63 protein-coding genes, 2 tRNA genes and 1 pseudogene (1 of these 66 only partly in view) are annotated in these 52,303 nt (G+C 63.7%); 24 read left to right on the forward strand and 42 right to left on the reverse strand.

What is annotated here, in order from left to right; all coding sequences use genetic code 11:
* On the forward strand, positions 1 to 1,308 hold the 3' portion of the coding sequence (locus KBY95_RS12000) for a bifunctional pantoate--beta-alanine ligase/(d)CMP kinase (protein WP_396095015.1). 276 nt of this gene lie to the left of the window's left edge; only the last 1,308 of its 1,584 coding nucleotides appear in the window; its start codon lies beyond the left edge, outside the window; its stop codon occupies positions 1,306 to 1,308.
* Here KBY95_RS12000 and KBY95_RS12005 read toward each other — a convergent pair.
* Genes KBY95_RS12005 through KBY95_RS12015 form a run of 3 tightly spaced genes read right to left on the reverse strand, consistent with a single transcriptional unit; the run spans position 1,305 to position 3,339 of the window.
* Complete coding sequence (locus KBY95_RS12005) at positions 1,305 to 1,817, reverse strand: low molecular weight protein-tyrosine-phosphatase (RefSeq protein WP_254965243.1); 513 nt, start codon at positions 1,815 to 1,817, stop codon at positions 1,305 to 1,307. The genes KBY95_RS12000 and KBY95_RS12005 overlap by 4 nt on opposite strands.
* On the reverse strand, positions 1,814 to 2,488 hold the full coding sequence (locus KBY95_RS12010) for a HEAT repeat domain-containing protein (protein WP_254965244.1): 675 nt from the start codon (positions 2,486 to 2,488) through the stop codon (positions 1,814 to 1,816). Before KBY95_RS12010 ends, KBY95_RS12005 begins: the two co-directional genes overlap by 4 nt.
* 17 nt (positions 2,489 to 2,505) lie before the next feature.
* Entirely contained in the window at positions 2,506 to 3,339 is an 834-nt protein-coding gene (locus tag KBY95_RS12015; RefSeq protein WP_254965245.1) for a HEAT repeat domain-containing protein, read from the reverse strand.
* Between the two features lie 168 nt (positions 3,340 to 3,507).
* Between KBY95_RS12015 and KBY95_RS12020 the strand changes: the two genes are divergently transcribed.
* Positions 3,508 to 3,852, forward strand: a complete 345-nt coding sequence (locus KBY95_RS12020) for a hypothetical protein (RefSeq protein WP_254965246.1) — start codon at positions 3,508 to 3,510, stop codon at positions 3,850 to 3,852.
* A gap of 150 nt (positions 3,853 to 4,002) precedes the next feature.
* On the opposite strand, the pseudogene KBY95_RS12025 reads toward KBY95_RS12020, so the two are convergent.
* Positions 4,003 to 5,142 (reverse strand): annotated as a pseudogene (locus KBY95_RS12025) (IS630 family transposase).
* A 108-nt stretch (positions 5,143 to 5,250) separates the two neighbouring features.
* Here KBY95_RS12025 and KBY95_RS12030 point away from each other — a divergent pair.
* Positions 5,251 to 5,688 carry a hypothetical protein gene (locus KBY95_RS12030; RefSeq protein WP_254965247.1) on the forward strand — a complete coding sequence of 146 codons (438 nt, stop codon included), beginning with the start codon at positions 5,251 to 5,253 and terminating at the stop codon, positions 5,686 to 5,688.
* Between the two features lie 371 nt (positions 5,689 to 6,059).
* On the opposite strand, the gene KBY95_RS12035 is transcribed toward KBY95_RS12030, so the two are convergent.
* Entirely contained in the window at positions 6,060 to 6,977 is a 918-nt protein-coding gene (locus KBY95_RS12035) for an NAD-dependent epimerase/dehydratase family protein (protein WP_254965248.1), read from the reverse strand.
* Between the two features lie 334 nt (positions 6,978 to 7,311).
* On the opposite strand from KBY95_RS12035, the gene KBY95_RS16510 reads away from it, so the two are divergent.
* Positions 7,312 to 7,581, forward strand: coding sequence for an ATP-binding protein (locus tag KBY95_RS16510; RefSeq protein WP_396095019.1), 270 nt, complete (start codon positions 7,312 to 7,314; stop codon positions 7,579 to 7,581).
* 789 nt (positions 7,582 to 8,370) lie between these two features.
* On the opposite strand, the gene KBY95_RS12045 is transcribed toward KBY95_RS16510, so the two are convergent.
* The 5 genes from KBY95_RS12045 to KBY95_RS12065 form a co-directional block, all read right to left on the reverse strand.
* Positions 8,371 to 9,153 (reverse strand): phycoerythrobilin:ferredoxin oxidoreductase, encoded by a 783-nt coding sequence (locus tag KBY95_RS12045; protein ID WP_254965250.1) that lies wholly within the window; start codon positions 9,151 to 9,153, stop codon positions 8,371 to 8,373.
* Positions 9,150 to 9,881 (reverse strand): 15,16-dihydrobiliverdin:ferredoxin oxidoreductase, encoded by a 732-nt coding sequence (locus tag KBY95_RS12050; protein ID WP_254965251.1) that lies wholly within the window; start codon positions 9,879 to 9,881, stop codon positions 9,150 to 9,152. Before KBY95_RS12050 ends, KBY95_RS12045 begins: the two co-directional genes overlap by 4 nt.
* Before the next feature lie 8 nt (positions 9,882 to 9,889).
* Complete coding sequence (locus tag KBY95_RS12055; RefSeq protein WP_254965252.1) at positions 9,890 to 10,504, reverse strand: phycobiliprotein lyase; 615 nt, start codon at positions 10,502 to 10,504, stop codon at positions 9,890 to 9,892.
* A 4-nt stretch (positions 10,505 to 10,508) separates the two neighbouring features.
* The gene (locus KBY95_RS12060) at positions 10,509 to 11,222 is read right to left on the reverse strand and encodes a heme oxygenase (biliverdin-producing) (protein WP_254965253.1); all 714 of its coding nucleotides are present in this window, start codon (positions 11,220 to 11,222) and stop codon (positions 10,509 to 10,511) included.
* A 104-nt stretch (positions 11,223 to 11,326) separates the two neighbouring features.
* A complete protein-coding gene (locus KBY95_RS12065) occupies positions 11,327 to 11,551 on the reverse strand; it encodes a hypothetical protein (protein ID WP_254965254.1) in 225 nt (74 codons plus the stop codon).
* Between the two features lie 392 nt (positions 11,552 to 11,943).
* Here KBY95_RS12065 and cpeB point away from each other — a divergent pair, with 392 nt between their 5' ends.
* The 3 genes from cpeB to KBY95_RS12080 all read left to right on the forward strand — a co-directional run bounded on the left by cpeB (position 11,944) and on the right by KBY95_RS12080 (position 13,804).
* On the forward strand, positions 11,944 to 12,504 hold the full coding sequence (cpeB, locus tag KBY95_RS12070; RefSeq protein ID WP_254965256.1) for a class 1 C-phycoerythrin subunit beta: 561 nt from the start codon (positions 11,944 to 11,946) through the stop codon (positions 12,502 to 12,504).
* Positions 12,505 to 12,558: 54 nt separating this feature from the next.
* Positions 12,559 to 13,053, forward strand: coding sequence for a class 1 C-phycoerythrin subunit alpha (cpeA, locus tag KBY95_RS12075; protein WP_254965257.1), 495 nt, complete (start codon positions 12,559 to 12,561; stop codon positions 13,051 to 13,053).
* Between the two features lie 112 nt (positions 13,054 to 13,165).
* A complete protein-coding gene (locus KBY95_RS12080) occupies positions 13,166 to 13,804 on the forward strand; it encodes a HEAT repeat domain-containing protein (protein ID WP_254965258.1) in 639 nt (212 codons plus the stop codon).
* Here KBY95_RS12080 and KBY95_RS12085 read toward each other — a convergent pair.
* Positions 13,780 to 14,697, reverse strand: a complete 918-nt coding sequence (locus KBY95_RS12085; protein ID WP_254965259.1) for a HEAT repeat domain-containing protein — start codon at positions 14,695 to 14,697, stop codon at positions 13,780 to 13,782. The genes KBY95_RS12080 and KBY95_RS12085 overlap by 25 nt on opposite strands.
* Before the next feature lie 96 nt (positions 14,698 to 14,793).
* Here KBY95_RS12085 and KBY95_RS12090 point away from each other — a divergent pair, with 96 nt between their 5' ends.
* Positions 14,794 to 15,228, forward strand: coding sequence for a DUF2656 family protein (locus KBY95_RS12090; protein WP_254965260.1), 435 nt, complete (start codon positions 14,794 to 14,796; stop codon positions 15,226 to 15,228).
* A 484-nt stretch (positions 15,229 to 15,712) separates the two neighbouring features.
* Positions 15,713 to 17,059 carry a HEAT repeat domain-containing protein gene (locus KBY95_RS12095; protein WP_396095020.1) on the forward strand — a complete coding sequence of 449 codons (1,347 nt, stop codon included), beginning with the start codon at positions 15,713 to 15,715 and terminating at the stop codon, positions 17,057 to 17,059.
* A gap of 300 nt (positions 17,060 to 17,359) precedes the next feature.
* Here the strand turns inward: KBY95_RS12095 and KBY95_RS12105 are convergent, their stop codons facing one another.
* The 9 genes from KBY95_RS12105 to KBY95_RS12145 form a co-directional block, all read right to left on the reverse strand.
* Positions 17,360 to 17,983 (reverse strand): chromophore lyase CpcT/CpeT, encoded by a 624-nt coding sequence (locus tag KBY95_RS12105; protein WP_254965265.1) that lies wholly within the window; start codon positions 17,981 to 17,983, stop codon positions 17,360 to 17,362.
* A gap of 2 nt (positions 17,984 to 17,985) precedes the next feature.
* Positions 17,986 to 18,471, reverse strand: coding sequence for a phycobiliprotein lyase (locus tag KBY95_RS12110; RefSeq protein ID WP_396095016.1), 486 nt, complete (start codon positions 18,469 to 18,471; stop codon positions 17,986 to 17,988).
* A 322-nt stretch (positions 18,472 to 18,793) separates the two neighbouring features.
* Positions 18,794 to 19,540, reverse strand: a complete 747-nt coding sequence (locus tag KBY95_RS12115) for a phycobilisome rod-core linker polypeptide (protein WP_254965267.1) — start codon at positions 19,538 to 19,540, stop codon at positions 18,794 to 18,796.
* Between the two features lie 74 nt (positions 19,541 to 19,614).
* Positions 19,615 to 21,141, reverse strand: coding sequence for a phycobilisome rod-core linker polypeptide (locus KBY95_RS12120; protein ID WP_254965269.1), 1,527 nt, complete (start codon positions 21,139 to 21,141; stop codon positions 19,615 to 19,617).
* Positions 21,142 to 21,186: 45 nt separating this feature from the next.
* Positions 21,187 to 22,062 (reverse strand): phycobilisome linker polypeptide, encoded by an 876-nt coding sequence (locus KBY95_RS12125; protein WP_254965270.1) that lies wholly within the window; start codon positions 22,060 to 22,062, stop codon positions 21,187 to 21,189.
* A 353-nt stretch (positions 22,063 to 22,415) separates the two neighbouring features.
* Positions 22,416 to 23,033 (reverse strand): pentapeptide repeat-containing protein, encoded by a 618-nt coding sequence (locus KBY95_RS12130; RefSeq protein WP_254965271.1) that lies wholly within the window; start codon positions 23,031 to 23,033, stop codon positions 22,416 to 22,418.
* A 71-nt stretch (positions 23,034 to 23,104) separates the two neighbouring features.
* The gene (locus KBY95_RS12135) at positions 23,105 to 23,716 is read right to left on the reverse strand and encodes a phycobilisome polypeptide (RefSeq protein ID WP_254965272.1); all 612 of its coding nucleotides are present in this window, start codon (positions 23,714 to 23,716) and stop codon (positions 23,105 to 23,107) included.
* 591 nt (positions 23,717 to 24,307) lie between these two features.
* On the reverse strand, positions 24,308 to 24,796 hold the full coding sequence (gene cpcA, locus KBY95_RS12140; RefSeq protein WP_254965274.1) for a phycocyanin subunit alpha: 489 nt from the start codon (positions 24,794 to 24,796) through the stop codon (positions 24,308 to 24,310).
* A gap of 42 nt (positions 24,797 to 24,838) precedes the next feature.
* Entirely contained in the window at positions 24,839 to 25,357 is a 519-nt protein-coding gene (locus tag KBY95_RS12145) for a phycocyanin subunit beta (RefSeq protein WP_254965277.1), read from the reverse strand.
* 372 nt (positions 25,358 to 25,729) lie between these two features.
* Here KBY95_RS12145 and KBY95_RS12150 point away from each other — a divergent pair, with 372 nt between their 5' ends.
* Both KBY95_RS12150 and KBY95_RS12155 read left to right on the forward strand, forming a co-directional pair.
* Entirely contained in the window at positions 25,730 to 25,975 is a 246-nt protein-coding gene (locus KBY95_RS12150) for a hypothetical protein (protein ID WP_254965278.1), read from the forward strand.
* A 708-nt stretch (positions 25,976 to 26,683) separates the two neighbouring features.
* A complete protein-coding gene (locus KBY95_RS12155) occupies positions 26,684 to 27,088 on the forward strand; it encodes a hypothetical protein (protein ID WP_254965279.1) in 405 nt (134 codons plus the stop codon).
* Positions 27,089 to 27,121: 33 nt separating this feature from the next.
* On the opposite strand, the gene KBY95_RS12160 is transcribed toward KBY95_RS12155, so the two are convergent.
* From KBY95_RS12160 to psbB, 13 genes are all read right to left on the reverse strand, one after another.
* On the reverse strand, positions 27,122 to 27,892 hold the full coding sequence (locus tag KBY95_RS12160) for a phycobilisome rod-core linker polypeptide (protein WP_254965280.1): 771 nt from the start codon (positions 27,890 to 27,892) through the stop codon (positions 27,122 to 27,124).
* Positions 27,893 to 27,993: 101 nt separating this feature from the next.
* Complete coding sequence (locus KBY95_RS12165; RefSeq protein WP_254965281.1) at positions 27,994 to 28,596, reverse strand: chromophore lyase CpcT/CpeT; 603 nt, start codon at positions 28,594 to 28,596, stop codon at positions 27,994 to 27,996.
* A 10-nt stretch (positions 28,597 to 28,606) separates the two neighbouring features.
* Complete coding sequence (locus tag KBY95_RS12170; RefSeq protein WP_254965282.1) at positions 28,607 to 28,867, reverse strand: hypothetical protein; 261 nt, start codon at positions 28,865 to 28,867, stop codon at positions 28,607 to 28,609.
* A gap of 4 nt (positions 28,868 to 28,871) precedes the next feature.
* Positions 28,872 to 28,944 (reverse strand) — tRNA-Phe (locus tag KBY95_RS12175).
* A 30-nt stretch (positions 28,945 to 28,974) separates the two neighbouring features.
* On the reverse strand, positions 28,975 to 29,466 hold the full coding sequence (locus KBY95_RS12180; protein WP_254965283.1) for a ComF family protein: 492 nt from the start codon (positions 29,464 to 29,466) through the stop codon (positions 28,975 to 28,977).
* 231 nt (positions 29,467 to 29,697) lie between these two features.
* A complete protein-coding gene (locus KBY95_RS12185) occupies positions 29,698 to 29,970 on the reverse strand; it encodes a DUF2470 domain-containing protein (protein WP_254965284.1) in 273 nt (90 codons plus the stop codon).
* A gap of 146 nt (positions 29,971 to 30,116) precedes the next feature.
* The gene (locus KBY95_RS12190; protein ID WP_254965285.1) at positions 30,117 to 31,445 is read right to left on the reverse strand and encodes an FGGY-family carbohydrate kinase; all 1,329 of its coding nucleotides are present in this window, start codon (positions 31,443 to 31,445) and stop codon (positions 30,117 to 30,119) included.
* Positions 31,420 to 32,679 carry a methionine adenosyltransferase gene (gene metK, locus KBY95_RS12195; protein ID WP_254965287.1) on the reverse strand — a complete coding sequence of 420 codons (1,260 nt, stop codon included), beginning with the start codon at positions 32,677 to 32,679 and terminating at the stop codon, positions 31,420 to 31,422. The genes KBY95_RS12190 and metK overlap by 26 nt, the downstream gene beginning before the upstream one ends.
* Positions 32,680 to 32,691: 12 nt before the next feature.
* Entirely contained in the window at positions 32,692 to 33,555 is an 864-nt protein-coding gene (locus KBY95_RS12200; RefSeq protein ID WP_254965289.1) for an HAD family hydrolase, read from the reverse strand.
* A gap of 25 nt (positions 33,556 to 33,580) precedes the next feature.
* Positions 33,581 to 34,657, reverse strand: a complete 1,077-nt coding sequence (locus KBY95_RS12205; protein ID WP_254965291.1) for a 30S ribosomal protein S1 — start codon at positions 34,655 to 34,657, stop codon at positions 33,581 to 33,583.
* Between the two features lie 126 nt (positions 34,658 to 34,783).
* Positions 34,784 to 35,269 carry a transcriptional regulator NrdR gene (nrdR, locus tag KBY95_RS12210; RefSeq protein ID WP_254965292.1) on the reverse strand — a complete coding sequence of 162 codons (486 nt, stop codon included), beginning with the start codon at positions 35,267 to 35,269 and terminating at the stop codon, positions 34,784 to 34,786.
* Between the two features lie 133 nt (positions 35,270 to 35,402).
* Complete coding sequence (locus KBY95_RS12215; RefSeq protein ID WP_010314684.1) at positions 35,403 to 35,498, reverse strand: photosystem II reaction center protein T; 96 nt, start codon at positions 35,496 to 35,498, stop codon at positions 35,403 to 35,405.
* 24 nt (positions 35,499 to 35,522) lie between these two features.
* Entirely contained in the window at positions 35,523 to 37,082 is a 1,560-nt protein-coding gene (gene psbB / locus KBY95_RS12220; RefSeq protein ID WP_254952916.1) for a photosystem II chlorophyll-binding protein CP47, read from the reverse strand.
* A 192-nt stretch (positions 37,083 to 37,274) separates the two neighbouring features.
* Here psbB and KBY95_RS12225 point away from each other — a divergent pair, with 192 nt between their 5' ends.
* Together KBY95_RS12225 and psbM are read left to right on the forward strand one after the other, a co-directional pair.
* Positions 37,275 to 37,775, forward strand: coding sequence for a 2Fe-2S iron-sulfur cluster-binding protein (locus KBY95_RS12225; RefSeq protein ID WP_254965293.1), 501 nt, complete (start codon positions 37,275 to 37,277; stop codon positions 37,773 to 37,775).
* Positions 37,776 to 37,802: 27 nt separating this feature from the next.
* Positions 37,803 to 37,910 carry a photosystem II reaction center protein PsbM gene (gene psbM / locus KBY95_RS12230; protein WP_015109223.1) on the forward strand — a complete coding sequence of 36 codons (108 nt, stop codon included), beginning with the start codon at positions 37,803 to 37,805 and terminating at the stop codon, positions 37,908 to 37,910.
* A 7-nt stretch (positions 37,911 to 37,917) separates the two neighbouring features.
* On the opposite strand, the gene KBY95_RS12235 is transcribed toward psbM, so the two are convergent.
* Positions 37,918 to 38,769: a universal stress protein gene (locus tag KBY95_RS12235; protein ID WP_254965328.1), complete on the reverse strand. Its 852-nt coding sequence runs from the start codon at positions 38,767 to 38,769 to the stop codon at positions 37,918 to 37,920.
* 71 nt (positions 38,770 to 38,840) lie between these two features.
* Here KBY95_RS12235 and KBY95_RS12240 point away from each other — a divergent pair, with 71 nt between their 5' ends.
* The 6 genes from KBY95_RS12240 to KBY95_RS12265 all read left to right on the forward strand — a co-directional run bounded on the left by KBY95_RS12240 (position 38,841) and on the right by KBY95_RS12265 (position 42,960).
* On the forward strand, positions 38,841 to 39,305 hold the full coding sequence (locus KBY95_RS12240) for an acyl-CoA thioesterase (RefSeq protein ID WP_254965330.1): 465 nt from the start codon (positions 38,841 to 38,843) through the stop codon (positions 39,303 to 39,305).
* A 74-nt stretch (positions 39,306 to 39,379) separates the two neighbouring features.
* The gene (locus KBY95_RS12245) at positions 39,380 to 40,507 is read left to right on the forward strand and encodes a DNA-processing protein DprA (protein WP_315858917.1); all 1,128 of its coding nucleotides are present in this window, start codon (positions 39,380 to 39,382) and stop codon (positions 40,505 to 40,507) included.
* Between the two features lie 43 nt (positions 40,508 to 40,550).
* A complete protein-coding gene (prmC, locus tag KBY95_RS12250) occupies positions 40,551 to 41,486 on the forward strand; it encodes a peptide chain release factor N(5)-glutamine methyltransferase (protein ID WP_254965295.1) in 936 nt (311 codons plus the stop codon).
* The gene (locus KBY95_RS12255) at positions 41,483 to 42,079 is read left to right on the forward strand and encodes an L-threonylcarbamoyladenylate synthase (protein WP_254965296.1); all 597 of its coding nucleotides are present in this window, start codon (positions 41,483 to 41,485) and stop codon (positions 42,077 to 42,079) included. The genes prmC and KBY95_RS12255 overlap by 4 nt, the downstream gene beginning before the upstream one ends.
* On the forward strand, positions 42,079 to 42,231 hold the full coding sequence (locus KBY95_RS12260; protein WP_254965297.1) for a hypothetical protein: 153 nt from the start codon (positions 42,079 to 42,081) through the stop codon (positions 42,229 to 42,231). The genes KBY95_RS12255 and KBY95_RS12260 overlap by 1 nt, the downstream gene beginning before the upstream one ends.
* Positions 42,232 to 42,306: 75 nt before the next feature.
* Positions 42,307 to 42,960, forward strand: coding sequence for a TMEM165/GDT1 family protein (locus tag KBY95_RS12265; RefSeq protein ID WP_254965298.1), 654 nt, complete (start codon positions 42,307 to 42,309; stop codon positions 42,958 to 42,960).
* A 6-nt stretch (positions 42,961 to 42,966) separates the two neighbouring features.
* Here KBY95_RS12265 and KBY95_RS12270 read toward each other — a convergent pair whose 3' ends face one another.
* The 5 genes from KBY95_RS12270 to minD form a co-directional block, all read right to left on the reverse strand.
* Positions 42,967 to 43,308: a hypothetical protein gene (locus KBY95_RS12270; RefSeq protein WP_254965299.1), complete on the reverse strand. Its 342-nt coding sequence runs from the start codon at positions 43,306 to 43,308 to the stop codon at positions 42,967 to 42,969.
* A 67-nt stretch (positions 43,309 to 43,375) separates the two neighbouring features.
* Positions 43,376 to 43,447 (reverse strand) — tRNA-Thr (locus KBY95_RS12275).
* A gap of 22 nt (positions 43,448 to 43,469) precedes the next feature.
* The gene (locus KBY95_RS12280) at positions 43,470 to 43,673 is read right to left on the reverse strand and encodes a response regulator transcription factor (RefSeq protein ID WP_254965300.1); all 204 of its coding nucleotides are present in this window, start codon (positions 43,671 to 43,673) and stop codon (positions 43,470 to 43,472) included.
* Between the two features lie 60 nt (positions 43,674 to 43,733).
* Positions 43,734 to 44,126 (reverse strand): cell division topological specificity factor MinE, encoded by a 393-nt coding sequence (gene minE, locus KBY95_RS12285; RefSeq protein ID WP_254965301.1) that lies wholly within the window; start codon positions 44,124 to 44,126, stop codon positions 43,734 to 43,736.
* A 5-nt stretch (positions 44,127 to 44,131) separates the two neighbouring features.
* Positions 44,132 to 44,965 (reverse strand): septum site-determining protein MinD, encoded by an 834-nt coding sequence (minD, locus tag KBY95_RS12290; protein WP_396095017.1) that lies wholly within the window; start codon positions 44,963 to 44,965, stop codon positions 44,132 to 44,134.
* Between the two features lie 91 nt (positions 44,966 to 45,056).
* Between minD and KBY95_RS12295 the strand changes: the two genes are divergently transcribed.
* From KBY95_RS12295 to KBY95_RS12305, 3 genes are read left to right on the forward strand one after another with little or no spacing between them, the layout of a single operon-like run.
* Positions 45,057 to 46,055: a phosphatidylserine/phosphatidylglycerophosphate/cardiolipin synthase family protein gene (locus tag KBY95_RS12295; RefSeq protein ID WP_254965305.1), complete on the forward strand. Its 999-nt coding sequence runs from the start codon at positions 45,057 to 45,059 to the stop codon at positions 46,053 to 46,055.
* On the forward strand, positions 46,048 to 46,644 hold the full coding sequence (locus tag KBY95_RS12300) for a chromate transporter (protein WP_254965307.1): 597 nt from the start codon (positions 46,048 to 46,050) through the stop codon (positions 46,642 to 46,644). Before KBY95_RS12295 ends, KBY95_RS12300 begins: the two co-directional genes overlap by 8 nt.
* On the forward strand, positions 46,644 to 47,258 hold the full coding sequence (locus tag KBY95_RS12305; RefSeq protein ID WP_254965309.1) for a chromate transporter: 615 nt from the start codon (positions 46,644 to 46,646) through the stop codon (positions 47,256 to 47,258). Before KBY95_RS12300 ends, KBY95_RS12305 begins: the two co-directional genes overlap by 1 nt.
* On the opposite strand, the gene minC is transcribed toward KBY95_RS12305, so the two are convergent.
* From minC to ctpZ, 3 genes are read right to left on the reverse strand one after another with little or no spacing between them, the layout of a single operon-like run.
* On the reverse strand, positions 47,248 to 47,919 hold the full coding sequence (gene minC, locus KBY95_RS12310) for a septum site-determining protein MinC (protein ID WP_254965311.1): 672 nt from the start codon (positions 47,917 to 47,919) through the stop codon (positions 47,248 to 47,250). The two genes, KBY95_RS12305 and minC, sit on opposite strands and share 11 nt — an antisense overlap.
* A 25-nt stretch (positions 47,920 to 47,944) precedes the next feature.
* Complete coding sequence (locus tag KBY95_RS12315; RefSeq protein ID WP_254965313.1) at positions 47,945 to 49,219, reverse strand: HD domain-containing protein; 1,275 nt, start codon at positions 49,217 to 49,219, stop codon at positions 47,945 to 47,947.
* Complete coding sequence (ctpZ, locus tag KBY95_RS12320) at positions 49,216 to 50,436, reverse strand: carboxyl-terminal processing protease CtpZ (RefSeq protein WP_254965314.1); 1,221 nt, start codon at positions 50,434 to 50,436, stop codon at positions 49,216 to 49,218. The genes KBY95_RS12315 and ctpZ overlap by 4 nt, the downstream gene beginning before the upstream one ends.
* 122 nt (positions 50,437 to 50,558) lie before the next feature.
* On the opposite strand from ctpZ, the gene petB reads away from it, so the two are divergent.
* Both petB and petD read left to right on the forward strand, forming a co-directional pair.
* On the forward strand, positions 50,559 to 51,233 hold the full coding sequence (gene petB / locus KBY95_RS12325; protein ID WP_254965316.1) for a cytochrome b6: 675 nt from the start codon (positions 50,559 to 50,561) through the stop codon (positions 51,231 to 51,233).
* Positions 51,234 to 51,291: 58 nt separating this feature from the next.
* On the forward strand, positions 51,292 to 51,774 hold the full coding sequence (gene petD / locus KBY95_RS12330) for a cytochrome b6-f complex subunit IV (RefSeq protein ID WP_254952944.1): 483 nt from the start codon (positions 51,292 to 51,294) through the stop codon (positions 51,772 to 51,774).
* Positions 51,775 to 52,303 lie beyond the last annotated feature (529 nt).

Here is a 52,303-nt window from a genome sequence, read left to right on the forward strand (position 1 = left end):
GCAGCCGGTGCCGAGGCCCTGTTGGCCCCGTCGGTGCAGGAGCTGTTCCCTGGCGGTGAGGCCCAGCTCACCGGCGTGGTTCCCCCGGCTGCCCTGCGCCAGTCCCTGTGCGGTCCCGGCCGGCCCGGCCATTTCGAGGGTGTGGCCACCGTGGTCTGCCGGCTGCTGGCCCTGGTGCGGCCGGATCGGCTTCTGCTCGGGGAGAAGGACTGGCAGCAGCTGACGATCCTGCGCCGCGTGGTGGCCGACCTGGCCCTGCCGGTGACGGTGCAGGGCTGCGCCACCGTGCGGGAGGCCGATGGGCTCGCCTGCAGTTCCCGCCATCGCTACCTCAGCGCCAGCGAGCGCGATCGGGCGGCGGCCCTGCCGGCGGCCCTGGGGGCGGCGCGGACGCGCTGGCGCGACGGCACCGACAGCGCGGCGCTGCTTTCCGTTTCGGTGCGCCGCGACCTGGAGGCGGCGGGCCTGACCGTGGAGTACGTGCAGCTCGTGCAGCCCTCTACCCTGAGCCCCATGACCGCCACCGCTGGCGGCCTCGCGCTGCTGGCCGCGGCCGCCCGTTGCGGCAGCACGCGCTTGATCGACCATGTCTTCCTGATGAACCGCCCGCCGATCGTCGCCATCGATGGCCCCGCCGGGGCGGGCAAGAGCACCGTCACCAGGGCCTTCGCCCGCCGCCTCGGCCTCCTCTATCTCGACACCGGCGCCATGTACCGGGCCCTCACCTGGTGGGTGCTGCACCGGGGTGTGGACCCGGCCGATGCCGCCGCCATCGCCCCCCTGCTCGACGACCTCGATCTGCAGCTGGAGAGCGACGCCGCTGGTGAGCAGCGGGTGCGGGTGAATGGCCAGGATGTGAGCGAGCCCATCCGGGGGCCTGAGGTCACCGCTGCGGTGTCCACCGTGGCCGCCCATGCCTGCGTGCGGGCGGCCCTCACCGGGCAGCAGCGGGCCATGGGTCAGCGGGGCGGCCTGGTGGCGGAAGGGCGCGACATCGGCACCGCCGTCTTCCCGGAGGCGGAGTGCAAGGTGTTCCTCACCGCCACGGTGGCGGAGCGGGCCCGCCGCCGGGCAGCGGATCTGGCCCAGCGGGGCTTCACCGTGCCGCCCCTGGCGGAACTGGAAGCCCAGATCGCCGAGCGGGATCGCCTGGATTCCAGCCGGGTCGAGGCACCCCTGCGGCAGGCGGCCGACGCGGTGGAGCTGGTCACCGACGGCCTGGGCATCGACGCCGTGATCGAGCGCCTGGTGGATCTGTTCCGCGAGCGGGTGCCGGAGGATGCCTGGCCGGGCCCTGGGGCCCCCTAGTCGCCCGCCCGTTCAGCCTTCAGGGTCTCAAGCAGGCCCCCGCAGGCGTCCTCCAGCAGATCCAGCACCCGATCAAAGCCCTCCTCCCCGCCGTAGTAGGGATCGGGCACCTCTTCGGTGCCGTAGCGGCGGCAGTAGCGGGTGAGGGGGGTGATCTGGGCGGCGGCCCCAGGCCCGGCCAGGCTCCGCACCGCCTTCAGGTTCTGCCGGTCCATCGTCAGCAAGTGGTCGAAGCGGCCCAGGTCGTCCGCCGTGATCTGGCGGGCCCGGCTGGGCAGGGCGATGCCCCGTCGGGTGGCGGCGCTGCGCATGCGCGCGTCGGCGGGCCGTCCCACGTGCCAGTCGCCGGTGCCGGCGGAATCAACCTCGAAGGCATGCTCCAGGCCCTGCTGGGCCAGCAGATGCAGAAACACCCCCTCGGCGGCCGGTGAGCGGCAGATGTTGCCCAGACAGACGAACAGGACCCTGGTGGGCTTGGGTGTCGCTTCCTGGCTGGAGGTGGCACTCATCGGGATCCCCCATCACCAGCTCGTTCATTCAGACGGCGCAGGGCCAACTCGGCCCGTAGCCGCACCACGGGCGTGTCTTCGAGGCAAGGCTTCGCCAGGCTGCTCAAGGAATCCTGGGCCCGCCTGCGCAGATCGCTCTCCGGGGAGAGTGTGAGGGCCAGCGATTCCAGACCCACCACCACGGCGTAGCGCACCACCCATTCGCCATCGCGGCAGGCGGCCTCGAGCGCCGTCAGGCAACGCCCGTTGAGGCGCTCCCGTTCTTCGCCCTGAAGGCCTTCATGGCTCAGTTGCCCCAGGCCCCTGGCGGCGGCCCGGCGCACACTGGGTCCGACGTCCTTGCCAAGGGCCCCCTCCAGCAGCTCCAGTCCCCGCACATCCCGGATTCCCGCCAACGCGCGCACGGCCCAGGCGCGCGCCCCATAGTTGTGCTCATCCAGGGTGGCCAGCAGGGGTTGCACCGCTGCCGTTCCGATGGCGATCAGGCCCTCCACGGCGGCGACGGAGGCCCCAGGGTTGTTGAAGCCCAGCACCCGGATCAGACAGTCGATCGCCTCCGCATCCCCGGCCCCACCAGTCATGCCGGCCAGGTTCTCGGTGGCCACTAGCAGAGCATCGGAGCTGTCGGCCTGCTCCACCGCTGCGATCAGATCCTGAAACGGACGCATCATCTGGCCTCGGTGCGTGTTCAAAGCAGTTCGTCCATGGCCGCCAGAAGGCTTTCCGTGTCGGGTTCCCCTTGGCCCTTCTCCACCAGCCCTCGCAGGGCGATCAGCTTGAGGCTGTTCTCCGCCAGCGTGCGGCGGATCGGTTCGAGGGCCGGACGCCAGCCCACGGCCCCAAGGTCCATCAGGGCGGCGCGACGCACCTGGAGTTGGGGATGCTCAAGAAGGCTCACCAATCCCTCAGCCCGCCGAGGATCGCCGCTGAGCAGGAAAAGGGCACGCCCGGCCGCACTGCGGATCAGGGGGCGATCATGGTCAAGGAAGGGCTCGATCACCGCCAGTACGGTGGTTTCCGCCACACCGATGTCTCCCAGGGCCTCCAGCATGGCCTCACAGGGCTCCCTCAGGCGGGGGCTGCGAGGATCGAGCGGTGCACCCGCCCCGGCCAGGCCACTGGCCAGACGTTGACAGAGGACGGCGACCGCCCCTTCGGCCCGCAACTCGCCCAGGGCGCGGGCGGCAGCCTCACGCAAGCCGTCGTCCTCGTCCTCCAGGGCGGCGAGCAGATCCGGGATCGCCTGGGGATCCCCCAGCTTCCCGAGGGCCCGGGCGGCATTGCGGGCCACGGCGTTGTGCTCCACTCCGGAGGCCGCTTCGCGGGGCTGCCTTCGGCGCAGGGCCGCCTGAAGCAGGGGCACCGCCTCGGGGTGCCGACTGCGCATGCGCCCCAGCCACCAAGCGGCATAGTACTGATCCGAATGATCGTCGATCTGGCGAAGTCGCTGCAGTGCTTCCGATTCGCTGATCGGTTCGCCGGCCCCGGCACGTGGGGAGGCCGGATCGGTCGTGCCAGTCATGGACTGCAGATGGCCTGGGTACAGACCTCTGATACTGCCATTGCGGTGATTCCGCCCCTGGCCCGTTGGTGTTAGGAGGAACCAGTGGTGTCAATGATCCTTGGTCGTCATGAACTCCGTGCCTGCCCCAGAGCCCCCAGAGGCCTGCTTCGGGGCGATCCCGACGCCTTGTCTCGACGCCTGTGGAGTGGCCCTCGTGTTCCGTCGCATTTTGCGCTCAGGGAGGGTATCGCCGGGCGGATCACCACCGAAGGCCACTGCATCGACACCGATCGTGTGAGGGTGCAGATCACCATCGAGGCGAACGATTACGTACAGACCAACACGGTGCGGATTGATACTCCGTCCGAAGTCGTGGCGCAATATCAAGGCCATTTCCTCGACGGAACGCTTGCCTTTCCGCTCACTGACGAGGGTTATACCCTCTCCGGAGAAAAAGCCACAGCTTTCTCAGGAATCGCCTGGCCCATCAGCGATCATGTCATCGTCTACTGCGGCAGTCGCACCCTGTGAGGGGTCCGTACTCACTACAATGAGATCATTATGCTGCTCTCCGATGACCAGCGGGTGCTCACCACCCAGCTCTACGAAAATGGTATCTACACGCACGTCACGATGATCCAAGAGTGGCGTTAGACCGGTGGCTGAATTGCACGGCGACAACTAGTGTGCCGTCCCAGAGATTTGCGAGCAAAGTCGCTGGAGCTTCTCCAGGATTGAGTCCGCCGTCCCGGTCCAGTTGAACGGGGCCTTGGTCTTGTTGTAGGCCGCCACGAATTGCTCAATCTTGGCGATCAGCTCCTACCGCTGCGCGGAAGCCTCCGGCTAGGACACTCGAGAAGCTTCCCCGTCGGATCGCCCGCTGGGTGATGCTCCCAAACCAGTGCTCCACCTGGTACGGCCTCCGGCCGACTTCGTCTACAGCCAGGAGGCGTAGGTGGGTGTGTAGTGGACGTGGAAGCGGGGCCGCTGCGCCAGCCAGGCGCGGACCCTGGCGTGCTTGTGGGTGCAGTAGTTGTCCACGATCAGGTGGACGTCCAGATCCTCGGGAACGGACCTTTCGATCTGGCGCAGGAACCCCAGGAATTCCTGATGCCGATGGCGCGGTCTGCACCGGGTAAGCACCTCGCCGGTGGCGACGTCCAGGGCAGCGAACAGGGTGGTGGTGCCGTGACGGATGTAGTCGTGGGTAACTCCCTCCACGTAGCCAAGGCCCATGGGCAGTAGCGGCTGAGTCAGGTCTAGGGCCTGGATCTGTGTCTTCTCGTCGACGCAGAGCACCATCGCCTTGTCCGGTGGGTTCAGGTACAGGCCGACGATGTCCCTGACCTTTTCAACGAAGAAGGGGTCGGTCGAGAGCTTGAACATCTTCTGCCGGTGAGGCTGCACCGAGAAGGTCTGCAGCCAGCGGTGAACCGTGGTTTTAGAAATGCCTGTCGCAGCGGCGAGGGTGCGGGCGCTCCAGTGGGTGCTGCCATCGGTGGGTTTGGTCTGCAGAGCCCGGTTGATCACCTCGGCCACTGTGTCGTCCTCGTAGGTTCGAGGCCGGCCGGGACGCAGCTCATCGTGCAACCCCTCCAGGCCCAGCTCCCGATAACGCTTGCGCCACTTGCCGACGGTCATGCCCGTCAGCCCCATTCGCTTGGCGATGGCCGTGTTGGCTTCGCCAGCTCCGCAGGCCAGCACGATCTGAGCGCGCTGCACGATCGAATGAGGTAGCTAGCGAGAGCTGGCGATGCCCTGCAGTTGCTGAACCTCGTCATCGCTGAGGACCAGCGGTGGCATCGGACGGCCAAGCGCCACGGAGCACCTCGGATAACACTCCTGATTCTAGCTGTTATTTCCGGGACCGGACACTAAGTAGGCGTGAGATAATCAACTTCTGACGACCCAGATCCTGGCCTGATCACCATGGCAAGCACAACCAACCCGCGCAACGCAGGAGCTGATCGTCAGTGGGATCTGATGAGAGCCAGCTTTGATGGCGACTGGCAGGGGGTAACGACCTGGTATGGGCGAGACAGCACAGGAATGGATCTGACCCGTGGAAAATCAGATCCAGCTGGATCGATGTATGCGATCCGTTTTACAGATGCCAACACGGGACTTTGGCACGGCACGGGCTTGCGCTTCTCTCCAGGCGGGGAACGCAAGTTTCCGCTTATTCGGCATCGCTATAACTTGAGTAATCACTGTTGGCATTTTCCCCATACGGCAGGTCAGTCAAGTCTGGAGATGGATGGACGTGATGGCCGCGCAGGCCATGAAGTGAACTTCTTCAACTGCCGTTCTAGATCCATGCTCATAACTCTCTATCAGCGGCAAGAGGATCAAACTATGCTCCTGTAATCAATCGCTGCAACCCCCTTTCTCTGCCAGCGAGCGGCCGTGGATCCGGTTCGAGATCAACCAGCTTCCTCGCACGAACTCTTCCAGGTAATCACCGGCTGGCCTGGATTAGAGCAGGAACTGCGACCAGGACAATGGCCCGCTTGCACCCCTGCCGGCCGAAAAATCGCTGGTTTCGATATCAGATCCTTCCAAAAGTATGAGGTGGAGGGGCTATTTGGCGACAATCTCTTGTGTAGCTTGCCAAAAAGATTGCCCGATGGGCCCTTCGATCTTAATTTTGGTTGCCTCTTAAGCTCCAGTGAATTTATACATCTTATGATGGAATACAATGAAAGTCATCAGCTGGTTCGTTGGGTCGAAAGTCGCTATCAACCAACCATCGATGGATGAGTAAAAGTGAAGCCTGTTTGCTTAAGCTTTTCATTGCTCACTCTGGCGTTGAGTACACGATCAGTCGTGTCAACCGAGAGCCATTTTGCCAGTGGCAGGCCAGCTTGCTCACACAGACGATCGGTGAGCTCTTGACCGGTGAACTGGGTGTCGTTCACCAGATTGTAAGTGTCATTGAGGTTGCGCTCGAAAGCGAATGACACTCCTCGGACAATATCATCAAGATGAATCCAGCAAGGCACATTCTGCCCATTGCGCTGCACGAGGCTGCCTGCCGCTGAGAGGAGCATGCCAGGAATATCGCGGCCAGGTCCGTAGATGCCGCCAAGACGAAGAATGCAGACCTTGACTTTGTCTGAGCGTACGGATTGAACCATCTCTTCGGCTCTCGCAAGCACCTCATTGACGGGGTGAAGAATGTCTAGCTGGGAACCCTCGTCGGTTAATGCCCCACGTCGATTACCATAGACTCCACAACTACTCAGATGGACCAACTGAAGTGGTCTTTTGTTTGGGCGTCGATCCAGCACATCAAGTAGTACTTGAATTCCGCCAAAAAACGTTTCCCGGTATTGACTCACATCTACCTGAGAACTCTTTGACGGTGCAAACGACACCAAGATGCCATCAAGGTCTTCAGTAAAGGAGAGGCTGGTGCGGGAATCTGTGGAATCAAAAATCACTGGATTATCAACAAGATCAGCCAATTCAGCTAGGCGTTCACGGCGGGTTGTCGTTCCCCAGAGTTCATGTCCCTCCTGCCTCCAGGCCTTGGCAACCGCTTCACCCACGTAGCCACAGCCAAGAATGGCGCGCTGTTCACCGGAAGGCAGGATCGGGCGTTGCTCCTTGGCTAGCAACTGGTAAAGCGATGCCAGATCGGGAGAGGACGTCATGCGATCGTTACATTTCGTAAAGGCTAGCCGGTGTGTCAACGGGGTGTGAGGCAAGGGATGTGTCGACCCTCCCCTTGCCGAGAGATGTTCCAGCTCCGCCTCGCGTGAGAGGGTGGTTTCAGGCGCTCCATCGCAATGCCCACTTACCAGATCACAGCGGAGGGACTGGAGGACTTGCAGGTGAACTGTCCAGGTTGCAGCGGCGACGCCCTCGTTCTGGCCCTGAGGAACCGGGAAATGCAGAGCTATCAGACGCTCCGGCGCAGCGATGACGGTCGCCAATGGTGGTTTCAGGTGACCTTGAAGCTCGGAGGGGCTGGAGTCAGTGAAGACAGTGCCGTCATCAGGGTGGTCAGCGTCTGTCGAATCGACGACTGATGTTGCGATTGACACCACGGGCCAGTCTCACCACCGCTGCGAACGGAAATCTCCGCTGGTACCCAGCAACCAGCCGATCAGCGAGTGGGAGAACGCCTTCTCCACCAGCGCCATGACGGAGGCGGCGATCGTCCTGCTGGTGGACCACAGCACCATCGTTCAAATAAGTGGCGAGAGCTACCGCCGCAAGCGGGCAGGGCGAACAGGCCGCTCCGCTGCGGGCTGATTCCGTGCATTCACGCCGTTGCCTTTGGCTGTGGCCTCCTCCAAGGTTGTGTTCAGCAGGCGGCAGCGCGGAAGCAGACCTTTTGCATGCAGTTGTTCACGACAGGCCTCGACCATCGATCCGCTGGGCTCGACCACGCTGAGTCGTGCCTGAGGCAGACGACACCTCAGGAGGATCAGCTCCCCCCCTGGGCCCGGCCCCACCACAAGCGCCTGGGCGGCCTAAGGAGACTTGCTGACGGCACAGCTCGGGCCAGCTTCGTGCGGTGTGCCGTGGCCAGGCACGGCGTGGCCGATGCTGCGAGCGCAGGTACGGCCGAAATCCCCCTCGAAGTCGAGTCTGTCTGCGGGATTTATGCTTCCACGGGCTCAGGGTGCAGCCCCTGCGGCTTGGTGCGCCCGGTCCGGTTGCTGACTTCCCGGCTTCGGCGCTGATCGTTGTGAACCACCGGCAGCCGCTCGGCCTCGTAAGTCTGAGGAGCTTCAGTGCGGCGGCCTCCGCCGACAGCTTGGCCAGGACCTCCCGCGGAATCGGTTCCTGCAGAAGCCGGCGCTGCTTCTGCAGGCCTTCGGGGAGGTCCCCCTTCTTGAAGAAAGCCCCAGTGGGTTCGCGCGATGCCCTTGTCATCGGAGCGAGGTGGAAGAAGTTGGTGTAGATGTCGCGGCTGCGGGCATTGTCGAGGACCACCCTCTCTCGACAAAAGTGGTCGTCGGCCACCGCTACCACCCCGCGCCACCCCCCTTCCACCCTGTCGCAGCTCCTGCTGCGGTCCTGGCCTGCCAGGGGCATTCAGAGATCGAAAAGGACCCCGTGGATGTAGGACTCCGTCCACTCCGCGCCGTGGAAGCGGGTGAGCATGCCCCGGGCCGGATCCTTCTCGGCCCTGTAGGCCACATAGCGACGCTGGCCGGCCAGCAGTTCCTGGTGGCGAGCTTCCGTCACTGGGGTGGCTTCCGCCACCAGCTGAAGGTAGAGATCGAGATAGGCCACGAAGGCCGGAAACACGGCCGAGTGAATCAGCTGGTCTCCCTCTTCCCCGAGGGGAAGACGGGTCCACAGGAATCCAGGGGAGAAGTAGGGCTCCGCTTCGGGAGGAATCGGCCCACCCTCGGGGAGCCGATGCTGCCATTCCTCCCAGATTGGCAGCAGCCGTTGCCACACTTCAGAGGTATGTCGCTCGTCGGTCTTGAGGGCGGGCTGCAGATCCAGGGCGATCAGGTGTCCTGAGGGCAGCGTGACAAGGTCGGCCCCGAAAAAGGGGAGATCGAAGCAGCTGGAGGGATTGATCACGAAATTCAGCACCGAGGCCGCCGAGCCTGCCTCCACGCAGGCGGCCCGCGCTTGACGCAGTTTGTCTGTGCTGCAGGCCCAGGTCGCCGTCACTACGGGAACGGGCTGGGCCTTGGAGCCTGTGGCCCCTTCGCGCCGTAGGTAGGAAGCGTCGATCGGGTAGGCCCTGGGCTGCAGCGGCTGAAGCGCCTCCACGGCATGGTCCAGGAAGGGAGCCCAGCGCCACCCGTCGATCGCGACCGGATGGAGGCTGGAGGTCTGAGGCAGGGTTGGAGGGGTCAAGGGGAAACCTCGTTGGGAACAACAGGCGCCTGGCAGCTCCCGGGGAACAGGTACTCGTGCAGGAAGCGATCCGACCAGGCCTTGCCGAAGTGGCTGGTGAACAGGCCATGGGCTGGGTCCCTCTCGGCGCTGTAGGTGTCGTAAGCCGCCTGCAGCCTGGCCACCTCCTCAGGCCCAAGGTCGGCGGCGTCAGGTGCAGCCTCATGCAGCGCCCAGTAGAGAGCCAGGAACGCTGAGAAGGCAGCGGGTAAGGATCCCTGGGCCTGGTCCGCGCCCCCCCGGCAGAACAGCAGCCAGGGGGAGAAGTACTGGTGCGGGTCATAGGCGCGCATGGTCTCCGCGCCGCTGAGGTCCGGAAACCGGTCGTGCAGTTGGTGCAGGCCTTCCAGGTGGCGGTTCAGATAGTCCGGGGTCTGAAGGAGAGGCTGGAAATCGAGCACGGCCACCAGTTTCTGGCGTGCTCCGAACCAGAGCAGATCAATCCCCAGCAGCGGCTGATCACGGCTGTAATCGGGATAGGCCACAGAATTGAGCACCTGCAGGCTCTCTCCGGCATCAAGGCGGGTCACCCGCCAGCGGCGGATGCCGGGCAACTGCCAGAGCCAGCTTCGGATTTCGCTGGTGCCCTTGGCGGAGCGGCATTCCGCCAGACCCTCAGGGATTTCCAGGGGTTGGGCACCCCTGGCCTGAATCCCGGCTTGAAGTTCATCGAGGAATGGATCGAACATGATGCGCCTTATCGCTCCAGAGCCAAGGGCTGGGAGCCGAGAGGGAAACGGCGCAGGGCCTCCCCTTGCATCGACTCCAGCTCTTTGCCGCTGAGGCATCGCAGCTCTGTGCAGTAGGTCGTCATGCTGACGCCTTCGAGGAACTGCACGCTGCTGACGCGGATCCGCACGCCCTCCGTGACGAACCAGCAGCGCTCCACGCCAATGTTCGTGTCGTAACGGGTGGTGATGGTGAGCAGGCCGTCGTCGGCGAAGGCGTAGGTGCTGATGACCGGCTGCTTTTCGACGTAGCCCTTGTCGCGCAGCAGAAATCCCTGGCGTGGGTTCTGCCCATCGACCACATCGACCAGCACGGCGGCCTGGTCATCACTGCGGTTCCCCTCCTTGAGGTTGCTCTCCCACCAGAAGCGTGCTCCGCCACAGGCCTGGGCAGGAGCCACCCCCAGGCCTTCGCAGACGCGATCCACCACCGCATCCGTGGCGCCGAACGGCTCAATGGTGAGGTTGGAGTCGCCGGCTTCATCGTCCTGGTGATCGAGATGGTGAACAGCGCGATGGGTGAGCCAGGTGCCGGCGCTTTTGGCCAGGAACTCCGCCATCGTCAACGGTGGTGCGCTCGGCATCGCGTCAGGCTGTGATGGCTTCGGTGCTGCCGGTGCGCTGGCGGCGGGTGAGGAAGCCGAACAGGACCTTGCCGATCGCGGCAACCAGGTTTCCTTCCAGCTCCTGGAACATCTTCATGTTGCAGTGGAAGGCCTCGTTGGCCTCCGCCACGATGCGATCGGCGGTGGCCTGATCGATGGGCAGGGAATCGAGGGTGGCGCGATAGCTGGTCTTGAACGCCTTCTCGTCAGCGATGGCATCGAATTCGTAGAAGCGCAGGCCATCGTGCGCGCCCAGGTTCATCGCCTTCTGGGCGATGTTCTTGAGAATGATGCCGCCGGAGAGATCGCCGATGTAGCGGGTGTAGTGGTGGCCCACCAGCAGCTCGGGAGCCTCCTTCGCCACCTGATGCAGGCGGGCGACGTAGGCCTGGGCACCAGGCGTGGCGCGAATCTGCTGGCGCCAGTCACCACCGAAATAGAAGCTGAGATCCTGCTCGATCGCTTCTTTGCGGTTGAGCTCGGGGGAAGCGATCGGACCGACAACCGGATGGTTGGCCAGCTTGCCGATCTCCTCCTCCATGGCGCTGTAGACGAACCAGAGGTCGGCCACCAGGGTGCGATAGCTGGCCTTGTCGACCACTCCCTTGAGGAAGCAGCTCACGAAGCCGGTGTTCTCGGCCATGGTGTGGGCTTTCTTCGTTCCCTCACGCAGTTGGGAAGCAAGGGCGACGGCCATGAAGGGAGCGAAGCGAGAACTCTCCCGAACATACGAGTGGCCAGCCCGGAATCAGGGAAGCAGGTTGCATGCCGTAAAGCAGTCAGAGCCGTGCGATGGAACGTTCAGGGCGATCCGGGTGAGGACGTGGCATCCTTCTGGCTGATCAGCTGGGCCAGCACCGCTTCGATCCGCTGCAGCTCGGCGTGGGAGGCGAGGGTGGCGTCAACCTTCTTCTGGGGAAGTTTCAGACGCTGGCCCATGGCCGTCACATCGGCCACCAGGCGGTCCCTGTAGCTGGTGAGGGCCTCGATCGACTCGAGAAGCTCCTGAAGGCTGGGAACGGACATGAACGGGATTCAGGCTCCCGAAGAGCGTACGAAGCCTCCCGGCGCAGGCGGCCTGCAATCTAAAGAAAAGCCGAAGCAGGAGAGGCCTTGCGATTCCAGCGTCCCGCTGTCCTGTTGCGTCCATTTGGGAGGGAACTCGGTCGATCCAGTCCCTGCCTGGGATCTGGGCCGGCTGGCTCGGACGTTCAACGGCCAGGCGGGCTTGGATCACGAAATCTTGCGTGACTCGTCCCTTCAGGGGGCTTCCCCAGGCAGGGCGCGTAACTTCAGGTTGCTTCGGCCCACACGGGCAAGCCCAATCACCGATTTACGGATTGTTGCGATTGCAATTCGTGCGGTGCTGAAGTCCTCGAAGCGCTCCTCCAAAAGTCCCTTGCCCGGATTCACCCCCCATGCTCGACGCCTTTTCCCGCGCTGTCATTAGCGCTGACTCCAAAAACGCTGCTATCGGCAGTGGCGAACTGGCCGCCCTCCGCAACTACGTCTCCCAGGGCAACCAGCGTCTTGACGCTGTCAACGCCATCACCTCGAATGCTTCCTGCATCGTCTCTGATGCGGTGACCGGCATGATCTGCGAGAACACCGGCTTGATCCAGGCTGGCGGCAACTGCTATCCCAACCGCCGCATGGCTGCCTGCCTGCGCGACGGTGAGATCGTGCTTCGCTACATCAGCTATGCGCTGCTGGCCGGTGATGCCTCCGTTCTCGACGACCGCTGCCTCAATGGCCTGAAGGAGACCTACATCGCCCTGGGCGTGCCCCTGCAGTCCGCCGCTCGCGCCGTCGGGATCATGAAGGCGTCGTCCACCGCTCACATCAACGAGACCAACACCTCCGGCACCAATCCCGACGAGACCCGTTTCCGCAAGATGGAAACCGTCAAGGGTGATTGCTCCGCACTGGTGTCGGAAGCAGCTTCCTACTTCGACCGCGTGGCCAGCGCTCTGGCTTGATCGACTAACCAGTCGTCTTTCCACCCTTTACTCTTCCAAACCAGGAACCATTCAATGAAATCTGTTGTCACCACTGTTGTGACCGCCGCGGATGCCGCCGGTCGCTTCCCCAGCCAGAACGACCTCGAGGCCGTTCAAGGCAATATCCAACGTGCCGCTGCCCGTCTGGAAGCCGCTGAAAAGCTGGCTTCCGGCATGGACAAGGTGGTGCGCGAAGCTGGCGATGCCTGCTTCAAGAAGTACCCCTACCTCAAGCAGCAGGGCGAAGCTGGTAGCACCCAGACCAAGGTCGACAAGTGCTACCGCGATCTCGGCCACTACATGCGCCTCGTCAACTACTGCCTCGTGGTGGGCGGCACCGGTCCCCTCGACGAGTGGGGCATCGCCGGAGCTCGTGAGGTCTATCGCACCCTCAACCTGCCCACCGCAGCCTACGTGGAAGCGCTCACCTACACCCGTGACCGCGCCTGCTCTCCTCGTGACATGAGCCCCCAGGCCCTGAACGAGCTCAAGAGCTACCTCGATTACGCCATCAACTCCCTCTCCTGAGGGTCATCTGACTCTGCAGGGGGAGGCTTCGGCCTCCCCCTTTTTTGTTTGATGCCTCTGGCTTCGCTTGTCCCAGCCCGCCCCCTTTCCAACCTTCAGGGCCCACTTCCCGATGGCTTCAGCTACCAGCGCCCCCTCCCTTGATCAGCTCTTCGACGATCTCGGGCACCCGAACCCTTATGTGCAGACCGAGGCGTTCCTTTCCATGGTTCGTCACCATGCCCAGGCGGCACTGCCGCGCTTGCTGTTGCTCCTCGATCATGAGGATGTGGTGAGGCGACGGGCCGCGGTTCGCGCCCTTGGTGTTTTTTCGGAACGGGCGATGCAGCCCCTGGCGCTCAAATTTCAGGCCAGCTCGGATGGCACGGTTCGGGCCAGCTGTGTGAAGGCCTATGCCCAGATCGCCTCGAACGCGCCCGGCATCGTCTTTCCCCCCGAATCCATGGCCGTACTGGAGGCCGCCCTCGATGATGTCTCCCCCGTGGTGGGCCTTGCTGCCGTGATGGCCCTCGGCCAGGTGGGGGAGCAGGCCCTTCCGCTGTTGCTCCGGGTTTGCCGGGGAGACAACGAGGCTCAGGCGGTGGCAGCCGTGAATGCCATGGCCACCATCGATCATCCTGATGTGGCGCCCTGCTTGGCAGAGTTGGCAGGCGCACCTGGCACCGATACCTATGTGCGGGAGACCGTGGTCTCGGCACTGGTAAGGGTGGAGGATCTGCGAGCTCGTCAGCCGTCGTCACCCTCCAGTTGATGCTGCCGCAGCTGCTTGATCGAGAGGCGCAGCACCGGGCTCACTTCGGGGTTCTCTTCCACGTCAGCGGCTGATTCCAGCGTGGGAATGGCTTCCACGGCCCGGAGTTTCATCAGCGAAAGTGCCGCGTTCTTTCGCACCTGCGCCGAGCCGTCAGAAAGCAGCGGCTTCAGCAGGGGAGTCGCCCAGATTGGATCGTGAAGTTTGCCTAGCAGGGTGGCGGCTTCCGCCCTTACAAGGGCGGCTGAATCGTCGAGAGCCTCGACCACCAGGCCCCTGGCTTCCTTGTCGTCAAGGGACTGGATCTGTTCGCCGAGGGCCGCTATGGCCGCCGTGCGCACCTCAGTATGGGTCGACCGGGCGGCGCAACGCAACGCTGCAGGGGCCTGGGCGCCAACGAAGGCGAGGCCCCAGCTGGCCAGGCCAAGGTGCATGGTGCTGCTTTCGCTGCTGGCCAGCACCCCGATGAGGGCCTCCACGGCGTCTTCCCCGGTGGCCGCCATCGCACCGACCACGGAACCCTGGACCACTGGATCCGCATCGTTCAGCAGGGCCTCCAACAAATCGGGGATGGCGGCTGGTTCTGCGATCAGGGTGAGGGTCTTGGCGGCCGCCCGACGAACGGTCACATTGTCATGGGTACGCAGGGCCTGGCAGAGTGCCGGTACGGCAGCCTTGCCGATCACGCCAAGACCTTCGGCGAACGTGAGCCGCATCAGGCCTCGGGGATCCCCAAGGCCTGCCACCATCCTTTGGATCTGATCTCGATCATCAGCGGGCCGTTCACCGGATCGAAGCTGCCGCTTGAGTACGGCGGCCAGCAGGGAGGCTTCCTCCTCGCTGAGGGAGACGGCATGCGGTGCGGAAGGAACACCGCTGGACTCGCTGCTCAAGGCTAGGGGGCAGAGCTTGCAATCATTGTCACCGCTGGCAAGGCTCCCACCTTCATGCCGAGGGAGCTCGTAACATGACGGACCACTTGAACCCAGATGACCACCTTTTTGCTATCTCACAATCTGCAGCTTCAGAGCCCCTCGGTTCCGCCATGGGAGGGAATGGAATTGGCGGAAGGGCTGCAACGTCTCTGCACTCACATCACCAGTGCAGAGGTTCTGTCCCATCCCCATTGGCGGATCAGGATTGAAGCTTCGGTGGATCCCTTTGAACTGGCCCGGGCACTGGTGGAGGTATGGGGCTTGTTACGCAGCGAATCCGGCCACGATGTGGATCATTCCATCCTGGCTCTCGGTGGTCGAAAGGACACACCATCGGCTGCAGGCTCCCCACTTGAGCCTGGAGCCTGGGGTGTCGACATCGTGGAGACCGCCGATGCCAAGGGGTTTCTTGAAGCCATCAACTGGGAGGGACTCAAGGCATCCCGGCCTGTCGATGGGGTCTTTGAGGTGGAGCGTCAACCCTGCTGAAGGGGGCGCTCACCCCGTTCCGGACTAGTTGGAATGGCCCCCATGGTTGCTCTTGCTTCTGGCACGTCTCCTGGAGGACGTGGGCTCAGTGGCCCCGGCTTCGGCCGATGGGTCCAGCTCCATCCCTAGGCTAGCAGATTCAATCTCAGCAGCAGCAGGTTGGTCTTCTGCAACGTTGTTGCCCACATGGGTGACGACGGCACCCTGCCGATGCAGGACGTGCATCATGTTGCCGAGGCTGCTGAGGGGAACCCTCAGGACTCTGCTGTAGCTGGACCTTGGTGAGCGCGGATAGGCCACAGTGACGACAAGTGCACTGGAAAGACCGGGACCCATGGCATAAGGAAGGAGTTACCAGATATCATGCCGTATCGCTGTGGCGGACACCACTATCGCAATGATCGTACATAACAAGTCGCCAGAATCAACGGCAAGCCATCGGGAAAGGATGGTCTGAATGGGAGAATGGGCCCCATCAACGTTGGTGACGACCGTGGCGGATGCCAGCCGCTTCCACAATCTTCATCCTGGCCTCAGCCATGAGGAGGCGTTGCGCATTCTTGCCTTGCCGGTGGAGCAGCTGGATGCAGGTAGCGACCGGTACATGGCGGCGGCCCATTTGATCAATTTCCCTGGCTCACGTTCCGAGCAGGCACTGTTGCACCTACTCGAGGAGATCGACGCCAGCCAACCCACTCGGCTCGCCAAGCGAAAGGCCGTAGAGGTGCTGGCTCGGCTTGGATGCAAGGATGCCGCAGATCAGATTGGCCTTTGCCTCCTCAGTGATGATCCCTATTTGGTCGAGAATGCGGCATGGGCCTTGGAACAGTTGGGTTGCCAGGATCCGCTGATCCAGAAACAGATGATTGCCCTGTTGGCTGACTCTGGCCAGAACCGACGGGTGTTGGCCCAGAGCCTGGCCGGCTTGGGTGTGAAGCACGCTCTGCCGGCCATCGCGCCCCTCCAGGATGATGAAAGTCCCGGAGTCCGTGGAGCCGCCCTTGCGGCTGTTGCCACCTTGAAGGGAGTCAATGAGCGGATCAGTGAATTGGCGGAACATCTGTTTCTCTCCAACCAGATGGATCGCCAGTCGGCCGTTCAGGATGTGATCAATGCCGGTGCGGTTGAACTTCTCAGCAATGTCCTTCAGTCGCCGGTCTCCCCTGTGTTCCGCATGCGTGCCTTGCGTCTGCTTTGGCCGGTGCCGGAGCCGATCTGTCAGGATCTTCCGCTTCTGCTTACGCTCGATAGCCTGCTCTTGGATCGCCATGAGACACTTCAGCTCGTGCATTGCTATGACGATGCTCCAGAAGCTGCTTTTTTAATCAATGAACTTTTCGGCACTGATTTCAGTCGTTGCTATCTGGCACTGCAGACGCTCGGCACCTATCCCGCCGATTCTCTCTGGCCATTGCTGCTGCAGCGCTGGCTAGAGGAAGGTCATAATGATTATGGAGCCCATTATTTCTTCATGCGGTTATTTGGGAGTATAGGACCCTGGGGTGATCACCAGAACCAGGTAGAGGACTTATGCGAAGCCGCCATTCATAATCGCAGACCCCAATTCTTGAAATCACGACCTGCCGGGATTCTTTCTTTGTTGAATCTGAATCCTGAGCGGCTATATCCGCTTCTTGGTGGCTTGGTGGATCCTGAACAGGAAGCAAGCTGGGAATGCAGATATGCTGCCCTGATGTCTAGCGAACTGATGATTCGGAAGAAAGTTTCCCCTGGCTTTTTTGAGTCGACTGCGATATTTGATAAAGTTGATCCTGATTTCTTCGCAGAGAGTAAGCGCCAGCAGGTTCTGGCTTTACTGGCTGATCTCTGAATAGCGTGTATGACTGCTTCCATGATTCGCCCAGTAACTGACAGCTGCATGGCAATGCGGCCGAGGCACTCGTGCAACAGCACGAAGAATCTTGAAACATCGCCGTGGACCCATAGGCCAGTCACCCACTACCTTGACTGACAGCAACTCACCGCCAAGGGTATTTAAGCAGACTTCGAAACGGTCAAGTTGTGCCTGATCAACTGTTTCAAAAATAAAATCTGTGCCATGGCAGATTAAATGTTGGGAGCGAATCCAGCATTGAAGTTGCTGCTCGGGGGTAGTCTTTCCCATGCGGATTCAGTTGGAGCAACCAGATTCATCATTCAGCCAACCAACGTCGAGGTGATCAGCATATCTCTCTGCTCGTGTGAAACGAAGTGGACCGTGTTCAGAACCCCAGCGATAGCTGTCATCGGTGGGATCGAATCCACGATCCAGGCTCAGCCAATGATGCTCGCTAAACTCAACTTCGCTAACGAGATAGGTTAACTGGCCGTCGCGGGGAACGAGACACCGACATCCGGGCTCAAGCCCACCTCGATAGCTGCCGTCACCATTGGCGCGAAACTCCATCGCGCAGCCTGCGCGAGGTTGTAGATCGTTGCGCTGCAAGCCACGCAGTAACTCGGGTTTGGAACCAGCGCCAGCGAGTCGGAGTCCATTGCTGATGCCGTAGTTCAGTACCTCGATGTGTTCATCGCGAACGAGCATGTGATGCACCCCTTGACGGTAGGGCCTCCAGGGATCGTAGTCGTAACTCTGCTCGGAATAGAACCATGGACCACGAAAGGTTTCCCACGGTAAAGGCCGAAAGAAGATGTTGATGTGAGAAAACTTTGATGGTTCAGTCTGGGCCTGCTCAAAATTGTTGAAGCGTCCGCAGAGGGTATGAACGAAGTGCAGAACAATGCTGGAATCCATCGCTACGCTGACAGCTTCCTGACTTCGGATGCAAACGACGTTTGCAGGACTCCTGAACCCGATGATGTTCGAAGCACCGATGAACGACAGCGGACATGTTCTGATACGAACCAAATGCGTTCTTCCGCTACTGATTGACCGTAGGTGGTATGCAGGATGAAGGTTTCGTCGTCGAGAAACTGATAAGTTGACGTAACTTTCTCTGCTTCGGCATAGCCCACGCTACGTAAAAGCTTCCCTTGCTGTGGATTTTCAGGAATGGGTATGAGAATGCAACTGCCGCTGGAAACGGAGGCAGGGTCATCAGGTTCCCAGTCAGAGTCTGCTTCCCAAGACATACGAAAGGGGGAAATTGCCATTTCGGCGTCAATTGCCTCATTCTCCAGAAAGTCGAAGACGACTGGATCTTCAACGGTTAGGAGTTCAATCTGGATATCGCTAACTACATCTTCAAATTGGCGAAAGGCCAGAGAATGGGCTGAACGCATGGAACGCCAATGGCCCTGAGATCTTGCGACGAATCGCTCAATGATCTTGTGCGAAGAGTCGGGATCCATTTGTTTGGGCTGGGTTCGCGCTGCCTGCCTGAACCATGTTCACGAGGCTATGGATCATCATTTCAATAGCAGAACCCTGGTGTGGTGAATTCCTGAGGGATGGGGACGGCTGCTGGTGAAGTTGGGGATTCATGTGGACAAGATGAGAGAGAAGCAAGGTGATGGGATTGCTTGATCAAAGCATGCCAGGAAGGAACCTGTGGTTTGATGAATCATCATCACCTCGCATGGTAGCAAGATTTGGTGCGGTTACTTAGCTGTTCGTAACAGACAGAATCGAACCACCTCTTCGCTGAATACTTTGCAGTGTCACGGTGAGACTGCTGAAGGGGACGATGGAGACCTGGGCAACGCGGCGGTTCCCTCCAGTGGGGGATGCCGTGGTCCAGCTGACTCGATAGCGCCGGTCGTTGCGGCTGGAGTTGCCGATCTGCCCACCTTGCAGAACGACCCGTGGAGCGACACCCGTTGCAATACTGGATTGCAGCTTGGAGGCAGTGGCGCCATCAAAAGACGCCATGCCACCCTTCAGTTTCAGAGAGCGCACATAGGTAAGGTTGGTTTCCCCTGGCTGGGTACGGGTTGAGCGCCAGTGGGGAACCGTGTCAAAGCCGAACGCCGAAATGTATTCCTCGGAGAGGATGTAACTGGCAATTTCGGTTTCATAGCCATCAGCTGCCAGGAGTTGGACATGCTCGCTCACTTCGACTTGATCACGGGGTGCTCGCCCTAGAAGATGCTTGAAGTTGAGTTCAACGAAGCGATAGGGCCCATTCTTCTCAAGAAACAAGCGACGGTAGGTATCTGAATTGGCTAATGCCGATATCAACCCTTGAACAGTTAGATCCCCTTGGAGGAAGAGACTTTCTGCGATGGATACCCGCTGCTCTTCCATTAGGTGGGCATTACCGAATACTTGGCGGTAGGCAGCGCGCAGTACGGCTTGCACATGGGTGTAGTCCTGAGCTGATGATGTTGTAAGCGTGGCGACTTCAGGCATGGTGTGGAGAATCTTCTAACGATGGTGGGAGAGAAAGAATTGAGATCGGAATCTGAGCGAAGATGACCTTGATGTCAGGCTACTTCCGTGATCGAGACAATCCGGCCACCACGGCGATGGATGTAGGACAACTGGGTGGTCATATCCCTTCCGGATACCAGATAGCTGGCGTTTGGAGTGCGCTGACGGCCGCCTGCAGGCTGCGCCTGAACAACAATCCTGAAGCGCTTGGTGGTGGGGTCGACCGAGCCGCTGAAGGTTCCGCTCCGATTGAGGCGAACAGTCGTCGAGGTCCAGCCGCTAGGCAGAGCCTTGGAACCGAGTGACGTCACCAAACTGGAGGAGGACTGAATGGTGTCACTGCTCGAGTATCCTTGAACAAGTGCGAGATGGCGATTGAAACCGATCTGGTCGCGGCCATTTTCTGTCTGGATGCGCGCGAAGGGAACCGTGTTCTCTCCGAAGAATTCCTGGTACTCAGCGCCATCAAGGTAGCTGCTGACCTCAGCTTCGTAGCCACTGGTGGCCAGCCTCTGGATGTGTTCGCTCACTTCCGCCTGGCTGCTGGGTGCTCGGCCTAAGAGGTGCTTGAAGTTAAGCTCGACGAAGCGATAGGGAGTGTTGCTTTCGAAGAAACGTCTCCGGTACTCATTGGAGCTGGCGATCGCTCTAACGAATTCGCGCGTGCTGAAATACCCTTCAATGAACTTGCTTTCCGCCGTGAGAACCCGCTCGCTCTCCATCAGATGGGGGTTTCCCATCACCTGGCGATAGGCGGAACGGATGAGTGCCTGGATCTGGTCGGGAGTATCGCCAGGACACCGCTGGAACACTTCCTGGGTGCGTTGGCCGAGACCGAAGCCCACATACAGATCACCCCGCAATGGTGTGGAATCCCCTCCATCGCTGCTACTGCGACGCACCGGAATGAAGGCACCACGAACCATGCCTGTGCTCACGGATCCGCTGCCCATCTGGGAGCGATACACCTGAGCGGGTATACGAATAGTGATGGGCTGGCCCTTTGCTAGGCTTCCCAATAATTGGCTTTTTGAGCCGATAGCACTATCGCTGCCAGCGAAGTTCTGCTCCAGTGCTGCGATGCGGTTGAAGGAGGATTGGGGTGCCCCAGCTGGGCTGCCCCAGGAGCGGATATGGGGAGCTGTGTGCTCGCCGAAAGCTGCTGTGTATTCATCCGACTCAATCAGGTTGTCAATATCTGCGTCAAAACCTTCGCTGGCAATCCTCGCCACATGCGAGCTCACTTCCGCTTCGTCAATCGGTGGTCGGCCAAGCAAGTGCTTGATCGCCAATTCAACGGAACGATGCGGCGCTACAGCTTCATAGAAGCGTGAGCGATAGAAAGGTGATTTGGCCAGGCAGCGTACAAATTCTCGCACGGAGATACTGCCATTACGGAGTTGTGATTCCGCGGCTCCAAGACGCTCACTCTCCATCGGCATGGTGTTGCCAAAGACGTGCCGGTAGCAGGCACTGATCACCGTGTTGAGGCTCGTCTCGTCTGCGCCGGGCTTATAGGAGGCTGGTGAATCAAGAAGGCTTGTGGCTCCAAAGCTGAGGGCTGCTGAAGGGGTTGTCATGAGGATTGTTGTGGCAGGGGAGAGGATTGACGTGTGCTTGATCTGTTAGATGGGTGTGATGCTGGCAATAACTCCGCCTTCACGGTGGATCTGCTGATAGATTTGTGAAAGTTTGTTGAACGGTACGAAATACGTGCGGTTCGACTGCTTGTAGCGAGAAATCGGCTTGATCGTGTTGGCACGATAGGCCGTGACGTCGACACGGTAAATCCGACCTTCTTGGCCTGCGCCTACTCCGAGTCTTGTTTGGGCATCCTGGAAGTTCGATGAGGACTTGAAACTCCAGCCCTGTGTCTCGGTGGAGGAGGGGGGAATCACAGACATGGCTCGGTTCAGATAGGCATTGCCTCCAAGCCGTGCCGCCTTGCCGGAGAGATTCCCCTTGAGGCTGCTGCTGCTGGCTCCACGGAGCAACTGAAAGCTCCAGGTGAATTCCTGCATGGTTTTACAGCTTTCGGTTTTCCAACCCCTCTGGTAGGGAACTGTCCATTCACCGAAGGCGTCTTGATAATCCGAGGAATCGATGAAGCTGTCGATATCAGCGTCATAACCTTTTGAATCAAGTCGCTCGGCATGGGCCCTCATCTCTTCAAAGTCTGTTGGGGCACGACCGAGGAGGTGCCGAAAGGCCAGCTCGATATAGCGGTAGCGAGGGCAGGAATCAAAGAATCGAGTGCGGTAAAGTTCACTCTTGGCAATAGTTCTTACGAATTCCCTCAGGCTGAGCTCTCCCAACTTGAACTGAGATTCAGCCACTAGTTGTCGTTCGCTCTCCATCACGTAGGCGTTGCCGAGCACCTGTCGGTAGACTGCACTGATGAGCTCTTCCTTTTTCTCGCTTGGATCTCCAGGCAGGAGTTCTTGGGGATCTTCGCTGTCGAAACGCTCAACTCCCAGAAGCGAGGCGGGGCCAAAGGACATGAGTTTGAAGGCCTGTGGAAATCCTGACAATCATCAGACAGCGGTTGCACTATCCCCTAGCAGCCTTAACAAACCTCAATCACTACTGGAAAATGGTCTCTGGGGGCACACTTCATGGAGCTTGACCCTGGTATGGATTTCCCGCAGCGACTCCAGTGTCCGTCTTTGGCTTGGGATCGCCCGCTGTCTTGACGGTTTCTCTTGATGCCCGATGCCCGAGGTCCCCTCATTCAGCCCAGTCCCTGGTCACTCCCCCCCTGCGAGTTTGTCTGACGAGGTGATTTCACGTCCAACTGGGATGCTGGTGGGGACTCACACGCTGTGGGACATGCTGGAGGCTGGTTACAGAAAGATCAACTCAACAGGCTGTCTCGAGTCGTTTTGCGAGTGAAGGGGTTCCAGCAGTCAAGTTCGTGGATGGATCTGGTCATCAGACCACCCCGATTCGTATCGAGACCTATGGCACCGGTGAAGTCTGCCCCGCGGATGGATTCTGCACCGGATAGATCGGCATCGCTAAGTCTAGTCCAGCGAAAATCGACGTAATCTAGTTGGCATCCTGAGAATCTTACCCCTTCGCAAAGTGCACTTCTCAGCAATGCATGGCGAAGGTCTGCGCCTGAAAATCGTGCTCCCCTCAGACAGGTACCACTCAGATCAGTGCCACTGAGGTAGGCACCCACGAAGTTCACCCCTTGCAAGTCCATGCCGGAGAGATCTGCGCTGTTCAGGAAGGCTCCATTGAGCCTGGCTTGGGGCCCAATGGCTCCCGAACTTCTGAAGTCAAAGTGTTCCGGCCAAATTGTCCTGTTGTCGTAACGAGCAAGCCGCAGATCGACGTCTTCCAGGTTGCACTGGCTCAAATCTGTGCCTCGAAGATCGACACGGCAGAGGCGAGCTTGCGAAAGGTTTAGCTCACCAAGCTGAATGTCTTTCCAATCAGATCCACGTGCGTCTACAGGTGGACTCATGCCCCTTAATGGAGGCGCCTGGGACTCTGGACAAACCCAGTTGGAAAGTGCGATTGCTGGGGTGCTGTTGCTCACGAATTAATTGTGAGTGGTTGGCTGCTGAATTCACTAACCATTGTCTCTAAGTGATGAATAGCGTTATCTAGACGTCCTACATCCTGGCTATCGCCCACAGTGGAATAGCATTTTACGGCGGTTTCACGAAGGTAGCTTAGTGCAAGAGCCATGCTGATAATGGGAATGCTTAATTCTTGGTATAGCTCCCTTAGCCCTTGGACCCCTTCTGGTTGAGTAAACTGTGGACGTTTCGCCGCCACCGCATAGATGGCGATACGTAGAAAATGCCAGCAATCACGCCAACAAGCCTCGGCGCGGGTGGCTGGGTAGAGTGCACCACCATGCTCTACCAATGCAGGGTCCTCAACCAGAAGCCTGTCTTTTACGGTGGTTACAATCTGCGCTGATTGCCTTTGTAATGTCAATAGCGAGGCGACTTCAGTGATTGACGAGTTTCTGATTGTCTGCAATTCGACTTCATTTAATTCCCTGCCTTCATTGTCTGCAACTCGGAAAATTTTGCGAACCTCCTTTGGCAAGGTTGTGTCGTGAGGCAGGCCTAGGATTCTCGCTTTGACGCTCAATTCCTGTAGTCTGCGCTTTGTTGATTGGTCAAAATCCTGCATGTGTCTGTCCACTATTGAACGATGTGAGACCCGCCATCGCTTCTCGGCCGAGCCCTCGAGTTAAAACAGGCGTTGCCCTCAAGTGTCCATGCCGTTCCAAGTACAAGGCCCATACGACTCCATCTGCGATTCCCGGACAATACTTCATGGTGGCGGCTGCCAAGTCCGGTTCTATGCCAATTTCCTGTAAGAGGAGCTCACAAGCCGTTGGATCGGTTACATGGGCCCGCCTTATCGCTGATCCAACGACCCAGGTTAAGGATGTCTTTTCGATAGGCCCTTCCGAGTCAGAGCAGGCCAATAGCAAGTCTCCTCCCATGAAAGGGTCTTGATCGTATGTTATCCCCCACAGATCAATTGTTTCGCGATTCAAATTTATGCGAAACTCAGGCTGCTCTTCTGTGGTCATTATATCGCCCTTCCCAAGAGACGAACTTAACAGACCAAGCAGTCTTTGAAATGAGTCGCTCATTTATCTTCGGCCCATGTTGAAGGAAGATGCAGGTTTTAGTCCTAATGGGAAAAGGGGTCTCCCTATGGAGACCCCTTGAAAGAAGAAATGTCTAGAATACAGTCAAAATGACGACTAACTCAGACCAAGGCGTTGATTGCATAGTCGATATAGTTATTTGCTTCTGTTGCGGCTTCTCCATTCAAGCCGTGGTTTGCCTTGATGTAGTTTAAAGCTTCTACGTACCAAGATGGTGACAATTCAAACGCCCGGTTAATCTCGGAGATCCCTGCGATGAGATATTCGTCCATGGGACCGGTACCACCTGCTACGAGGCAATATGTAACCATACGCAGGTAGTAGCCGATATCACGGGCGCATTTATCTTTTCCGCGCTGATCAGCTGCGTAGGTGGCTCCCTGCATCTGGATGGTGTATGGGAATTTGCTGTAGACCGCTTGAGCAGCTCCGTTGACAAGCGCATTTGACTTTTCCGTCAAACCCTTCGCCGCTTCAAGTGCTGACTTGGCGCGGCCAAATCTTCCGAATGCTGCGTTGATTTCGGTATTGCTGAGAAAGCGTCCCTGGGAATCGGCCGCTGAAACAGCTTCGGTGAGTGGAGTCTTCATTGTTTGGCGTGATGATTTGGGTGATACCGTGAGGACGGTGAATCAGGCGACAGCAGCAGCTGCGCGATCAAAATAGGTGCCGATCTCAGACATCAGGCCTGAGCAGTCACCGGATGTGATGCCGCTGCGATCATTGGTGATCGTGATGGCAGTTTCCTTCATTTTCTTGACCCCTTCGGCCACTGAAGCTCCAGGTGTTCCGAGGGCAAGATAGGTTTCCCGCAGGCCATTGAGGCAGCGGTCCTCCAGTACCGAAGCGTCACCAGTGAAAATCGAGTAGGTGATGTAACGGAGGATGATCTCCATGTCCCGCAGGCAGGCAGCCATGCGGCGACTGGTGTAGGCATTGCCGCCGGGGGCGATCAGGGAAGGCTGCTGGGCGAAGAGATCGCGAGCGGCGCTGGTTACGATCTTGGAGGCGTTGGAGGTGATGCGGTTGACGGCATCCATACGCTTGTTGCTGTCGGCAACCATCGCCGCAAGGGCGTCGATTTGACCAGCGTTGATGAATTCGCCGCGGGCATCAGCCTGGGCAACGACCTTGGTGAAGGCATCGAACATTGATTTGCTCCTGTTCTCGACGTTCGCAGTCGGGAGTGGGTGGGTAATGGGGGGCGAGAGGGAGGTTGAGAGCATTGGAATCCGAGACGTTGCCGCAGATTGCCAGTTCTCTCTTGCTCCTGTGCCTGGAAGGAAAACGGACCGTAGCCTGTTTCCCTCTTGGCGACTTGGCTATTATTGGGCTCTTTGGCGACTCGCCGGGCTTGCCTTAACAAATGGTCATCCATTGGGCCCTCTATCCCTTGAAATCCTGGTTTCGTGCCTCGGTGAGGCATCGTAGTGAAAAGTCACCGGCTTGATGGCCGCATGCTGCCCGCGCAGTTTGGCTCACGGTTACGATGCCCGACCTGCGTGAGCCGTGGATCATCTCGCTTGCGTCGCTACATTCCTTTCAGTGCTGTTTATCAATCTGATGGCGCCAGCTTGATGAATACTGTGTGGCTTGGTGGTTCTGGGTCTATTGGGGAATCTTCATTGGTACTTGGGGTTTCTTTGATTGCTGTCATCACTTTCGCCATCCTGCCAACGGGGAAAGTTGAATTTGCGATTGACGTTGTAGAGGATTGGCTTCTGGGGGCAGCCTTTCGCGATGGAGGCGCCCCATCTACCTGGATTTGATGTCAGGCTGTTTTTCAGCTGAGACAGCCAGCGATTTCTCCGGTCTCGAAACGTTGGCGCACGGGCTCTACCAGGGCCAACCATTCAGATGATGTACCCAAGGGGGCGAGCCCACTTTCTCAAAGGCTTGCTCAAGGTGAACCACAAGAGTTCTGGCGTGACACCTCAGTGCACTTGATCCGTGACAAGCTGGCGACCTCTTTCTGGTTGTCTAAAATCAGCTTAGCGAAGGGTCGCCTCCGTGGCCCTTTGGGGTTGCGCTTCGCATGCCTATTGCGATCGTAGCTACCCTTTACTTCTCTCAATGCCTGATCTTAAGAAGTGATTGCACTTCTTCCCCTGGTTGAGACCCGAGATCGGTTAACCATGTTGTTCCAATAGTAAGCCGTGAGGCCTCAGTAACCGCTGCAGGATCTCCTGGCTTCGAGAACTTGGTACTGGCTGCTGGTCGGGCAGATCAATGGGCTTCGCTCGTCCTTGCAATTGATGCATGAGTTGGGCTCGTTTCTATATGCTGATGGGCTGGTCGGAGTTAGAGGGGGGGCTGAAGTCGTCTACCTGCTTAAGCACGGTGGCACGAACGGTACCTCGTGCCAACACTTTCATTCTTTGCGACAGCTTTCGGGATTCAACCTCCTTGCTGACATGCGGGAGGCTTGGCGGTCTGCTCCAGCGCCGGTACGATCCGGCCAGTTCGATTTGGCTATTATGACTTCCGCCCATCAGAGTTCGTCCTCTCTGCATCGGCTGGCAGACCAGCTGACGCTCCTCTCCGAGGTGACCGAAGCACTCACCTACAGGCTGCTTCAGTTCGAGGAGAAGTTGGCTGGCTGCGAGGAGCCACTGAGTCAACTGCTGTCAGGGCAGGACCCTGCTGCGGAGGAGGAAATGGAAACGAGGCTGCTTCTGACAGAGGAGAAACTCTCGCGGATTGAAGCCATTCTCAATGGCCTGGAGCGCACGGGGATTGCTCGGCACCGCTCCCCTGTTACTCCCCCCAGCCTCCAGCAGGAACTGATTCCTTCAAGCCATATGAATATTCACGCACTTTCCGAGGCATATCCCTTCAGTGAGGAGGGTGAGCAGCCCTTCATGGATGAACTGATCGCCTGATGTCCCGACGCTGATTGGCGGGACTTCAGGCGATCAGCTGGCACCTGCAGTGCTTAGCATCGAGGCGGCGATGTAGAGCAACAGTCCCGTGATGCCAAAACCACCTGCGGTGACCAGCCCCTGCCAGATCTTGCGTGCCAGTGGTGATGGTGCGTCGGCCAGCCAGGTAGGCCTGGGCATCGCAACAGCCGATCCCGATGCCCAGCCTCCAGCCCTGCCGGCAGGTGCGCGTTTGGCCGTGATTTCACGCCAGTAGCTGTCATAGCGTGGAGCCTGTTGATTGAAGGGGATCTCTCCCTGGGGGCGGCCTGACAGCACTCTGGATCGCTGATGGGGGACAGCGTCGGTGCCGAAAGCCTGGAGGTATTCGGGAGTATCTAGAAGGTGATCGACCAGACCTGTCAGGCCCTTCTGGGCGATCAGAATCGAAAGGGCGATGCGCTCAGGTTGGCCATGCACCTGGCGGCCTAGCACCCTGCCCACGATCTGGTCCACCATCCGGTAGTTGCTGTTGCAACGATAGAAATCGTTGCGAAACTTGGCTGAGAGCAGCAGGCTGCGTACAAAATCACGAACCGATATCTGGCCGTTGCGCAACTGGGACTCCAGGGCTGGATCCCGATCTACCTTGAAGGCATGGAAGAAAATCTGGCGATAGGCCTGCTCGATCAGCTCATCGTTGCTTGACCCACTTCGCTTTCCATTCCCGGGAGGCATGCGGGGACTTTCGTCTCCCCCCAGGGCGAACGACTTCACGCGTGCGTTCTGGGTCACTGACGGGACGGTGAGCAGGGGTAGGCCCATGACTTGTAAAAGACTTGGTTTAGAGCGTAGTTCAGTGCCGCGCTCCTGGGCTGAATTGCTCCCGTCCCCACAAGGTCCGTTACTAAGCGATCCGGCCAAGGTCACTCACCGCTGGGCGTGAGCCATGCGGGCGGAATTTCCGCGCTGTAGTCGTGGGTGCGCTCAAATGTGAATGGGCCGGCTAGCGATCCCCAAAGGCGCTCGTGGCTTGTGGGGTCATGGCCTCGGTCAATCGTCCGCATGCCGGTGGAGTCAAGTTCAAAGCTGCTTACCAGGTACGCCGTAGATCCTTTGCGTTTCACCAGACAACGGCAGCCTGGTTCCACTTCACCAGCGAATCCTTCGCCTTGTTTCCGCACCACGTAGGTGCATCCTTCAAGGGGGCGCAGATCTTCGGCCCGGATGCTCTGGCGCTTCTGCGCATCGCCTACCGCACCCCAGAACCGCTGCTCCTCGCGCAGGGCCTGGTTGTGGATGATCAGGCCCCCATCCCGTCTGTCGATGCGGAGCACCCGGATTCGGTAAGGGGCATCCGGTTCGATCGCATACGACTGTTCAAGCAGAAGGGAGCCTGGCGCCAGCTGGGGCAGCGGCCGGAACTTGACCAGGATGTGGGCGTACAGGGGTGGGTTGTCGAAGGCCTGGGCCTGGTTGCTGAAGCCAGCGCTCAGCTGCTGGATGAGGCGGGCAAGGGAGCTGCTCATGGGGCGAAACCTAGAGGTCCAGCAGGCGGATCCGGAAGGCCCCCACTTGGCGGGCCATGGCTGGATCGTCCTGGGCGAAGGGGTGGTCGGCCACGGTGCCGAGAATGGCCTCAAGCTTTTCCGCGGCCGACAGACCGTGGGACGGATCCCGCTGGCTGTGCGCCTGCCAGGCTTCATCGAAGGCCTGGGCGAAGCTGTCGGCGTTGTTGAAGATCTGGCTGGAGGCTGAAGGCGGCTGGGGCATGGTGATGGTCTGCAGCACAGTCCGCACGCAATGCCAGGACCCAGATTTGAACTGGGGACACGGCGATTTTCAGTCGCCTGCTCTACCAACTGAGCTATCCCGGCCCGTCGCCAAAGCGACGAAGCGATCTTAGATCACAGCCCGCTGCAGGATCGGCCTGGCTGGGTGCGGGCCTTGGCGGCGCGGGCGCTGGGGGTGCGGGCCAGGCAGAGCATCCCCACCACTGGCCAGCCGAGCGTTTCCAGGGCCAGGGCGGCGCTGCACCCGGTGGCGCCGCTGGTGAGGATGTCGTCGACGATCAGGATCGGCCGGCCCGTGGCTTCGCCGGGCCGGGGCCTGCGGCGGCAGCGGAAAGCACCGTCCTGGTTGGCCAGGCGCATGGCCCGCTTGAGATGATGCTGGCCGAGCACCGGTCGCGACCGTTCCAGCAGATCGCCCTGGCGGTAGCCCAGCTGGCGCACGAGCTCGCGGCACATCAGATCGGGCAGGGGGTTGCCGCTCCGTTTCCAGCTCGGCACCGGCACCAGCAGCGGTCGCCGCCGCCACTGGGGCAGCCCCTCCGCCATCACCCGCACCAGGGCACCGACCCGTGCGTCCTCAGGCCGCTGCCGCAAACCGAGCAGCAACCGCCGCAGCTCTCCGTCGTAGGACCCAGCGGCCCACCACAGCAGGGGCTCGTTGCCCCGCTCGCCCCCGGCCAGCAGGGGGAGCTGGCGGCGGCAGTCGGGGCAGGGGGCTCCGGCGCCGTGGTGAGGTGGCTGCAGGCCGCGACACAGGGGGCAGGGGGTGGCGGCGATCCAGTCGAGAGGAAGCCGGACCAGGCGTGCGAGGAGGGTCAGGGGTTTGGCGCCGCTGCTTCAAGCCTTCCCGGGCAGCGACCGCAGCATGGCCACCAGGGTGCGGTGGGCGTCTTCGCTGTCGGTGAGGGCGTGGTCGAAGGGCACCTCCACGGTGGCGCCATCCACCTCCAGGCGCATGGCCTGGGGCTCGACGGCCAGCAGGCGGGCCTCCACGGCTTCGGTGCAGCCGCCGAAGTGACGGGCATAGGCCAGGACGGCCTCCGCATGGTCGTCGTTCATGTGCTTGCAGATGCGGTCGCTCACTGCGGCGGTGAGGGGGTCGGCGGCCATGGGGTTGGTGCGGATGGGGGGATTCTGGGCTCAGGCGCCGGCGTACCGCTGCCAGAGCAGCAGGCACAGCCGTACACCGCTGAAGCCCACAAAGCCAGCCAGCACGACGAACAGCGCCATGGAGAGGATCGAGCTGAGGCGTTCGTTCATGGTCGGAGGGGTGTGGAGTCGATCTCCATCCTGAAGCTGGCCCTGGCCAGCAGGGCCATGCCCAGGGCCGCCGTGCGTTTCGGTCGGTTCAGCACCGGGATCCCGAGAGCTCGCGACCGCAGGGTTCGCCACTGGCCGTTGCGGGCGCCACCACCGAGGCTGATCACCCGCCGCAGGGCCGGCGCCCCCAGCTGTCGCAGCTGTTGCCACCCCGCCGCTTCGATGGCGGTGAGACCTTCGAGCAGGGCCTGCAGGTAGCGGGCATCGCTGACGGGCCTCGGCTCCAGGATCGGCTCCAGCTCCGGATCGTCCACGGGGAAACGTTCCCCTTGGCGGCTCAGGGGGCGCAGGTAGAGCCCCGTGGGGCGGTCTGGAGCGATCTGGCGGCTCAGCTCCGCAATCTGTGCATCATCGAAGAAGAGGCGCAGCACGCCGGCGCCGGCGTTGGAGGCGCCCCCCACCAGCCAGCGGCCGGCCACCCGGTGGTTGCTGAGGCCGGCTCCGGCCAGGGGCGCGTCCACAAACTGCTTCAGCACCAGGGTGGTGCCCAGCACGGCGATGCCATCGCCGGCCTGAGGGTCGGCGGCCAGCACGGCGGCATTGGCATCGGTGCTGCCCGCCACCACCTGGCAATCTCCAGGCAGGCCCAGGCCCGTTGCCGCCCCTGGTGCGAGCGGGCCCAGCAGGCTGCCGCTGGATCGGATCCGGGGCAGCGCCTCCACCCCCAGGCCTGCGGCCACACCAGGGAGCCAGTCTCCCTGCTCCAGGTCCCAGCCCAGGCGCAGGTTGTTGCCCTCCTCGCCCCATCGCCAGTCGTCCAGCAGCCAGCCCATCAGCCAGTCGGCCTGGTGGCGCAACAGCAGGCCAGGCCCCAGCCCCGCTTCCCTGGCCAGGGCCAGCAGCCGCAGGGCCCTGGCCAGGCTGCCGCTGGGGCTGGCGGCCGGATGGCTGGGGGCGCCGCCGGACGCGTGGCCCAGAAGCGCGGTGATGGTTCCGGACTGTTCCGCACAGGCCTGGTGGTACGCGAGAGCCTGTTCCAGGGGGGACGGCAGCAGGCGGCCGTCCCCCCTGCAGGCCAGCAGGGTGCCGGAGGTGCCATCGATGGCGATGGCACGCGCCCGGCGGCGGATGGCCTCTGGAACGGTGGCCAGCAGTTCGATCAGCCCCTGCCGCCAGGCCTCAGGATCTTCCAGGCGACCGGGGTAGGGGGATTGGCGGCTCAGCAGGGGATCGTCGAGTTGGCCGCCGGCCGTCCCGTCTTCCGCCAGAACGACCAGGCGCAGGCCACTGGTGCCGAGGTCAACCCCCAGAAACAGTGCTGACACGGCTCGCCGTGGCTTGCTTCAAGGTGGCGGCGATGGTGCTGACGTCCTCCCAGGGAAGGTCAAGATCCTTGCGGCCGAAGTGGCCATAGGCCGCCACGTCCTGGTAGAAGCGGCCCCCCCGCTGCTGGGGCAGTTCCCGCAGACCGAAGGCTTCGATGATCGCGCCGGGCCGCAGGTCGAAATGTTCCTGCACCAGGGCGGTGAGGTCGGCGTTGTCGAGGGCGCCGGTGCCGAAGCTCTCCACCAGGATGCTCACGGGCCGGGCCACGCCGATCGCGTAGCTGAGCTGCACCTCGGCCCTGCGGGCCAGGCCGGCCGCCACCAGGGCCTTGGCCACGTAACGGGCCGCGTAGGCGGCGGAGCGGTCCACCTTGGTGGGGTCCTTTCCGGAGAAGGCGCCGCCGCCATGGCGGGCATAGCCGCCGTAGGTGTCGACGATGATCTTGCGTCCCGTCAGCCCTGCATCGCCCTGGGGGCCGCCCACCACGAACTTGCCGGTGGGGTTGACATAGAAGCGGGTGCCCTCGCGGGTGGGCTTCAGGGGCAGATCGGCGGTGGCGGGGAGCACCACGTGTGTCCAGAGGTCGTCCTTGATCCGCTGCTGCACGGCCTTCTCATCGCTGATCCCTTCCACTTCAGCGGTGTGCTGGGTGGAGATGAGGATCGTGTCGATCGCCACGGGGCGGTCGTTCTCGTACACCACGCTCACCTGGGTCTTGCCGTCGGGGAGCAGGTAGCCGAGGCTGCCGTCGTGGCGCACCTTGGCCAGCCGCAGGGCCAGCCGGTGGGCCAGGCTGATCGGCAGGGGCATCAGCTCCGGGGTTTCGTCGCAGGCGTAGCCGAACATGATTCCCTGGTCGCCGGCGCCCACCTTGTCCAGGGGATCGCCGTCGTGGTCGTCCGCCTCATCCACGCCCTGGGCGATGTCCGGCGATTGCTGATCCAGGGCGATCAGCACGGCGCAGCTCCTGGCATCGAAGCCACCGGCGCGGGCGCCGCTGTAGCCGATCTGCTCGATCACCCCCCGCACCAGGGTGTTGAAGTCGACCCTGGCGGTGGTGGTGACTTCCCCGGTGATCAGGCAGAGGCCGGTGTTCACCACGGTCTCGCAGGCCACCCGGCTGGAGGGATCCTGGGCCAGCAGCGCATCCAGCACGGCATCGCTGACCTGGTCGCAGATCTTGTCGGGGTGGCCTTCCGTCACCGATTCCGAGGTGAAGACGAAACGGCTCATGGGGGGATGCGATCAGTCGATGGGTGAGCTTATTCCCACAGGTTCGCTGTCCCCGGCAGGGATGGACGGAGCCACCAGCGTTGAGCCGACAGGCGCCACCACGGTCAGCTCCTGCCAGTGATCCAGCTGCAGGAAGGAGCCATCCAGCTCCACCGGCCGCCGCCAGCCGGCCCGGTAGCCCAGCACGACGGGCACTCCGGCGGCGCGGGCCATGCGCAGGTCGCTGTTGGCGTCGCCGATCAGGGCACAACTCTCCACGGCCACGCCCAGTTCACCGCACAGACCGTGGACGGCGGCGGGATCCGGCTTGCGGGGCTGATGTTCCGCGCTCCAGATGGCCTGCACGTAGGCCGCCAGATCATGGGCAGCCAGGAAGGCTTCGATACCGTCGACATGGTCATTGCTGATCACGGCGCAGCGCACCCCCGCCTGCCGCAGGGCCTCCAGCAGGGGCCGCAGGCCGGCGGTGGGTGCGGGGCGCCGTTCGCTCCCCTGGCCGTGGAGGGCGTCGGTGCGGGCGAACACCGTTTCGGCCATGGCCAGGGCCTCGGGCCAGCCCAGGCCCACCTGCACCAGGGCGGTGGCGGTGGCCACCAGGTTGTGGTCGCGGCTGGCCACTGCCATGGTTCCGGCGGGCTGGAGGCCTTCGGTGGAAAAGCCATAGGCGCGGTGGAGCAGCTCGCCCAGGTCGCGGTGACGCTCCGGGGCGCTGGCGGCCAGATCGGCCAGGGCCAGACAATGAAAAACCCTGGCCCGGGCCAGGGCCACGAGCATGGGCTCGCTGTGGCTCATGGTGCCGTCCTTGTCGAACAACACTGCCTCCAGGGGCCTGCCCCCGCAGGGGAGCGGGGTGCCCCGCAGGGAGAGAAGCACCATGGTCAGAGCGTCCGAGCCAGTGGCTTCATTCGAGCGAAACGCCCATGGGTTCGCTGTCCTCGGCCTGCTCAAGCAGCATCTGCTTATAACGAGCGGCCATTTCCTCGGCCTTGTCGAACACCTTCTGGGGATCGGTCAGCATGTCGCCGGGCTCGGGCTCAAGGGCCTTGGTGGACAAGGAAATCCGGCCCCTCTCGGCATCGAGATCGATGATCATCACCTTCATCTGATCGTTGACATTGAGCACGGTGTGGGGCGTCTCGATGTGCTCGTGGCTGATCTCGGAGATGTGCAGCAGACCACTGACACCACCGATGTCGATGAAGGCGCCGTAGGGCTTGATGCCCCGGACGGTACCCAGCACCACCTCGCCCACCTCGAGGCGATTCATCTTGCGCTCCACCAAGGCACGACGATGGCTCAGCACCAGGCGGTTGCGCTCCTCGTCCACCTCCAGGAACTTGAGGGGGAGGAAGTCGGCCACGAGCTCCTCCTTGGCCTTGCGGGTGCTGATGTGGCTGCCGGGGATGAAGCCCCGCAGGCCTTCCACCCGCACCAAGGCACCACCGCGGTTGGTGGCGAACACCTCGCTGTAGATGGTGGCGTCTTCCTTCTGCAGCTGGCGCACCCGCTCCCAGGCGCGCTGGTATTCGATGCGGCGAACCGAAAGGGTGAGCTGGCCGTCCTCGTTCTCCTCGCTGAGGATGAAGAATTCGCGCACCTCCCCGGGCTCGAGCACGTCGGAAAGATGCTCGACGCGGTTGATCGACACCTCCTGCAGGGGCATGAAGGCGGCGGTCTTGGCGCCGATGTCGATCATGGCGCCCTTTGATTCAAGGGCGAACACGGTGCCGTTGACGACGTCGCCCGGCTTGAAGTTGTAGTCGTACTTGCTGAGCAGGGCCGCGAACTCATCCAGCGTGAAGCCCACGCCGTCACCATCCCGGGCGCTGACCCTGCTGCTGGAGTCGTCGGCGCTGGGAACCTCTTCCGGAATGGCCAGATCGAGATCCTCTGTGGTCTCGATGTCGGCGGCCTCCTCGCTGCTGATCGGCGTGAGGGCCTCGAGGGTGTCGGCTTCGGAAGAAGGAGTGAGGGTCATGGAGCTGGGACGGTCTGCCGGCGGCAGTGCGAAGGAACGGGGTGACTGCCCGCCTGCAGCGCACACCCGATCGATCACTCTATCAATGGGCCGGCTGAAGCCTCTCTCGGCTGCTTCGCATCGGCCTCAACCAACCACCACCAGCCGGTTCTTGGTTTTGCCCCGGTTCCCCAGGCCTTCCAGGGTGGCCACGAAATCGCTGACGCCCTGGAACTGGCGGTAGACGGAGGCGAAGCGCACGTAGGCGACCTCGCTCATCTCGCGCAGGCGCTGCAGCACCAGCTCACCGATCTCGTTGCTGCTCACCTCACGGCCGGCCCGCTGCTGCAGGACCAGTTCGATGTCGTCGACGACGGCCTCCAGTCGGGCCGGTTCCAGGCCGGTCTTCTCGCAGGCCCTCAGCAGACCGTGCAGGAGTTTGCTGCGATTGAAGGTTTCCCTGCTGCCGTTGCGCTTCACCACGGTGATCGGAACAGTCTCGACCCGTTCGTAGGTGGTGAAGCGAAAATCACAGTTGAGGCACTCCCTGCGCCGCCGCACGCTGCGCCCGGAATCGGCGGCCCTTGATTCCAGAACACGGCTATCGGTGTGTTGGCAGGAGGGACATTGCATCCCTGGGCACGCTTCCAAGTATTTGGAGTGTAAACAGCTACGCGCACAAAGAGAAGGGGTCGCCATCAAGGTGGGTCCCCAGACAAGAAAAAACCCCTGGTTTCCCAGGGGTTGCGTCAATCCAAAAGCGTGGTCACTTGCCGATTTTCGGGGGATCGCGGAAGGCGATCGCGAAAAAGAGCGTGGAGATGGCCAGGGCCAGGATCAGGATGTAGGCGAAGCTCTCCATGGGAATCCTCGGGGGGGCTGGCGGTCAGCTGAGGGGGGAGCCAGCCGGGGGCACGAAGCCCTCGGGCAGGCGTCGGGTGGAACGGTCGCCCAGCTTGGCGAACAGACCGAATTCCACTTGCTCACCGAGATCGGGGTCGATACCGGCGAAGACATCACGGTAGAGGGTGCGGGCACCGTGCCAGATGTGGCCGAAGAAGAAGAGAAGGGCGAAGCAGGCATGGCCGAAGGTGAACCAGCCGCGGGGTGAACTGCGGAAGGTGCCGTCGGAGTGGTAGGTCTCACGGTCGAACTCGAAGGCCTCGCCAAGCTGGGCCTTGCGGGCCAGTCGCTTGACGTCGGCGGGATCGGTGAACGTCTGACCGTTGAGGGCACCGCCATAGACGGTGGCCGTCACGCCCTGCTGCTCGAAGGAGTACTTCGCCTCGGCACGACGGAAGGGAATGTCGGCGCGGACGATGCCCTGATCGTCCTGGAGGACCACCGGGAAGTTCTCGAAGAAGTTGGGCAGGCGACGGACTTCTAGGTCATGGCCTTGCTTGTCGGTGAAGGAGATGTGCCCGATCCAGGAGGTGGGCAGGCCGTCACCGTTGATCATCGGGCCAACGCGGAACAGGCCACCCTTGGCGGGGCTGTTGCCCACATAGTCGTAGAAGGCGAGCTTCTCGGGAATGGCCGCGAAGGCCTCTTCCTTGGTGGCGCCGTTGTCCATGGCGGTCTGGACGCGACGGTTGATCTCCGTCTTGAAGTAGTTCTGATCCCACTGGTAGCGGGTGGGTCCGAACAGTTCCACCGGTGTGGCGGCCGAGCCGTACCACATGGTTCCGGCCACGATGAAGGCCGCGAAGAACACCGCCGCGATGGCGCTGGCCAGGACCGTCTCGATGTTGCCCATGCGAAGCGCCTTGTAGAGGCGCTCCGGCGGACGGGTGGTGATGTGGAAGATGCCGGCGATGATGCCGACGATGCCGGCGGCAATGTGGTGCGCCACGATCCCCCCTGGGTTGAAGGGGTTGAAGCCTTCAGGTCCCCAGGAGGGTTGCACCGCTTCGAGGTGGCCCGTGAGGCTGTAAGGATCCGAGATCCACATCCCCGGTCCGAAGACGCCGGTGAGGTGGAAGGCTCCGAAGCCGAAGCAGCCCAGGCCGGCCAGCAGCAGGTGGATGCCGAAGATCTTGGGGAGGTCGAGGGCTGGCTCCCCGGAGCGGGGGTCCTGCCAGATCTCGAGATCCCAGTAGGTCCAGTGCCAGATGGCGGCAAGGAAGAGCAGGCCACTGAAGATGATGTGGGCCGCAGCCACGCCTTCGAAGCTCCAGAAGCCGGGGTCGACGCCGGTTTCACCGGTGACACTCCAGCCCCCCCAGCTGCCTGTCACGCCCAGGCGGGCCATGAAGGGCATGACGAACATGCCCTGGCGCCACATGGGGTTGAGGACCTGGTCGGAGGGGTCGAAGATCGCAAGCTCATAGAGCGCCATGGAGCCGGCCCAGCCGGCTACCAGGGCGGTGTGCATGAGGTGCACGGCCAGCAGTCGGCCCGGGTCGTTGATGACGACCGTGTGCACCCGGTACCAGGGCAATCCCATTGGGGGGTCAGGTCTGGGTTGACAGTTGCCAAAGCCGATCGCCGGAGCGATGGCGGCTAAGGAGACGCTCGGTGAATACCGATCCGTGCTGGCGATGGTAAGGGTTGCGGGCAACGCCACGGGGCCCAGGTAACGGACCGCAACGGCGCGATCCAGAATGGAAGCCCACCTGTTCCCCGAGAGGCTGCTGCCATGCCCGTGATCCGGTTCGTGCGTGAGCAGCGCGACGTGGAGTGCTACCCGGGGGAGAACCTCCGCGAGGTGGCCCTGCGCGAAGGCATTGAGCTTTACGGCCTCAAGGGCCGCCTGGGCAACTGTGGTGGCTGCGGCCAGTGCATCACCTGCTTTGTGGAGGTGGTGGAGGGAGGCGCGCACAATGCGCTCACCGAGCTGACGTCGGTGGAACTGCTGAAGCTGAAACGGCGCCCCCAGACCTGGCGGCTGGCCTGCCAGGCCCTGGTGGAGAAATCGGTGATGGTGCTCACCAAACCCCAGGTGGGACTGGGCGACCGTGAGGGCGAATTGATCCGGGCCCGCTCCCTGCCCCTGCCGGAGGGCCCCACCGCCTGGCCCGAGCCTCCCGCTGCACCGCAGCAGGAGGATTCTCAGGAGGGGCTGACGGCACATGAAGGAGCGGCGTCTCCATCCACAACGAGCGATGAAGGGGGCGTCCTTCCTGCCGATGGGCGGTGATACCTTCTCAGAACCTCTCCAGCAGTCATGGAAACCAACGACCTCGGCTTCGTTGCCAGCCTTCTGTTCGTTCTGGTTCCCGCCGTCTTCCTGATCATTCTTTACATCCAGACGAACAGCCGCCAGGGCGGCTGAGCCGGGTTCAGCGGGCCCGCCCCTCCGGCTCCCGCACAAGCAGCACCGGAGCCGGAGCATGCACCCGGATGTAGTCGCTCACCGAGCTGCCCAGAAGCTTGTCGAGATCCACCAGGGCTCTGGCCACAAGTGGTCTGCGGTCCTGGGAGGCGATCACCACCAGATCCGCCTTGACGTCCTCAGCGGTGGTGCACACACCGCGGGCAATGTCACCCGTGCGATGCAGCCCCTTCATCTCCACACCGAAGCTGCGCGCCCGCTGGATCGCCTTCAGCAGCACGTCGTCCCCGGGGGTGCGCCCTCCCCGTGAGGGTGTGATGTCCTGACGGGACACGTGCACGCCGGTGAGGCTGCCGCCAGGGATGCCCTGCACCAGCTCACAGGCCAGCCTCAGGGCGTCGTCGCCCACACCGGTGCCGTCGATGGCCACCAGGACCCGGTTGATGGCCTTCACGTAAAGGTCGTCGCGGACCAGCAGCATGGGACGGGTCGACAGCTGGAAGACGTACTGGCTGGTGCTGTTGCCCAGGATCGACTGCAGCCTGCCCAGCCCCCGCGATCCCATCACGATCAGATCGGCCTCCAGTTCATCGGCCACCTTGAGCACGGTCAGCTTGGTATCGCCTTCGCGCACCACGATGTTGACTTCGGCTGGGGTCAGGCCGAGGCGCTCAATGGCCTCCTTGACCAGAATTTCGGCCTGCTGACGATGGGCTTCCAGATCGAGCCCCCCCTGCTCGGGAATCACGTGCAGAAGGTTGATCCGGGCCTGTCGGCAGGGGGGGATATCGCGCAGGAGGCGGACCATCTCCTCGACATGGCCCTTGCCGGAATCGGCGATCAGCAGGTTGCGGAACACGGACATCAAAATGGCTCGGCATCAGCCTATGGCTGATCCCCATTCCGCACTCTCCCGTGGTGAAGACCGTGATGCAGCGTCCGGAGCAGGCGTGGTGGCGACTGCAGCGGCGGGTGCTGCCCCAGCACACCGACCATGCCGGGGTGATGTGGCACGGGGCCTATCTGGCCTGGCTGGAGGAGGCCCGGGTCGAGGCCCTGGCCCAGGCCGGCGTGGCCTATAGCGCCCTCTCTGCACGGGGGCTGGAATTACCGGTGGTGGGCCTGCGCATCGATTACCGCCAGGCCCTGCTCCACGGTGACGGCGTCGAGATCCGCAGCAAGGTGCTGCCGCGGGTGGGGTTGAAGCTCCCCTGGCTCAGCCACTTCATCCGCCCCGACGGGACCGTGGCGGCAGAAGCCTGCGTCGATCTGGTACTGGTGGAGCTCGCCAGTGGCCCTTCGCGGCGACGCTTGCTGCGGCGGTTGCCGGAGGACCTGGAGCAGGCCCTGGCCATCCTGCGGTCGGGACCGCCCGGGAGCGCCGGTCATTTATAGTACGCTTGTACTGTTGTTCTGGCCGTGGGGCGCTGCGGATGGGAGATCTGGTGCAGGGTTCTTTCCCCCGCCAAGTGGCCCCTATCTGGGATCGGCAGCGGCGCCTTTGGTGGCTGCTCTGGAGCCGCTGCCCCGGGCTCGGCTGGCAGCGGCTGCGGTCCCTTGAGGCCTGCTGTGGCGGGCTGGCCGGAGCCTGGGAGGCTTCTGCGGATGAGCTGGCGGCGGTGCCGGGTCTGGGGCGTGAGCTGGTGGCGGCGGTGGAGCGGTTTCGCCATGGCTGGGGCCCCCGGCCCCTGGAGGCCTTCGCACCGCGATGCCGCTTTGGCCGTGGGGTGCTGGTGCCGGGGGATCGGAGCTGGCCGACGGGCCTGCGGGAGCTGCAGCGGCCTCCCCTGCAGCTCTGCTGGCAAGGGCGGGGCAGCCTCTGGCCCCACCTGGGCCATGGCCGCTCGGTAGCCGTGGTGGGGACCCGACGTCCATCCCTGCATGGCCTCTCGATGGCCCGCGCCATCGGCGCCGCCCTGGCCGAGGCGGGCTGGCCCGTGCTGAGCGGTCTGGCCGAAGGCATCGATGGCGCTGTCCATGGGGGCTGTCTGGCGGCCGGCGGGGCTCCTGTCGGGGTGCTGGGTACACCACTGGGCCGCGCCTACCCCCTCCACCATGCGGCGCTGCAAAATCAGGTGGCCCGTGAGGGCCTGCTCGTGAGCGAGCTGGCCGAGGGGGGCAGGGTCCGGCCCGGCAGCTTCGTCGCCCGCAACCGCCTGCTGGTGGCCATGGCGGCGGCAGTGGTGGTGGTGGAGTGTCCGGTGGCCAGCGGGGCGCTGCATTCGGCCGAGCTGGCCTGGCAGCAGGAGCTACCGCTCTGGGTGGTGCCGGCTGATGCTGGCCGCGCCTCGGCCATGGGCAGCAACCGGTTGCTGGCCAGGGGCGCCACCCCCCTGCTCCTCCCCGCCGACCTGATCGGCCAGCTGGGCAGGGGGCCCCTGGCCCGGCGGCCCCCCGCCGACGACCCTGCTCCGGCCAGGGGGTGTCAGGGGGCGGAGGCGGAAGGGTTGCTGGCGGCCGTGGGCGGCGGCGCCAGCCTTGAGCAGCTGAGCCTTGCGCTCGACCGCCCCATGGCCGAGCTGATGCCCCGGCTTCTCGAGCTGGAATTGGACGGGCTGCTGCGGGCCGAGGCCGGCCTCTGCTGGCGACCCTGCTGAGGCCACCCCTGATGAGATTGCCACTGCTGATTAGGCTTCCCCCATGGTTTTCCAGGTCGGCACCGTCCCCGTCTCTGCGCCCCCGGCGGATGGCCCTGACGGCCTGATGATCACGGCGTCGGAGCTGCTGGGCTGGCGCCGCCGCCTGCTGGCCCTCGGCGGCGAGGCCACCGCCCTCGACTGGCTGCTGGATCTGGGCGCCGGTCTGCGCTGGAGCCAGTTGCAGGCGCTGTGGTGCCATCCGCAGGCCGAGGTTCGGCTGCACCGCTCGCTGGAGGGGCTGGAAGCCCTCTGGCGCCGCCACCTCCACACCCATGAGCCCCTCCAGTACCTGGTGGGCCGCTGCCCCTGGCGCGACCTGGAGCTGCCCGTGGCGCCCGGGGTGCTGATCCCCCGGCAGGAAACGGAGCTGCTGGTCGATCTGGCCCTGTCGCTGGGGCCCGCAGCGCGCCCACCATCCCGCTGGGCCGATCTGGGCACCGGCTCCGGTTGCCTGGCCATCGCCCTGGCCCGCAGCCTTCCTGAGAGTCGTGGCTTCGCGGCGGAGGCCAGCCCGGAGGCCCTCGTCCAGGCGATTGCCAACCTGACCCGGTGGGACCTGCAGCAGCGCGTCACCCCGCTGGCGGGTGACTGGTGGCAGCCGTTGGCGCCCTGGTGGGGGGCGCTGGATCTGGTGGTGAGTAACCCCCCCTACATCCCCAGCGCCACCCTCCTGGAGCTGGATCCAGTGGTGCGGAATCACGAACCCCGCCTGGCCCTCGATGGCGGCCCCGACGGGCTGGCGGCCATCCGTTCGATCGTGGCGGGCAGCCCCAGGGGCCTGGCCCCCGGGGGCCTGTTGCTGCTGGAGCACCACCACGACCAGAGCGAAGCGGTCGGCGAGCTGCTGCGCGCCGCCGGCCTGGAACGGCTCGGGGTGCATGCCGACCTGGAGGGCCGGGCCCGATTCGCCAGTGGCTGGAGGCCCTGCGTCCGATGAAGGGTCCTGAGCACCTGGCCAGGCGATTGGCGCAGGGGGAGGCGGTCCTGTTCCCCACCGACACACTGCCGGCCCTGGCCGCCCGGCCCGAGGCGGCGGCCCTGCTGTGGCGCTTGAAGCAACGCCCCGCCGACAAGCCGCTGATCCTGATGGGGGCGGATCTGCCCCAGCTGGAGGAAGCCCTGGGCGTGCCCTGGCCGCCGGCCTGGCTCGATCAGGCCCGGCGCAGCTGGCCAGGGGCCGTCACACTGGTGTTGCCGATCGCTGGTGCGATGACCACCCATCTCCATCCAGGGGGAACGAGCCTGGGGCTGCGCGTCCCGGCCTGCGAGCGGGCGCGCCAGCTTCTGCGCCTCAGTGGCCCCCTGGCCACCACCAGTGCCAACCGTTCCGGCGAGCCCCCCGCCACCACGGCAGGCGAGGCGGCCCGTCAGTTCCCCGGACTGTCCCTGCTTGAGCCCTTGCCCTGGCCGGCGGGATCCGGGCAGGCCAGCGCGGTTCTGGCCTGGCGGGGGCCGGAGCACGGAAGCTTCGACGCGTGGAGCGTGCTCCGGCCCGGGGCCCCTGAGGCGTCGGGCCGGGGGAGCGCCTGATGCTGCCCCTGCTGCTGGCGGTGTTGCTGACGGTGAGCCTCAGCCACTGGTTTCTGGTGCCCCTGGTCCATCTGGCTACCCCCCTGTTCAATCTGGGTTGGCTGGGTTGGCTGGGCTTGGCGGCGTTGCTGTGGCTGTTCGCCGGAGCATGATGCCCAGATAGCGAAGGGCTGTCCTGCGGCCGCACCTACTCCATGGCGCCGACGGAGGCGTGCTGAACGCCCCCCATGATCCTTCCCAGCGCCGGCGATCCCGGGCTCGCCGCCTTCGGCTCCAGCCTGACGGCCATCACCCTGGCGGAGCTGGGGGACAAGACCTTCTTCATGGCCCTGATCCTGGCGGCGCGCCATCGCCCCCGCTGGGTGTTCCTCGGGGCCTTCGCGGCGCTCAGCCTGGTCACCCTGTTGTCCCTGGGCATGGGCTACGGGCTGAGGGAGTGGCTGCCCCAGTCCGTAGTTCCCTGGCTGGCGGCGGCCCTGTTCCTCGGGTTCGGCGTCAAGTTGCTGGTGGATGCGGCCGGCCTGCCCGCCGATGCCGCCAAGGAGGAGGCCCGGGAGGCCGAGGCGGCGATCGACGCCGCCGAGAGCGATGGCAGCATCCGCGGTCCGGGCGCCGTGATCTGGGAGGCTTTCGTGCTGGTGTTCCTGGCCGAACTGGGGGATCGCACCCAGTTCGCCACCATCTTTCTGGCGGCGGCGCCGGCCTTCAGCTTCGCCGGCCTGCTGGCCGGCACGCTGCTGGGCCATGCCCTGGTGACCTGGCTGGCGGTGGGTGCGGGCCAGTGGATCGGTAGCAGGATCAGTGAGCGGGTGCTGTACCGCCTCAGCGGTGGCCTGTTCCTGGCCTTCGGTGTCCTGGCGCTCTGGCAGGCGATCGGTTAGAGCCCCTCAGCGGCTGGCGGGCTGCTGCAGATCCCAGCGGAACAGGCCCCGCAGTGTGGGCTGCTGGAACGGGCCCTCCTCCATCGTCGGGGTGAAATCCACCCTCTCGTTGACAGGAACCGTCAGGGGGCGCGCCGGGGGGCCAACGGCCGGCGGTGTTTTGCTCCCAGCCGTTGGTGCGGGGCCGCTGGGATCCACATAGCGGGTGCGAATGCCCGGACGGCCCAGGATCTCTGCGCCAGAGCGGGTCGCAGGCTGGGGCGCGATCGGTGGCTGCGGCGGTGGGGCCTGGGCCACATCCCCGGCGAGGGTCACCAGCCCCCCCACCAGCCAGGCATGGCACGGCATGACATCGCCTCCCGCTTGCTGTGATCGGGTGATGGTAAGGGAGGTGGATCCGTTCTCCTTCCAGGCAAGCCGGCTAACGGATTTGAACCGATGGCCTTCGCTTTACAAAAGCGCTGCTCTACCACTGAGCTAAGCCGGCATGGGCCTTGGCCCGGCCCAGCCTATCCCTGGGCCAGGGCCCAGAGCAGCAGCTGGGTGCGGCTGCGACAGCCGGTCTTGGCCAGCAGGTGGGAGACGTGGCACTCCACCGTGCGTGGGCTCAGCACCAGCTGGGCGGCGATGTGGCGGTTGCTGTCGCCCCGGCGCAGCAGGTCCAGGACCCGTTGTTCGGCCGGGGTGATGCCCACGGGGAAGATGTCTGGCAAGGCGTGGTGTCGCTTCACTGCCTGGAGGGTTCCCGCAGGCCGTCGCCGTGCTGTCCCGCCTCAGTCCGGATCGGCGGGGGAGGGGTCTTCCGCCGGTTCGCAGGCCAGGGGAAGGGCCAGCTCCTGCGGGGCTTCGGGGTCAGGGGCCTGGGCCATGCCCACGGCGGCGGCCGCGGCCACCAGGGCTGGCAGGGGCCGGGCCCGTTTGATCGGCAGGTTGGCCACGAGGGCGGTGACGCGGTCCTCGGTCTCCAGGCTCACGTCGCCTTCCTCGATGTCGATTTCCACGTAGCGCTGCACCACTTCAAGGATTTCGCGCCGCATCTGCTCGAGCAGTTCGGGATTGAGATCACTGCGGTCGTGGGCCAGCACCAGCTGCAGCCGCTCCTTGGCCATGGTGCCGCTGGGTTTCTGGCGCCCCAGCAACCGTTGGAGGAAATCGAACAGCGTCATGGTGCTCAGAAGAGACCGGTGGTCTTGCGGATCTTGTTCATCAGCCGGGCCCGCAGACCCTTGCGGGCTTTGGAGGGATCCTCCACGGGGATGTCCTCACCCCGCAGGCGCCGGGCGATGTTCTGGTAGGCCTTCGCGGCGGGGGATCCGTTGCCGTTGAGGGTGAGCGGCTCCCCCCGGTTGGTGGACACGATCACCTGCTCGTCCTCCACCACCAGGCCCACCAGGGGCAGGGCCAGGATGTCGGTGACGTCGTCGACGCCCAGCATCTCCTGGCTGGCCATCATCCGGGGGCGCACCCGGTTCAGCACCAGCTGCACCGGCGTCACGCCCCGGGTGTTGAGCAGGCCGATCACCCGGTCGGCATCCCGCACGGCCGACACTTCCGGCGTGGTGATCACGATCGCCTCGCGGGCGGCCGCCGCCGCATTCTTGAAGCCGTCCTCGATCCCCGCCGGGCAGTCGATCAGAACGAAGTCAGCCCGCTCGGCCACCATGGCGACGATGCGCTGCATGTCCTCGGGGGTGAGCCACTCGAGCATCCGGGGATTGCCGGCGGGCAGCAGGGCCAGGTTGGGCTCCTGCTTGTGCTTCACCAGGGCCTGATCCAGCCGGCAGGTTTCGGCCAGCACCTCCTGGGCGGTGTAGACGATCCGGTTCTCCAGGCCGAGCAGCAGATCGAGATTGCGCAGGCCGAAATCGGCATCGAGCACCACGGTGCGCTCCCCCAGGCGGGCCAGGGCGATCCCCAGGTTGGCGGTGAGGGTCGTCTTGCCGACGCCACCTTTGCCGGAGCAGATGAGGATGATGCGAGCGGGGGCTGACGTCACGGCGTCCACGGGCGTCGCGGCAGGTTAGTCCCATTGGGCGAAGTCACCGGGCCATGGCCGTGAACTGCCGCTAGAAAGACCTTTCCCTTCCTGCGCCTCGATGACCTCCGCCCCCCACCGGCCCCAGCGGCTGCTGGTGATGCCCGACGACGGTGTGGATGCCGTGGTCGCCCTGATCGAGGAGGCCTCCGAGCAGTTGCTCCTCAAGCAGTTCAAGCTGCAGTCGGAGGCGGTGGAGGAGGCCCTGCGGCGTGCCCAGGCGCGCGGTGTGCAGGTGCGGGTGATGCTCAATCCCCACACCTCCGGTGGCGACCGCTGGAACGACGAGGCCTTCGCCCGCCTCCAGTCCTGGGGCATCGAGACCGCCTGGACCAGTGAGGCGTTCCCCGTCACCCACGAGAAGTCGATGGTGGTCGACCGGCACACCGCCCTGGTGGCCACCTTCAACCTGTCCGACAAATACTTCACCGAAACCCGCGACTACGGGGTGCTCACCTACAACCCGGCCGTGGTGGCGCAGGTGATCGCCGGCTTCGAAGCCGACTGGCAGCGCCTCTTCTTCCAACCCGATCTCGGCGTGGGACTGGTCTGGAGCAGCGCCCACAGCCGCGGACAGATGGCCCGCATCGTCGATGCCGCCACCCGCACCCTCTGGATCCAGCACCCCAAGTTCGTCGATGCGGTGATCCTGGAGCGGATCATCAGTGCCCGGGAGCGGGGCGTGAAAGTGAGGGTGCTGTGCGGCGGCAAGCACGGCATCAGCGACTGGGACATCTACGACACCTTCTCTTCTCTGCGGGTGATGGAGCGCTTCGGCGTCAAGGTGCGGCGTCAGCAGCACCCCAAGCTGCACGCCAAGCTGATCCTGGTGGACGGGGCCTTCGCCCAGACGGGCTCGATGAACATCGATCGCAGTGCCTTTGATCTGCGTCGGGAGCTGGGCATCGAGAGTGATGCTCCCGAAGTGGTGGCGCGGCTGAAGGAGATGTTTGAGATCGACTGGGAGGCGGCCTCGAAGTACCACGCCCCCGATCCCCTCGATCCCAGCTGCCACGAGGAGGGGGAACTGCCGCCGGATCCCCATTTCGTGCATGACTGAATCCCCCGCCCCCGGCACAACGCCCTCCCCGCCCGGGCTGCGGCAGCTGTTCACCGGCATGCTCATGGTGGCCCTCTCCGCCTTCGGCGGTGGCCTCTCGGCCTGGAGCCAGCGGATCATCGTGGAACAGCGCCACTGGATGAGCAACGAGGAATTCCTCACCGGACTCACCGTGGCCCGGCTCTTTCCTGGCCCCAACCAGATCAACATGGCCGTTTACGTCGGCACGTTCTTCCGCGGCCTGCCGGGGGCCCTGGCGGCCTTGGCGGGCATGCTGCTGGTGCCGTTCACCCTGCTGATGGGGGTCGGCCTGCTGTATTTCCAGTTCCATACGCTGCCGGCGCTTGACCGTGTGCTGGCGGGCGTGGTGGCGGCGGCGGCAGGGATGGCTCTCTCGATGGGGTTCAAAATCCTCGACCAGTACTGGAAGGATCCGATGGCCCTTGTGCTGGCGGCTGTCACCTTCGTCCTGATGACGTTCTTCCACGTGCGCCTGGTGCCGCTGGTGCTCGTGGCCGGTCCCCTGGCGATGGCCTGGTACTGGCCCCGGCCGTCCCATCCCCCTGCACCCCAGGGGGAGCGTCGCTGATGCCGGCCGTTCTGATCGCGGTCGCGTCCGCTGCCACGAGCTGCACCCCGATGCGGCTCAATGATCTGGGCCATCTGCTGCAGGTGATGGGCACCTTTCTGGGTTTGTCCCTGTTTTCCCTGGGGGGCGGCAACACCCTGCTGACGGAATACCACCACCTCAGCGTCGAGCAGTACTGCTGGCTGCGGCCCTCCCAGTTCGCCGACATCTACGCCTTGGCGGAAGCGGCTCCAGGCCCGAGCTCGATGATCGTGGGGCTGCTCGGCATGGGGGCCGGCTGGCCCGAGGGCCCCGGCTGGGCCCTGCTGAGCGCCTACGGCGCTGAGATCGCCATCCTGCTGCCGTCCACCTTGTTGATGGTGGTGGCCTGCCTCAGTTGGAATCGGCTGCGGGACTCCCCCTGGCGTGTGGCCTTCGAGCGGGGCCTCGGCCCCATCACCCTCGGCATTCTGTTCGCCGTGGGGGTGAAGATCCTCAAGACCGCCGACACCAACGCCGCCGGCGTTGTGGTGTCCCTGCTGGTGTGCGTGCTGATGCTGCGCACCCGGATCTCGCCGTTGTGGTTCATGGCCGTGGCCGGCGGACTGGGGGTCTTCGGCCTGATCAACCGCTGAAGTCCGGCGCCGCTGGATCGATGCGGATCTCCCCGTCCACCAGCAGGGCCTGCTCGGCCAGCCCGGGCGGTGGCAGACCTTCCGGCCCCCGGGCCACCACATCGGCAATGCGCAACTGCAGGGGTCGCAGTTGCAGAGCGACGATGCGGGCGTCCGGGTTGCCGGCGACGCCGGCGTGGGCGATGCCCCGCAACCGCCCCCACACCAGAACATTGCCAGCAGCACTGAGGCGGGCACCGGGGTTCACATCCCCGAGCAGCAGGACCGAACCCTCCGCCTGCAGATGGTCGCCGGAGCGCAGGGTGCCGCGATGCACCAGCAGATCGCCCGCCACGGCTGCTTTGGCTGGCGAAGGCGGCTGCGGCATCGCCGGATCGATCTCGAGTCCGAGGGCCGCGGCGGCCACCAGGGTGTCCGGCTGGCCACTGGCAACGCGCACCAGTTCCAGCTGCAGGGGGGCCAGCAGCTCCTGCAGCTGCCGCAGCTCCGGCAGGCGCAGGGGCCAGCTCCCCGCCTCCAGCACCACGCTGCCCGCCGGGGGCCGGCGGCTGCCGAGGGCGTAGCGCACTTCCTCCAGGGCACTGGCGGAGCCCTGCTGCGCCGGCAGCCGCAGCAGGTGCGGCTGCCGGTCGTCGATGGCCTGGATCAGTGCGGCGGCCAAGGCGGTGCCCAGGACTGCAGCGAACCTAGAGGCCCTGGCGGCCCCCGTCCTCCTGCCGCCGCACCGCCAGGGCCGCCCGCAGGTCGTCGCTCACCTGGGCGGGGTGGATCAGCCAGGCCATGTCGACCGTCTGGCAGAGGCTGGCCACCAGGGGCGAGCGCTGCTCGAGGGCCTGCAGCCGTAGGCCATCCCAGAGCCGCAGGCCCCCGGCATAGGGGTGATACCCCCGGCTCTGGCGCTGCTGCAGGGCGCAGCAACCTTCCGCCACCAGGCCGGCCCGTTCGCACAACTGCCGCGCCATCGCCAGCAGCTCGATCTGGCCGGCCGGGGGGAGATCGCTCACGTCCGTGGCCTTGGGCAGGCGCCGCTCCAGCAGCCGCCCGCAGGGATCGGCCAGTTCCTGGGGGGCCTCCTCCCGCCAGCGCACCAGGTGGTAGCCGGTGCGGATGTCGTCGTTGGCCAGGTAACTGTCCAGATCAAGCCGGTCGCGATCCCAGAGCCAGCGGGCCATGGTGGGATCGGCCCACACCACGGCGGGGCCGAGCCGGCGGGCCACGGCGATCACCCGGTTCAGCAGCCAGTTGCAGACGATGTTGAGCCGGTGGTTGTAGACGCTCCTGTACATCAGGTGGCGCACCACCAGGTAGTGCTCCACCGCCATCAGACCGCGGGGATGCAGGGCCAGATCGCCGTCGGGCGCCAGGGTGAGGCTGGCGAGGATTCGCTCCAGGTCGAGCTGGCCGTAGCGGGTGCCGGTGCTGTAGCTGTCGCGCAGCAGGTAGTCGAGCCGGTCGCAGTCGAGCTGGCTGCTCACCAGGGCCTTGATCGCCCGGCAAGGGTGGTGGCCGTGCTCCAGCAGGTCGGCCACCAGGGCGGCCCGCCCGGGGGCCTCCGCGTCGAGCCGGTCGCGCAGGGCGGGATGGTCGCGGATCAGCCGGCCCGACCAGACCTCATGCTGCACCCCGAACATCTCCTCGCCCGAGTGGCTGAGGGGTCCGTGGCCCACGTCGTGCAGCAAGGCGGCGGCATACAAGACCCCCCGGTGCTCGGCCAGGGAGGGATCGAGCCGCTCCAACTGCTGCAGGGCCAGCCGCGCTATGGCGAGCACGCCGAGGGAATGGGTGAAGCGGCTGGATTCCGCCCCATGGAAGGTGAGGAAGGCTGGCCCCAGCTGTCGGATTCGCCGCAGCCGCTGGAAGGGCGCCGTGTCGATCAGGTCGATGGCCAGGGCTTCGGCGGGATCCTGGCGATCGAGGCGGATCGCCCCGTGCAGCGGATCGTGGTAGGTGCGCTGGCTCATGGCGCGAGGGCTGGGGCCGCCAGTTCAGCCACCAGCAGGGTGGCGGCCGCCTGCCGCCAGGTGTCCCCGTCCCCGTCCGGCTCCAGGGGCTCAGGCTGGGACAGCAGCACGTCCGGCTCGATGCCCTGGTTCTGGATGTCGCGGCCGTTGGGGGTGAGGTAGCGGGCCACGGTCACCGCCAGACCGCTGCCGTCGCTCAGGTTGATCAGGGTCTGGATCAGCCCCTTGCCGAAGGTGCGGCTGCCGGCCAGACGGGAGCGGCCGCCGTCCTGGAGGGCACCGGCCAGGATCTCGCTGGCGCTGGCCGTGCCGGCGTTCACCAGGGTGAGCATCGGGCCGCTGTAGAGACGGCCGGGAGTCGCCTGCTGCCGGGCGGCGATACCGCCCCGATCCTGGGTTTCGACGATCGGCTCGCCGTCGAGCAGGCCATCGGCCACCGCCAGACCGGCGGCCACCAATCCGCCGGAGTTGTTGCGCAGGTCCAGGATCAGCCCTTCGATCGGCCCGCTGCCACCAGTGGCGGTCAGCTCGGCCAGGGCGGCGCGCACCTGCTGGGGCACCGGTTCGCTGAACTGGGTGATCCGCAGGTAGCCCAGGGAGTGCCCTTCGCTCTGCAGGCGATGGCTGCGTACCGGTTGCAGATCCACTTCGCGGCGGTCGAGCAACACCTCCGAGGCCTGGCCCGCCGGGGTGCGCAGGGCCAGGAGCACGTCGCTGCCGGCGGGACCGCGCAGGCGGGCGGCGGTGCCCTCCAGCCCCAGCACGTCGGCTGGGATGCCGTCCACCTTGAGGATCTCGGTGCCGGAGACGATCCCCGCGTCGGCGGCGGGGGAGGCATCGAGGGGGGCGATCACGACGATCCGCTGATCCCCGGCTCGCAGTCCCAGCTGCAGCCCCACGCCGGTCACGCGGCCCTGGGTGTTGGAGCGAAGGGTGGCGTACTCCTCGGGGCGCAGCATCCGGGTGTAGGGGTCGCCGATCGGCGCCAGCATGGCCTCGATCGCGTCGTAGGCCTCCACCGAGCTGGCAATCGACTTCTCCAGGGCCTTCTGGCGCAGGCGCCGCCATTGCACCGCCTCCAGCTGGGCGGGATCGACATAGCTCTGGTTCACCAGCCGCCAGGCTTCCACCACCAGCTGCTGGGCATCGCTGAGTGCCAGCGCCGGGGCAGGGAGGCACAACCGCAGGCACAGGCCCGTCACCAGGAGGAGCCGCAAGAGCCGGACCCCGCCTGGCAGCCCTGTTGCAAAGCATTGAGCCGGGATGGACCGGCGGCCCTGGTCTCTCACGGGGGGGTCAGAACGATCGGTAGACTCTCGCAACCCAAGCCCCACGCTGCATGGCGAACTCGTCTCCTGGCGCCAAGTCGTCCCCGATCTATGACTGGTTTGAGGAGCGCCTCGAAATCCAGGCGATTGCCGACGATATCTCGTCCAAGTACGTTCCCCCCCACGTCAATATTTTTTATTGCCTGGGTGGCATCACGCTGGTGTGCTTTCTGATTCAGTTCGCCACCGGCTTCGCGATGACCTTTTACTACAAGCCCACGGTGGTGGAGGCCTATACCTCGGTCCAGTACCTGATGACCGACGTCAGCTTCGGCTGGCTGATCCGCTCAGTGCACCGTTGGAGCGCCAGCATGATGGTGCTGATGCTGATCCTGCACGTCTTCCGGGTGTATCTCACTGGTGGCTTCAAGCGGCCCCGGGAGCTGACCTGGGTCACCGGCGTCACCATGGCCGTGATCACGGTGTCCTTCGGCGTTACCGGCTATTCCCTCCCATGGGATCAGGTTGGTTACTGGGCCGTGAAGATCGTCAGCGGTGTTCCCGCCGCCGTCCCCGTTGTCGGCGACTTCATGGTCGAGCTGCTCCGCGGCGGTGAAAGCGTCGGCCAGTCCACCCTGACGCGCTTCTACAGCCTCCACACCTTCGTCCTGCCCTGGCTGCTGGCGGTGTTCATGCTGATCCACTTCCTCATGATCCGTAAGCAGGGCATCTCAGGCCCGCTCTGAACCCCGTTCTTCCACCTAGCCTTCCCCCACTGGTCACCAGCGCTCCGAGCTCCCCACCATGCACATCCTCAAGAAGCCTGACCTCACCGACCCCAAGCTGCGGGCCAAGCTGGCCAAGGGCATGGGCCACAACTATTACGGCGAGCCGGCCTGGCCCAACGACCTCCTCTACATCTTCCCGGTGGTGATCCTGGGAACCCTCGCCTGCCTGGTGGGTCTGGCCGTTCTCGACCCCGCCATGCTGGGCGATCGGGCCGATCCCTTCGCCACGCCGCTCGAGATCCTTCCCGAGTGGTACCTCTACCCGGTGTTCCAGATCCTCAGGGTGGTTCCTAACAAGCTGCTGGGCATCGCCCTTCAGACGATGATCCCCCTGGGCCTGATGCTCATTCCCTTCATCGAGAGCTTCAACAAGTTCCAGAACCCCTTCCGCCGCCCCGTGGCCATGGGTGCTTTCCTGTTCGGCACCGTGTTCACCATCTACCTGGGCATCGGCGCCTGCCTGCCGATCGACAAGTCCCTCACCCTGGGTCTGTTCTGAAGCCAGCCGGGGCTTCTGCCCCGATTGTTCTTTCCCTTCAGCCGCGAGCGATCGCGGCTTTTTTGTGTTCAGGCCTTCCTTTGGGTCCAGAGGCCCACAGCAGCTCTCAATCGCCCCTGGCTGCCATGCCATGGCCCATGGCTCCCAAGCAAGACACACCAGCCGCAGGAAGACGTGGCAGGGGCGCCGAACGGGGACGCGGGAACCCAGGTTGTGCAGCCCCTCCTAGGAGCCTCTGAGGTGCCCACGCACCTGGCGCCTGATGCTCCCAATAGCGTCAGGCCCTGCGCTGGTCTGCCGGGAGCTGAAGCCAGGCAAGAATCTCGCCCCTTGGCGGTGAGCCCCCAATGAGGTGATATGATTTTGGACTGCGCCCCACCAGAGCGAGAGCTCGAGGGGGAAGCGGGCTTACTGAGACTGAGAGGCGCGAGCCGACGGTGCTGTAAGTTTTCTGAGTCGCCGGGAGGCGACGCGCCGCGAGAGCCCCGGAAGGGGTGGAGCGGTAGAACCTGGACAACCAAAAAAGTTT

The sequence above is a fragment of the Cyanobium sp. Aljojuca 7A6 genome (genome assembly GCF_024346455.1).
Taxonomy (GTDB): domain Bacteria; phylum Cyanobacteriota; class Cyanobacteriia; order PCC-6307; family Cyanobiaceae; genus Cyanobium.

Excerpts from the sequence above, each read along its gene's own strand:
- KBY95_RS12005 (WP_254965243.1), bottom strand. The coding sequence starts at position 1,817 with ATGAGTGCCACCTCCAGCCAGGAAGCGACACCCAAGCCCACCAGGGTC.
- KBY95_RS12010 (WP_254965244.1), bottom strand. The coding sequence starts at position 2,488 with ATGATGCGTCCGTTTCAGGATCTGATCGCAGCGGTGGAGCAGGCCGAC.
- KBY95_RS12015 (WP_254965245.1), bottom strand. The coding sequence starts at position 3,339 with ATGACTGGCACGACCGATCCGGCCTCCCCACGTGCCGGGGCCGGCGAA.
- KBY95_RS12030 (WP_254965247.1), top strand. The coding sequence starts at position 5,251 with ATGGCAAGCACAACCAACCCGCGCAACGCAGGAGCTGATCGTCAGTGG.
- KBY95_RS12035 (WP_254965248.1), bottom strand. The coding sequence starts at position 6,977 with ATGACGTCCTCTCCCGATCTGGCATCGCTTTACCAGTTGCTAGCCAAG.
- KBY95_RS12050 (WP_254965251.1), bottom strand. The coding sequence starts at position 9,881 with ATGTTCGATCCATTCCTCGATGAACTTCAAGCCGGGATTCAGGCCAGG.
- KBY95_RS12055 (WP_254965252.1), bottom strand. The coding sequence starts at position 10,504 with ATGCCGAGCGCACCACCGTTGACGATGGCGGAGTTCCTGGCCAAAAGC.
- KBY95_RS12060 (WP_254965253.1), bottom strand. The coding sequence starts at position 11,222 with ATGGCCGTCGCCCTTGCTTCCCAACTGCGTGAGGGAACGAAGAAAGCC.
- KBY95_RS12065 (WP_254965254.1), bottom strand. The coding sequence starts at position 11,551 with ATGTCCGTTCCCAGCCTTCAGGAGCTTCTCGAGTCGATCGAGGCCCTC.
- cpeB (WP_254965256.1), top strand. The coding sequence starts at position 11,944 with ATGCTCGACGCCTTTTCCCGCGCTGTCATTAGCGCTGACTCCAAAAAC.
- cpeA (WP_254965257.1), top strand. The coding sequence starts at position 12,559 with ATGAAATCTGTTGTCACCACTGTTGTGACCGCCGCGGATGCCGCCGGT.
- KBY95_RS12080 (WP_254965258.1), top strand. The coding sequence starts at position 13,166 with ATGGCTTCAGCTACCAGCGCCCCCTCCCTTGATCAGCTCTTCGACGAT.
- KBY95_RS12090 (WP_254965260.1), top strand. The coding sequence starts at position 14,794 with ATGACCACCTTTTTGCTATCTCACAATCTGCAGCTTCAGAGCCCCTCG.
- KBY95_RS12105 (WP_254965265.1), bottom strand. The coding sequence starts at position 17,983 with ATGGATTCCAGCATTGTTCTGCACTTCGTTCATACCCTCTGCGGACGC.
- KBY95_RS12110 (WP_396095016.1), bottom strand. The coding sequence starts at position 18,471 with ATGCGTTCAGCCCATTCTCTGGCCTTTCGCCAATTTGAAGATGTAGTT.
- KBY95_RS12115 (WP_254965267.1), bottom strand. The coding sequence starts at position 19,540 with ATGCCTGAAGTCGCCACGCTTACAACATCATCAGCTCAGGACTACACC.
- KBY95_RS12120 (WP_254965269.1), bottom strand. The coding sequence starts at position 21,141 with ATGACAACCCCTTCAGCAGCCCTCAGCTTTGGAGCCACAAGCCTTCTT.
- KBY95_RS12125 (WP_254965270.1), bottom strand. The coding sequence starts at position 22,062 with ATGTCCTTTGGCCCCGCCTCGCTTCTGGGAGTTGAGCGTTTCGACAGC.
- KBY95_RS12130 (WP_254965271.1), bottom strand. The coding sequence starts at position 23,033 with ATGAGTCCACCTGTAGACGCACGTGGATCTGATTGGAAAGACATTCAG.
- KBY95_RS12135 (WP_254965272.1), bottom strand. The coding sequence starts at position 23,716 with ATGCAGGATTTTGACCAATCAACAAAGCGCAGACTACAGGAATTGAGC.
- cpcA (WP_254965274.1), bottom strand. The coding sequence starts at position 24,796 with ATGAAGACTCCACTCACCGAAGCTGTTTCAGCGGCCGATTCCCAGGGA.
- KBY95_RS12145 (WP_254965277.1), bottom strand. The coding sequence starts at position 25,357 with ATGTTCGATGCCTTCACCAAGGTCGTTGCCCAGGCTGATGCCCGCGGC.
- KBY95_RS12155 (WP_254965279.1), top strand. The coding sequence starts at position 26,684 with ATGACTTCCGCCCATCAGAGTTCGTCCTCTCTGCATCGGCTGGCAGAC.
- KBY95_RS12160 (WP_254965280.1), bottom strand. The coding sequence starts at position 27,892 with ATGGGCCTACCCCTGCTCACCGTCCCGTCAGTGACCCAGAACGCACGC.
- KBY95_RS12165 (WP_254965281.1), bottom strand. The coding sequence starts at position 28,596 with ATGAGCAGCTCCCTTGCCCGCCTCATCCAGCAGCTGAGCGCTGGCTTC.
- KBY95_RS12185 (WP_254965284.1), bottom strand. The coding sequence starts at position 29,970 with ATGGCCGCCGACCCCCTCACCGCCGCAGTGAGCGACCGCATCTGCAAG.
- metK (WP_254965287.1), bottom strand. The coding sequence starts at position 32,679 with ATGAGCCGTTTCGTCTTCACCTCGGAATCGGTGACGGAAGGCCACCCC.
- KBY95_RS12200 (WP_254965289.1), bottom strand. The coding sequence starts at position 33,555 with ATGGTGCTTCTCTCCCTGCGGGGCACCCCGCTCCCCTGCGGGGGCAGG.
- KBY95_RS12205 (WP_254965291.1), bottom strand. The coding sequence starts at position 34,657 with ATGACCCTCACTCCTTCTTCCGAAGCCGACACCCTCGAGGCCCTCACG.
- nrdR (WP_254965292.1), bottom strand. The coding sequence starts at position 35,269 with ATGCAATGTCCCTCCTGCCAACACACCGATAGCCGTGTTCTGGAATCA.
- KBY95_RS12215 (WP_010314684.1), bottom strand. The coding sequence starts at position 35,498 with ATGGAGAGCTTCGCCTACATCCTGATCCTGGCCCTGGCCATCTCCACG.
- psbB (WP_254952916.1), bottom strand. The coding sequence starts at position 37,082 with ATGGGATTGCCCTGGTACCGGGTGCACACGGTCGTCATCAACGACCCG.
- KBY95_RS12225 (WP_254965293.1), top strand. The coding sequence starts at position 37,275 with ATGCCCGTGATCCGGTTCGTGCGTGAGCAGCGCGACGTGGAGTGCTAC.
- psbM (WP_015109223.1), top strand. The coding sequence starts at position 37,803 with ATGGAAACCAACGACCTCGGCTTCGTTGCCAGCCTTCTGTTCGTTCTG.
- KBY95_RS12240 (WP_254965330.1), top strand. The coding sequence starts at position 38,841 with ATGCAGCGTCCGGAGCAGGCGTGGTGGCGACTGCAGCGGCGGGTGCTG.
- prmC (WP_254965295.1), top strand. The coding sequence starts at position 40,551 with ATGGTTTTCCAGGTCGGCACCGTCCCCGTCTCTGCGCCCCCGGCGGAT.
- KBY95_RS12255 (WP_254965296.1), top strand. The coding sequence starts at position 41,483 with ATGAAGGGTCCTGAGCACCTGGCCAGGCGATTGGCGCAGGGGGAGGCG.
- KBY95_RS12260 (WP_254965297.1), top strand. The coding sequence starts at position 42,079 with ATGCTGCCCCTGCTGCTGGCGGTGTTGCTGACGGTGAGCCTCAGCCAC.
- KBY95_RS12265 (WP_254965298.1), top strand. The coding sequence starts at position 42,307 with ATGATCCTTCCCAGCGCCGGCGATCCCGGGCTCGCCGCCTTCGGCTCC.
- KBY95_RS12270 (WP_254965299.1), bottom strand. The coding sequence starts at position 43,308 with ATGCCGTGCCATGCCTGGCTGGTGGGGGGGCTGGTGACCCTCGCCGGG.
- minE (WP_254965301.1), bottom strand. The coding sequence starts at position 44,126 with ATGACGCTGTTCGATTTCCTCCAACGGTTGCTGGGGCGCCAGAAACCC.
- KBY95_RS12295 (WP_254965305.1), top strand. The coding sequence starts at position 45,057 with ATGACCTCCGCCCCCCACCGGCCCCAGCGGCTGCTGGTGATGCCCGAC.
- KBY95_RS12300 (WP_254965307.1), top strand. The coding sequence starts at position 46,048 with ATGACTGAATCCCCCGCCCCCGGCACAACGCCCTCCCCGCCCGGGCTG.
- KBY95_RS12305 (WP_254965309.1), top strand. The coding sequence starts at position 46,644 with ATGCCGGCCGTTCTGATCGCGGTCGCGTCCGCTGCCACGAGCTGCACC.
- KBY95_RS12315 (WP_254965313.1), bottom strand. The coding sequence starts at position 49,219 with ATGAGCCAGCGCACCTACCACGATCCGCTGCACGGGGCGATCCGCCTC.
- petB (WP_254965316.1), top strand. The coding sequence starts at position 50,559 with ATGGCGAACTCGTCTCCTGGCGCCAAGTCGTCCCCGATCTATGACTGG.
- petD (WP_254952944.1), top strand. The coding sequence starts at position 51,292 with ATGCACATCCTCAAGAAGCCTGACCTCACCGACCCCAAGCTGCGGGCC.